The organism is Kitasatospora sp. NPDC057940 (assembly GCF_042887425.1).
In the GTDB taxonomy this organism is placed as follows: Bacteria; Actinomycetota; Actinomycetes; order Streptomycetales; family Streptomycetaceae; genus Kitasatospora.
The window spans coordinates 115,475-173,145 of sequence record NZ_JBHVPH010000014.1 but is presented as its reverse complement, the minus strand read 5'-3'; the positions used below and the strand labels follow the sequence as shown (position 1 = coordinate 173,145).

Below are 57,671 nucleotides of genomic sequence, written 5' to 3'. Positions count from 1 at the left end.
GTGAGGATCCCGGCCTGGTAGCCCGTCTGGAGGACGGCGAGCTCGGTCAGGCCGCGGGCGTTGAGGAACACCGCGATCCGCATGCACTCGACCGGGGGCCGGCCGGCCGCCCGCGCGCCGTAGTAGCTGCCGACCAGCTTGCCGAAGATCGCGAGCACCACGGACAGGACGACGGCCTGCCAGGAGAACACGCTGAGCGGCGCCGAGGCGAGGCCCATGCCGGTCACCGTGAACAGCAGCGGCAGCACGATCCGGCCCCAGCCGCCGACGGTGTGGGCGGCCCTGGTCCAGGGGCCGACGCCGTCGTCGCCCGGCAGCGCCAGGGCGACCAGGACGGCGCCGAGGACGTCGGTGAGGCCGAGCCGCGAGGTGGTCAGGGCGGCGGCCACGGCCGCGGCGGCGGTCAGCCCGATCGGCACCGCGACCGGGATCCGCCCGGCCCAGGCCCGGGGCCCGGGCAGGGCCCCGGCCCGGCGGATCAGCCAGGCGCCCAGCAGGCCGACGACGAACACCAGGTACGGGGTGATCTTCCCGCCGCCGTGCGCCAGGCCGACCGCGATCGCCAGCAGCGACCAGGTGACGGCGTCGATGGAGACCGCGACCGCCATGCAGAGCCGGCCGATCGCGGTGTTGAGCATGCCGCGGTCGTCCAGGATGCCGGCCAGCACCGGGACGGCGGTGACCGCCAGCGCGATCGCCAGCATCAGGACCAGCACCCCGGCCGGGGCGCCGCCGCGCAGCGCCGGGGATCCGTCGGCCAGCACCCACGCGGCGAACGCGACGCCGCAGCCGAGCGGCAGCAGCAGCGAGCCCACGGCGGTCATCGCGATGCTGCGCCCGCCCAGCCGGCTGCCGCCGGCCCGGATCTCGTGGACGGCGCCCACCAGGAAGAGCGCGAGGCCGAGGTGGCCCGCCTTCTCCAGGACGGCCCCGCCGTCCATGGTGGCCGGCTTCCAGTGCCACTGGCTCGCCAGCAGCGCCCCGAGCAGGAGGCAGGCCATGATCTCGCCGACGATCTCCGGCTGCCGCAGCAGCTTCGCCAGCCGGCGTCCGAGCAGTGCCACGGGGACGAGCAGAGCGAGCGTCACCGCGGCCGGTACGTACGGAAGACTGTCCATGGTGCCTCCTTTCTCGGGGCGCCGAAGGGTCAGTGCATCTGGGCGAGGTACTCGTACTGGCTGGGCAGGCGCTTCAGGAGCTCGGCGGACTGGTCGCTCAGCAGCTGGAACTCCTTCTCCGCGCGGCTGCCGTCCTGGAGGGCGAGCGCGGGCGGGGCCTTGAGCTCGATGCCGCCGAGGCCGAGCAGCATGGCCAGGTAGGAGTAGGACTCGAACCCGTGGAAGTGCGGGAAGATGGTGGCCTCCGTCGGAGGCTTGGCCTTCCACAGCTCGATCCGCTCGGCCAGGCCGTCGGGCATCACCCGGGTCTTGGCGTCCCGCCAGTAGGCGTTGTCCTCGCGGGCCGCGGCCTTGTAGTGCAGGACGAGGAACTCCCGTACGCCGTCGATGGTGTTGCCGACGATGCGGTTGTAGGAGCGGCGCAGCCCCGGGTCCCAGTTGGCGTCCGGGAAGTGCTTGACCAGTTCCTCGATGCCCTGCTGGATGAAGAAGATGCCGGTCGACTCCAGGGGCTCGACGAAGCCGCTGGACAGGCCGATGGCGACGCAGTTGTTGACCCAGGCGTTGCGGGTGCGGCCGATCCGCATCCTGATGTGGTTGGCCTCCAGGCCCTCCGCGTCCGGGCCGACCTTGGCCCGCAGCGTGGCCTCGGCCTCCTCGGGCGTCGCGTACTCGTCGGAGTAGACGTAGCCGGTGCCGATGCGGCCGAACAGCGGGATGGTCCAGATCCAGCCGGCGTCCGAGGCGGTGGCGGTGGTGCAGGGGCGCAGGCCGCGCTTCTCCATGTCGACCGGGACGCGCAGCGCCACCGCGCGGTTGTTGGGCAGGGTGTCCTGGAAGGAGTTGAACGGCTCCTCCAGGGTCTGGTTGATCAGCAGGCCGCGGAAGCCGGTGCAGTCGATGAAGAGGTCGCCCTCGATCAGACCGTGTTCCTTGGTGCGCACGCCGCTGATCCAGCCGCGCTCGTCCTGGACGACCTCGACGACGTCGTCCTCGATGTGCTTGGCGCCGCGCTCGGTGGCGTATCCGGAGAGGAAGTCGGCCAGCAGCGAGGCGTCGAACTGGTAGGCGTACGGGAACTGGGTGTCCTGCTCCGTGAGGGTGTCGCGCTCGGCCGTGTTGCCGCCCTCCTTGAAGTCCTGCTCGAAGAGGGTGCCGTCGAGGTAGCGCGGGGACTTCTCCGCGTCGCAGATCGCGGCCATCAGGAACACGTCCTGGTCGAAGCGGTCGCCGGAGCGGCTGTTCAGCCACCAGTCGGTGAGCGGCAGGCCGTCGACGACCCGGAGGCGCTCGAAGGGGTGGTAGAAGTAGTGGCCCTTGCGCCGCCAGTTCTCGAATCGGATGCCGAGCTTGTAGGTGGCATTGCACTTGGGCATCCAGACGTGCTCCGGCAGGCCCAGGTAGTTGAAGAAATGCCGAACGGTGCTGAAGGTCGCCTCGCCGACCCCGATGGACTTGATTCGCTTGGATTCCACCAGCGTGACGGAAATGCGATCGCCGAATGCGGCGCGCAGGTACGAGGCGGTCATCCAACCGGATGTCCCACCACCGACGATGACGACGTTGCCCAGCATTCCTGACCCTCTCAGCCGGTCGTTCAACCCGGAGCCCCGGGCTGTCCCATGGCTCGAAATCCTGCGGCAGCGGAGCCTCCGGAAAACAGGCTTTTAAGCCTCAGCGGAAACACGCACTCCAGCGCGTCCCGGCGTTCGCCGGGGGTTTTCCGACATGCCGAACAGATGACACCCGATGGTTGGGGGTGCCATCTGTTCGGTGGAACTCGCCGGAACTCGCCGGAATTCGGCAGGGGTCAGGCGGGGGTCGGGCGGTGGCTGAGCCGGCTCAGCCACCGTCCAACAGGTAGTCGTGCAGCAGTGAGATGACCCGGGCCCGCTGCGCGGTCAGGTAGAAGTGCCCGCCGGGCAGCACGTGGAACGCGAACTCCTTGCCGGCCAGCGCCTCCCAGCCGCGGGCCCGCTCGACGCTCACCGTGACGTCGGAGTCCCCGGTGAGCACCACGACCCCGCAGTCCACCGGGCGCAGCGCGGTGGGCCGGTAGGAGTCGATCAGCAGGTAGTCGTTGCGCAGGATCGGCAGCACCATCTCCCGGATGTCCGGGTCGTCGAAGATCGACATCTGGGTCCCGCCGTGGCCCGCGACCGTGGCGAGGAGCTCGTCGTCGCCGCGGGGCCGGGCCGGCGCCCGCCCGGCCGGTCCGTCGCCGGACCCGGCCGGCGCCTGCGGCGGCGGGTAGCCGGAGAGCACCAGCCGGGCCACCGGCAGTCCCTGCGCGTGCAGCGACTGCACGGTCTCGTACGCGAGCAGCGCGCCCATGCTGTGGCCGAAGACCACCGTCTCGACGCCGGGGCGGTCGGTCTCCAGCAGTGCCTGCGTCAGCTGGGCCACCAGGGTCGCGGCGTCCTGGACGAAGGGGTCCTCGATCCGTTCCTCCCGCCCCGGGTACTGGACGAGCTGGAGTTCGACGGCCGCCGAGAGGTGGTTGGCCCAGGGCCGGTAGAAGCCCGCGCTGCCGCCGGCGTGCGGCAGGCAGACCAGCCGCCGGGTCGCCTCCGGGCGCGGCCTGGGGATCACCAGCCAGGGTTGGTCGTCGTTCAAACGGTCACTTCCTTCCGTCGGCCCCGCGGGGCCGTGTCCGTACCGGCCCGGCCCGGCCGGTCATCCGCAGGCCCGGACGATCTCGCGCAGGGCCTCGTGCATGCGCTGGAGCAGGGCGGTGGCCGCCGCCTCGTCGAACCGGCCGCCCGCGTACACGCAGGACAGCTCCATCCGGCCGCCCTCGACCGCGGCGGCGACGTCCAGCTCGTAGGTGCGGGTCTCGGCCGGCTCGTGGTCGCCGCCGCCGTGGTCCAGGTGGCGCAGGATCAGCCGGTCCCCCTCGGGCAGCTGGTTGTCCCACTGGCCGAGGTAGTTGAAGCCGATCCGGGCCCTGGGCGCGGGGACCAGCAGCTCCTCCCGGGCCTCGGCGGCCGCCGCCAGGCGCAGGACGCCGTGGCCGATGCCGCGGCGCGGGACGGCCCGCAGCCGGCGCTTGGCCACCCGGACGGCGGCGGTCGGCGCCAGGTCCGCGGGCACGTCGAGCAGCACCGGGTAGATCGTGGTGAACCAGCCGACGGTGCGGGACAGGTCGACGCCGTCCAGGATCTCCTCGCGGCCGTGCCCCTCCAGGTCGATCACGGTGCCGCCGTCGCCGGCGTGGCCCTGGGCGGCGAGCGCCTGGGCGAGGGCGGTCAGCAGCACCTCGTGGACCTGCGCGCGCAGCACGCCGGGCACCCGGCGCAGCAGCGCCTCCGTGTCGTCCTCGGTCAGGGTGTGCCGCGCGGTGCGGCGGTCGCCGAACCGGCCGGTGTCCAGGGGCTCCCCGGCGGGCTCGGGCAGCGACCGCCAGTGCGCCAGCTCGTCGTCGAAGCCGCCGGTCAGGGCGTGCTCGCGCAGTCGGCGGGACCACTGGCCGAAGGAGGTGGAGCGCGGGGCGAGCCGCACGGGCCGGCCGGCCGCCAGGTCGGCGTAGGCGGAGCGCAGGTCGTCGAGCAGGATGCGCCAGGAGACGCCGTCGACCACCAGGTGGTGCGCGGTGAGGAACAGCCGGGCCGGGCGGTCCGGTCCCAGGTCGGCCAGGACGGCGCGCAGCAGCGGCCCCTCGGCCAGCCGCAGGCCGCTCTGGGCCTGCCGGAACGCCGCGGTGGCGCGCTCCTCGGCGTCCGGCGCCCCGGCGAGGTCGAGCCGCTGGAAGTCCCAGCAGCCGTCGGCCTCGACCGCCACCTCCTGGGACCAGGTGCCCCCGGCGTCGCGGGTGTAGCGGGCGCGCAGCATGTCGTGCTGCCCGACCAGCGCGGCCAGCGCGGCGCGCAGGGCCTCGGTGTCGGTGCCCGGGACGAGTTCGAACAGCAGCGACTGGTTGAAGTGGCCCGGGTTGACGGTGTGGTGCTCGAAGAACCACTGCTGCACGGCGGTCAGCGGCACGGGCCCGGTGGCGTACGGGTCCTCCTCGGCCGGGCCGCTCTCCCCCGTCCCGGCGGCCTTGGCGAGCGCCGCGACGGTCTTGTGCTGGAAGAGGTCCCGGGCGGTGAAGTGCAGGCCCTCCTGGCGGGCCCGGGCGACCACCTGGGTGGAGAGGATGGAGTCGCCGCCGAGCAGGAAGAAGTCGTCCTCGGCGCCGACGTCCTCGATGCCCAGCACCGAGCGGAACACCTCGGCCAGCGCGGTCTCCACCGGGCCGTTCGGCGGGGTGGAGACCCTGGTCAGGGCCTCCCGGGCGTCCGGCAGGGCGTCCCGGTCGACCTTGCCGTTGGTGGTGAGCGGCATCGCGTCCAGCGGGATCAGCGCGGCCGGCACCATGAAGGCGGGCAGTTCCTCGGTCAGGGCCTCGCGGACCTCGCGGACCGCCTCGCCCCGGTCCCGGCCGGGCGCGGCGACCAGGTAGCCGACGAGCTGCTTGCCGCGGTCGCTCTCGCGGACCACCACGGCGGCCTGGTCGACCGCGGGGTGGCGCTGCATGGCCGACTCGATCTCGCCGGGCTCGACCCGGAAGCCGCGGATCTTGACCTGGTCGTCGGCGCGGCCGCGGAAGTCGATCCGCCCGTCGGGCAGCCAGGCGCCGAGGTCGCCGGTGCGGTAGAGCCGGGCCCCGGGGTCGTCCGCGAAGGGGTGCGGGACGAACCGCTGCTCGGTCAGCTCCGGGCGGCCCAGGTAGCCCTGGGCGACGCCGCGGCCGCCGAGGTGGATCTCGCCGGTGACGGCGGGCGGCACCGGGTTGCCGTGCGGGTCCAGCAGGTAGACCTCGGTGTTGGGCAGCGGCCGGCCGATCGACAGCCGGCTGCCGGCCTCCTCGTCCTGGACCTCGAACATGGTGGCGCCGACGGTGTTCTCGGTCGGGCCGTAGCCGTTGATGAAGCGGTGGACCCGCGACCACTTGCGGGCCAGGCCGACCGGGCAGCGGTCGCCGACGGCGAGCACCACCGAGCCGGCGGGCAGCGCCTCGGGCTCGACCGCCGCGAGGGCCGCGGGCGGCAGCGCGAGGACGGTGGGCCGGCCTCCCGCCATGGCGCGCAGCTGCTCGCTGCCCAGCGCCTCGGACTCGTTCGCCGGGAGGGCGAGCGCCGCGCCGGAGACGAGGGCGAGGAAGGTCTCCCAGACCGCGCCGTCGAAGCTGGGCGAGGAGAGCTGGGTCACCGTGTTCTCGGGGCCGGTGCCGACGATCAGCCGGGAGGCGTTGACCACGTTGGTCAGGCCGCCGTGGCCCAGCAGCACGCCCTTGGGCGTCCCGGTGGAGCCGGAGGTGTAGACGATGTAGGCGAGCGCGTCCGGCCCCACCCGGTCGCCCTCGGGCACCGGGCCGGTGTGCGCGTCGAGCTGCGGGCGCAGGTCCTCCAGGATCAGCGGCTCGGCGGCGGACTCGCCCGTGTCGGCGGCCAGCGCGCGCTCGGTGAAGACGAACCCGGCGCCGGTCTCGGCCAGCATCAGCTCCCGGCGGGCGGCCGGGAAGCGCGGGTTCAGCGGCAGGAAGGCGGCGCCGGCCTTGAGCACCGCGAGGGTGGCGGCCACCTGGTCGGGGCCGCGCTCGCAGCAGACGCCGACGACGTCGCCCGGGCGGGTGCCGCGGGAGCGCAGCACCTCGGCCAACAGCCCTGACCGGCGGTCGAGTTCGGCGTAGCTGAGCCGCTCGTCGCCGCGCACCACCGCGAGGCCGTCGGGGCGTTCGGCGGCCCGCTTGGCCACCAGCAGGTGCACCGGGTCCTGTTCGGGGAAGGCCACCGGGTTGCGGGCCCAGTCCACGGTGAGCCGGTTGTGCTGCTTCGGGTCGAGCAGGTCGAGCCGGCCCAGCTCCTGGTCGGGGTCGGCGGCGATCGAGCCGAGCAGGGTGGTCAGGTGGCCGGCGAAGCGGCGCACCGTGGCCTCGTCGTACAGGTCGGTGCTGTACTCCAGCGCGGACCAGAGGCTGCCGTCGGGGCGCTCCTCGAAGGCCACCACGAGGTCGAAGCCGGTGCTCGCCTGCGGCAGGGCCAGCTGCTCCATGGTCAGCCCGGGCAGGTCGAGGACCGCCTCGGGGGCGTTCTGCAGCACGATGAGCACCTGGGCGAGCGGCATCCGGCTGGGGTCGCGCTCGGGCTGGACGGCGTCCACCACCCGCTCGAACGGGACCTCCGCGTGGTCGAAGCCGGCCAGCACGGTGTCGCGGACCTGACCCAGGAAGTCCCGGAAGCCCAGGCCCGGCTCGATCCGGGCGCGCAGCACCAGGGTGTTGAGGAACAGGCCGACCAGGTCGGCGAGTTCGGGCTCGTCGCGGCCGGCCACCGGGGTGCCGATCGCGACGTCCTCCTGCCGGGAGAGCCGGGCCAGCAGCAGCTGGGTGGCCGCGGTGAGCGTCATGAACAGCGTCGCCGCGGCGGACTCGGTGAGCTCGCGCAGCCCGGCGACGGTCTCCGCCGGGACGCTGAACTCGTGGAAGGCGCCCGCCCCGGTGGGCACGGCGGGGCGCTGCCGGTCGGTCGGCAGCTCCAGCACGGGGACGCCGTCGAGCTGCTCGCGCCAGTAGTCGAGCTGCTCGTCGAGCCGCCCGCCGGAGGCCCGCTCGCGCTGCCACACCGAGTAGTCCGCGTACTGCGGCCCCGGCGCGGGCAGGCCGGGTTCGCGGCCCTGGAGCGCGGCCGCGTAGTACTGGCCCAGCTCGCGGGTGATGATCGACAGCGACCAGCCGTCGTGCGCGATGTGGTGGATGCTCAGGACGAGCACGTGCTCGCGGTCGGAGAGCCGCACGAGGAGGGTCCGCAGCACCGGGCCGGTGCGCAGGTCGAAGGGCCGGCCGGCCTCCTCGCGGACCAGCCGCAGCAGTTCCTCCTCCCGCTCCTCGGGCGTCCCGCCGCCGGCCTCCACGACCGGCAGCGGGATGTCCACGCTCGGGTGCGGGACCTGCACCGGGACGCCGTCCACCTGGTCGTAGGTGGTGCGCAGCGCCTCGTGCCGGTCGACGACGGCGGCCAGCGCGCCCTGCAGCGCCGCGCGGTCGAGGTCGCCGCGCAGCCGCAGTGCGAAGGAGGAGTTGTAGCCGACCGACTCCGGGTCGAACTCGTACAGGAACCACATCCGCTGCTGGGCGAAGGACATCGGCAGCGGGCGGTCGCGGTCGGCGGGGCGCAGCGCGGTGCTCGCCGCGGCCTCGGGGGCGGGCGCCTCGGCGCCCGCCAGGCGGTCCCGCAGCAGGGCCCGCAGGTGCTCGGGCAGGGCCGCTATGCGGTCCTCGCGGGACGTGGACGTCTGGGTCTCACTCATGTCGGTTGCCCCTACTCCGCCGCCGGCGCCGACTGGCGCGCGGCCTCTCGCTCCAGTTCCTCCAGCAGCGCGTCCTCGACGAGTCGCGCCACCCCCGCCACGGTGGGGTTCTCCAGGAGGCTGCGGAAGGCGATCCGGATGCCGAAGGTCTGCTTGATCCTGGTGATCGCCTGCACGCTGGTCAGGGACTGCCCGCCGAGGGCGAAGAAGCTGTCGTGCGCGCCGACCCGCTCCACGTGCAGGGTCTCGGACCAGATCGCGGCGATCAGCTTCTCGGTCTCGTCGCGCGGCTCCACCCACTCCTCGGCGGCCTCGACGACCGTCTCGGCGGGGTCGGGCAGCGCGGCCCGGTCGATCTTGCCGTGCCGGGTGAGCGGGAAGGACTCCACCTCGACGAAGGCGGCCGGCACCAGGTGGGCCGGGAGCCGCTCGGCGAGGTAGCCGGCGAGCTCGGCGGCGCCGGGGACGCCGCCCGCGGCCGGCCGCAGGTAGGCGACCAGGCGGGCGTGCTCGGCCTCGCCGCGGACCAGGACGACGGACTCGGCGACGCCCGGGTGGGCGTCCAGGGCCGCGGTGATCTCGCCCGGCTCGATCCGGTAGCCGCGCAGCTTGACCTGGTCGTCGAGCCGGCCGAGGAACTCCAGCCGGCCGTCGGACAGCCGGCGGACCCGGTCGCCGGTGCGGTACAGCCGCTCCTTGGGGTCGAACGGCGCGGCCAGGAAGGCCTGTTCGGTCAGGTCGGGGCGGCCCAGGTAGCCGCGGGCGAGGCCGTCGCCGGCCAGGTACAGCTCGCCGGGCGCGCCGACCGGGGCGAGGTTGCGCTCCGGGTCCAGGACGTAGGCCCGGACGTTCTGGACGGGCAGGCCGAGGACGGGCCGGGGGCTGTCGGCGACCCGGCAGACCAACGCGTCCACGGTGGCCTCGGTGGGCCCGTAGAAGTTGTAGGCGATCAGGTCGGACTGGGCCCGCAGCCGGTCCCACTGGGCCTGGCCGATCGCCTCGCCGCCGAGCGCCGCGCCGCGCAGCGGGTGGCTGCCGGGGGCGAGCAGTCCGGCGTCGTCGAGCTGGCGGAACCAGGACGGGGTGGTCTGCAGGAAGTCGATCCGCTGCTCGGCGCGGTAGGCGACCAGGGCGTGCGCGTCGCGCCGCACCTCGTCGTCGACCAGGTGCAGTTCGTGGCCGGCGACCATCCACAGCACCGGGTTCCAGGAGGCGTCGAAGGACGCGGGCGCCAGGTGGGCGACCCGGACCTGCCGGTCGCCGCAGGCCTCGCGCAGCGGCTCGAAGACCGTCCGCAGGTGGCTGTCGAGCAGGTTCGCCAGGCTGCCGTGCTCGACCAGCACGCCCTTGGGCTTGCCGGTGGAGCCGGAGGTGTGGATGACGTAGGCGGCGTGCTCCGGGGCGAGGTCCGGGTCGGGGGCGGTGGCGGGCCGGGCCGCGATCGCGTCCCGCTCGCGCTCCGGGACGACCAGGGAGACGTCGGCGGGCAGCGCCAGCGTGGTGCTCGCGGCCTCGTCGGCGATCACCACTCGGGGCTTGACGTCCTCGACCAGCAGCCGCAGGCGCTCGGCCGGGGCGGCCGGGTCCAGCGGGGTGTAGACGCCGCCCGCCTTGAGCACCGCGAGCAGCGCGGTGATCAGGCCGGGGCCGCGCCGCAGGCAGACCGCGACCGGCACCTCGGGGCCGACGCCCCGGTCGGCGAGGTGGTGGGCGAGCCGGTTGGCCCGCTCGTCCAGCTCGGCGAAGGTGATCCGCTCGCCGCCGTGGACCAGGGCGACGGCCTGCGGGGTGGCGGCGGCCTGGCGGGCGAACCGCTCGGGCACCAGGGCGTCGGTGGTGAGCGGGGTGGCGGTCTCGTTGTGGCCGGTGAGCAGCCGCTCCCGGTGGGCGGGGGCCAGCGCGCGCAGCTCGGCGAGGGTGCGCTCGGGCTCGGCCGCGATCTCCTCCAGCAGGGCGCGCAGGTCGCCGGTGACCCGGTCGGCGGTGTCGGCGTCGAAGAGCCCGGGGTCGTAGGCGAGCCGGAAGGAGAGCTGCTCGCCGGCGAAGACCGCGAGCACCATGGCGTAGCTGGTGGGCTCCTGGGAGCGCACGTCGCGGATCCGGATGCCCTGGTCGGAGCCCAGTTCGCCGTCGAAGGGGTAGTTCTCGACGACCACGTAGCTGTCGAACAGGTCGACCCCGGCGGGCAGCCCGGTCCAGCCGCGGATCTGGGCCAGCGAGACGTACTCGTAGCTGCGGGCCTGGACCTGGTCGCGCTGGAGGTCGCCCAGCCAGTCGAGGACGGGCTGCTCGGGGCGGACCTCGACCCGCACCGGCAGGTTGTTGATGAACAGGCCGATCATCGACTCGACGTCGGGCAGGTCGGCGGGGCGGCCGGAGACGGCCGAGCCGAAGCAGACCTCCCGCTCCCCCGCGTAGCGCGAGAGCGTCAGCGCCCAGGCGCCCTGGGCGAGCGTGTTGGTGGTGAGCCGGTGGCGCCGGGCGACCTCGGCGAGCCGCTCGGAGACCTCGGGCTCCAGCTGGAAGACGCTGGTCGCCTCGCTGCCCTGGCGGGCCGCCTCCTCGCCGGCCCGGTCGGCCGGCAGCGCGGTCGGGGCGGTGAAGCCGTCCAGCAGCCCGCGCCAGTAGCGCTCGGCGTCGGCCAGGTCCTGCTCGCCGAGCCAGGCGACGTAGTCGCGGAACGGGCGGCGGGCGGCCGGGCCGGGCCGGTCGTGGCCGGTGAGCCGGAGGTAGTCGTCGACCACCTCGGAGACCAGTTCGGCGCTGCTCCAGCCGTCCAGCAGCAGGTGGTGCGAGGTCCAGACGACCCGCAGGGCGCCGTCCGGCTCGTCGATCAGGGCCAGGCGCATCAGCGGCGCCACGGCCAGGTCGATGCCGCGGGTGCGGTCCTCGGCGAGGTACGCGGCGAACCGCTGCTCGCGCTCGGCCGCCGGCAGGGCGCTCCAGTCCAGCCGCTCGACGGGGACGGTGACGTGCTCGCGGACCACCTGGAGCGGCTGGTCGGTGTCGACCCGGGCGAAGGCGGTGCGCAGCATCGGGGTCCGGTCGGCGAGGCGCTGCCAGGCCTCGGCGAAGGCGTCCGCGTCCACGCCGCCCTCCAGCAGGAAGGACAGCTGGCCGAGGTAGACGCCCTCGCCCTCCTCGGTGAGGCTGTGGAACAGCAGGCCGTGCTGCATCGGCGTGGCCGGGTAGAGGTCGGCGATCCGGCCCAGGGCGGTCAGCTCGTCCAGCAGCGGCTGGTCCACCCGGGCGAGCGGGAAGTCCGAGGGGGTGGCCCCGGAGGCGGCGGCGCCGGCCTCGCGGCAGTGCGCGACGATCCCGCGCAGGGCCTCGACCAGCTGGTCGCCGACCCGCTGGACGGTCTCGGTGGTGTGGGTCGCGGTGGAGTGGAACAGCTCGAAGCCGAGCTTGCCGTCGCGCACGTACGCCACGATGTCGAGCGGGTACTCCAGCAGTTCCCCGGGCGCCTGCTCGGTGCCGTAACCGAGCCGCACGTCGTGCAGCAGGCCGCCGTCGTGGCCGTCGACGACCCGGCCGAGGTAGTTGAAGCCGACCTGGGCGCGGGGGCCTTCGGCGAGCAGCTCGCCGGGCGCCCCGGCCGGGCTGAGGTGGCGCAGCGCGCCGTAGCCGATGCCGCGCTGGGGGACGGCCCGCAGCTGCTCCTTGACGGAGCGGAGCCGGGCGCCCCAGTCGGCGCCGTCGGCGGTGTCCAGGGCGACCGGGAAGGAGGTGGTGAACCAGCCGGTGGTGCGGCTCAGGTCGACGTCGTCGAAGATCTCCTCGCGGCCGTGGCCCTCCAGGTCCACCAGGACGGCGGAGCGGCCGGTCCAGTCGGCGAGCACCCGGGCGAGCGCGGTCAGCAGCACGTCGTTGACCTGGGTGCGGTAGACCGCGGGGACCTCGCGCAGCAGCGCGTCGGTGCTCTCCGCGTCCAGGCCGACCCGGACGGCGGCGGCGGTGGCGACGGTCGGGGTGCCGGTGAGGTCGGCGGGCAGCGGCTCGCCGCCGGCGCGGCCGGCCGCGAACCAGTGGTCCAGCTCCTCGTCGAAGCCGCCGACCGCGGTGTGCTCGGAGAGCCGGCGGGACCAGTCGAGGAAGGAGGTGCCGCGCGGGCCGAGGTCGACCGGACGGCCCTCGGCGGCCTGCCGGTAGACCGTCTCCAGGTCGCCGAGCAGGGTCTGCCAGGAGACCGCGTCGACCACCAGGTGGTGGGCGGTGAGGAAGAGCCGGGCGCCGGCGGTGCCGCCGAGGTCGGCCAGCACGGCCCGCACCAGCGGGCCCTCGGCCAGGTCGAAGCCGGACTGGGCGGCGGTGGCGGCGGCCAGCAGCGCGCCCTCCGGGTCGGCCTCCAGGGTGAGGTCCAGCCGCTCCAGCGGCCAGCCGTCGCCGGGGGCGGCGATCTCCTGCTGCCAGCGGCCGTAGACGGTGCGGAAGCGGGTGCGCAGGGCGTCGTGGTGGGTGAGGAGCGCGTCGAGCGCGGTGCGCAGGTGCGCCTCGTCGGGGAGTTCGCGCAGCTCGGCCAGCACGGACATGGTGCTGTGCTGGGGGGCCTCGGTGTGGTGGTGGAAGAAGGCGCGCTGGATCGGGGTCAGCGGCGCCCTTCCGGTGACGGGTTCGGTGTTCACGCCGGCCGGCTCCTCGGGTTCGTGGGTCGAGATCGCGGCGGCGATCCCGGCGATGGTCTGGTGGCTGAAGATGTCCTGCGAGCTGAGGCGCAGTCCCAACTGCCGCGCCCGGGAGACGACCTGGATGCTCAGGATCGAGTCACCGCCCAGGTCGAAGAAGTTGTCGTCGACGCCGACCTCGGGCACCCGGAAGACCTCCGCCCAGAGCCCGGCGAGCGCCTGCTCGGCGGGGTTGCGGGGGGCCGTCCTGGTGGTGACCGGGCGGTCGTCGGCGGCCGCGGCCGGCAGCGCCCGCCGGTCCACCTTGCCGTTGGCGTTCAGCGGCAGCCGGTCGAGCCGGACGAAGGCCTGCGGCACCATGTGGCGGGGCAGCGAGCCCTCCAGGTAGCGGCGCAGTTCGGCGCTCTCCGGTGCGGTGCCGGGCCGGGGCACGACGTACCCGGTCAGGACGGCGCCCGGCTCGGAGCGCAGCGCGGCGACGGCCTCCAGGACGTCGGGGTGGCGGCGCAGGACGGCCTCGATCTCGGCGAGTTCCACCCGGAACCCGCGGATCTTGACCTGGTCGTCGCCGCGGCCGAGGAACTCGACGTCGCCGGTGGGCAGGAAGCGGGCCTGGTCGCCGGTGCGGTAGAGCCGGCCGTCGGGGTGGGGCGTGAACGGGTCGGCGGAGAAGCGCTCCTCGGTGAGGTCGGGGCGGCCCAGGTAGCCCCGGGTGACGCCGGTGCCGCCGAGGAAGAGCTCGCCGACGACGCCGACCGGCAGCGGCTCCAGGTCCGCGTCCAGGACGTACATCCGGGTGCCCGGGATGGGCCGGCCGATCGGCACGGACGCGACGTCCGGCAGGCTCTGCGGGGTGACGGTGAAGTACGAGGACTCGACGGTGGCCTCGGTGACGCCGTAGGAGTTGAGCACGACGGTGCCGGGGGCGACGCTCTTCAGCAGCCGCCGGCAGTCGTCGGTGCGCCAGTTGTCCGAGCCGACGGCCAGGTAGCGCAGCGGCGGGAAGGCCCGGCCGCTGCGGGCGGCCTCGTCGGCCAGCGCGTTGGCCAGCGAGGGCACCGTCTCGACGTGGGTGACGCGCTGGCGCTCCATCAGGTCGAGCAGGCGCACCGGGTCGGTGGTGGCGTCCTTCGGGCAGAGCACCAGGGCGCCGCCGGCGGTCAGCGCGTGCGTCAGGTCGGAGACGAAGACGTCGAAGGCCATGCTGGCGAGGTTGAGCTGGCGGACGGGGCCGCGGTCGAGCCGGTAGGCCTCGCGCCAGGCCGCGGCGGCCCGGGCGACGCTGCGGTGCTCGACCGTGACGCCCTTGGGCTTGCCGGTGGAGCCGGAGGTGTAGATGACGTAGGCGAGGTTGTCCGGGGTCACCTCGGTGCTGGGCGCCTCGGCGGGCCAGCTGTCGATCTCCTCGCGGTCGGCGTCCAGGCAGAGCACGGTCGCGTCGCAGAGCGGGAGCCGCTCGGCGAGGTCCCGCTGGGTGACGAGCATCGCGGCGGCGCTGTCGTCCAGCACCAGGCGCAGCCGCTCGGCGGGGTGCGTGGGGTCCAGCGGCAGGTAGGCGGCGCCGGCCTTGAGGACGCCGAGGGCGGCGACGACGGTGTCCGGGCCGCGGTCCAGGCAGATGGCGACGACGGTCTCCGGGCCGATGCCCTGGCCGACGAGGTGCTGGGCCAGCCGGTTGGCGCGGGCCTCCAGTTCCGCGTAGGTCAGCACGGTCTCCTCGAAGACCACCGCCTCGGCGTCCGGGGTCTGCTGCGCCTGCTCGGCGATCAGCTCGTGCAGGCAGGCGTCGGCACCCGGGGTACCGGTGTCGTTCCACTCGTACAGGACGCGGTCGCGGGCGCGCAGCGACAGCATCGGGACGTCGCCGACCCGCTGGCCGGGGGCGGTGGGCATGCTGCCGAGCAGGACGGCGAGCTGGTCGGCCAGCACCTCGGCCTGGGCGCGGTCGTAGAGCGCCGGGTCGTAGGAGAGCAGCAGGGTCAGCGAGCCGTCGTCGTCGTAGGCGGTGAGGTCCAGCGTGAAGCTGGTGGTGTCGACGGCGCGGACGTCGCTGAGCCGCAGTCCGTGGCGTTCGGCGGCGGCCCCGTTGCCAGGGTAGTTCTCGAACACCACCAGGGTCTGGAACAGCGCGCTGCCGCGCGGGACCTTGCTGCTGCGCTGGATCTCGGCGATCGAGGAGTACTCGAAGCGCCGGGATTCGGCCTGCTCGGCCTGGAGGGCCGCCAGCCACTCCACCAGCGGGGCGTCCTGGTCGACCTCGGTGCGCAGCGGCAGGGTGTTGAGCAGGTTGCCGACCATGGTGTCGGCGCCCGGCAGCTCGGTCGGGCGGCCGGCCACGGTGGTGCCGAAGCAGACGTCGCGCTGCCCGGAGTGGCGGGCCAGCAGGATCGCCCAGGCGCCCTGGACGGCGGTGTTGAGGGTGAGCCGGTGGCGGCGGACCATCGCGACCAGCGCGTCGGTCTCGGCGCCGGACAGGCCCACCCGGACCTGCCCGGCGGACTGGGACTCGTGGCCCTGGGGCACCGAGCGGCCGAAGGGCAGCTGGGTCGGCGCGTCCAGGTCGCCGAGCAGGGCGCTCCAGTGGGCGGCGGCCGCGTCCTTGTCCTGCCGGGCCAGCCAGGCGACGTAGTCGCGGAACGGCCGGCGCTCGGGCAGCGCCGGGGCCTTGCCCCTGCCGTCGGTGAGCGCCTGGTAGGCGGCGAAGAGGTCGGCGAACAGGTGCGAGGTGCTCCAGCCGTCCAGGACGGCGTGGTGGAAGGTCCACACGACGCGGACGGTCCGCTCGTCCTCGCGGGCGAGGGCGAGGCGCATCAGCGGCGCCCGGGACAGCTCGATCCCGGTGGCGCGCTCCTCGTCGATCAGCGCCTTGAGCCGGCGGTCCAGTTCGGCGGCGGGCAGGCCGGTCCAGTCGAGGCGGCGGACGGTCAGCCGGGCGGAGCGCTCGACCACCTGGACGGGCTCGGGGACGCCGTCCCAGACCAGCCGGGTGCGCAGCGCGGGGGTGCGGTCGACCACGTGCTGCCAGGCGGCGGCCAGCGCGTCGACGTCGCGGACGCCCTCCAGCCGGAAGGCGACGTGGTCGGAGTAGGCACCGACGCCGTCCTGGTTGAGGGTGTGGAAGAGCATCCCGCTCTGCATCGGGGTCAGCGGGTGGATGTCCTCGACGGTGGAGCCGGCCGGCACCAGCCGGTCGACGGTCTCCTGGTCGAGGGTGAGCAGCGGGAAGTCGCCGGGGGTGGCGCCGCCGGCGCCGGGGGTCAGGCAGTGCTCGACGAGTTCGGTCAGGGCCGCCGCGAAGTCGTCGGCGAGCCGCTGCACGGTGGCCTGGTCGTGGCGCTGCGGCGCGTAGTGGAAGTCGAAGGTCAGCACGCCGTGCCGGACCTCGCCGACGATGTCCAGCAGGTGCGGCCGCTCCTCGTCCGGGTGGTGGTCCAGGCCGTAGTCGGGTTCGACGGCGCGGAACAGCTCGCTCCCGGCCGCGGCGTCGCTCCACTGGCCGAGGTAGTTGAAGCTGACCTGGGGCTGCGGCGCCGCGGCCAGGGCGGCGGCCTGCGGCTGGTCGCCGCGCAGGTAGCGCAGCGGGCCGTAGCCGGCGCCGCGGCCGGGCACGGCGCGCAGCAGTTCCTTGGTGTCGCGGATGAGCCGGCCGAGCGGCCGGTCGGCCGGGGACTCCAGCAGCACCGGGAAGATCGAGGTGAACCAGCCGACCGTCCGGGAGACGTCGGTGCCCTCCAGGATCTCCTCGCGGCCGTGGCCCTCCAGGGTGATCAGGGTGCGGGCCCGGCCGGTGAAGCGGGCGAGCGCGCGGCCGAGCGCGGTCAGCAGGACGTCGTTGACCTGGGTGCGGTAGACAGCGGGCACGTCCTGGAGCAGTTGCCGGGTGCGCTCGGCGTCGAGGCCGGCCGAGACGGCGCGGGTGTCGCCGACGCTGTTGCGGCCCTCCCGGTCGGTGGGCAGGTCGGCGGAGCCGGCCGGCACCGGGCGGGCCCAGTGCGCCAGTTCGCCGTCCAGGCCGCCGTCCCGGGTGAAGGCGGCGAGGCGGCGCGCCCAGCCGCGGTAGGAGGTGCTGGCCGGGCCGAGGTCGACGTCCTCGCCGCGGACGGCCTGCCGGTAGGCGCTCTCCAGGTCCTCCAGGAGGATCCGCCAGGAGACGCCGTCCACGGCGAGGTGGTGCACGGTGACCAGCAGCCGCGCGGGCTCGCCGGCGCCGTGGTCGAACAGCAGGGTGCGCACCAGCGGCCCTTCGGCCGGGTCCAGCGAGGCCTGCGCGGCCTCGGCGAGGGTGCGCATGGCGGCGGCGCGCTCCCCGGGGGCGGCCTGGTCGAGGGTGATCCGCTCGATCCGGGGCTCGGCCGGCACGGCGTCGGCGTCCGGCGCGGTGACGGTCTGGACCCGCCGGCCGTCGGGGCCGGTGGCGAAGCGGGTGCGCAGGGCCTCGTGCCGGCGGACGAGGCCGGCCAGGGCGCGGGCCAGCGCGGGCTCGTCGACCGCGCCGTCCAGGGTGATCAGCACGGACTGGTTGAAGTGGTGGGCGCCGCGGGTGTGGTGGGCGAAGAACCACTCCTGGACGGGGCCGAGCGGGGCCGGCTCGTGGTCGTCGGCGTCGGCCTGGACGACCGGGGCCTCCTCCACCGGGCGGGCGGCGCGGGCGAGGTCGGCGAGCGACTGCCGGGAGAAGATGTCCTTCGAAGTGATGACGAGTCCGGCCCGGCGGGCGCGGGCGACCACCTGGATGCTCAGGATGGAGTCGCCGCCGAGTTCGAAGAAGTTGTCGTCGACGCCGACCTTGCCGATGCCGAGCACCTCCGACCAGACCTCGGCGAGCGCCTGCTCGGCCGGGTCCTCGGGGGCCCGGTAGTCCTCCCGCTCCAGCGGGGCGTCCGGCGCCGGCAGGGCCCGGACGTCGACCTTGCCGTTGGAGGTGAGCGGGAAGGCGTCGAGGGTGGCGAAGGCGGTCGGGATGCTGTAGGAGGGCAGCCGCTGCTCGGCGAAGGCGCGCAGGTCCTGCGGCGGGATGACGGCGCCGGGCTCGGCCCGCAGGTAGCCGACCAGCCGCTTGTGGTCGCCGTCCGCGAGCGCGACCACCAGGGCCTCGGCCACCGCGGGGTGGGACTCCAGGACGGCTTCGACCTCGCCGGGCTCGATCCGGTAGCCGCGGACCTTGACCTGGGTGTCGGCGCGGCCGAGGTACTCGACCAGGCCGTCGGCCCAGCGCACCACGTCCCCGGTGCGGTACATCCGCTCGCCGGGCTCCGCCGCGAACGGCGAGGGCTGGAAGCGCTCCTCGGTCAGCTCCGGGCGGCCCAGGTAGCCGCGGGCGACGCCGGGGCCGGCGATCCACAGCTCGCCGGGCGTGCCGGGCGGGACGGGGCGGCGGCGCTCGTCGAGGACGTACACCGCCGTGTTGGAGATCGGGCGTCCGATCGGGATGGCGCGCACGCCGTCGGTCTCGCGGATCAGGTGGGAGACGGCGAAGGTGGTGGTCTCGGTCGGGCCGTAGCCGTTGACCAGCCGCTGCGGCGGGGCGCCGCCGGCCAGCAGTTCGGCGATCCGGCGCGGGTTGAGCGCCTCGCCGCCGACCACCAGGTGGCGCATGCCGCCGAAGGCGGTGGGCTCCAGGCCGACGACCTGGTTGAAGACGCCGGCGGTGAGGAACATCGCGGTGGCGCCGGTCGAGCGCAGCGCGGCGGCGAAGGCCGGCGGGTCGAGCAGGACGTCCTTGGTGATGACGGCGATCCGCGCCCCGGCCACCAGCGGGCCCCAGAACTCGAAGGTCGCCGCGTCGAAGGTGGCGTCGGCGACCTGCGCCACCACGTCGTCGGCCGCCAGCGGGGCGTAGTCGGCGCCGTGGACCAGCCGGACGATGGAGCGGTGCTCGACCACGACGCCCTTGGGCCGGCCGGTGGAGCCGGAGGTGTAGATGACGTAGGCGGCGCTCTGCGGCCCCGCGTCGGTGGCCGGCGGCCCGGCCGGGAGGGCGGCCAGCTCGGCGGTGCGCTCGGCGGGCAGCAGGGCCGGGACGGCCAGGTCGGGCAGCCGTTCGAGCAGCTCCCGGTCGGTGACGCAGAGCGCGGCCCCGGTGTCCGCGAGCATGAACTCCAGCCGGTCGGCCGGGTAGTCCGGGTCCAGCGGGACGTAGGCGCAGCCGGCCTTGAGCACGGCCAGCAGGGCGACGACCAGGCCGGTGCCGCGGGGCAGGCAGACCGCGACGTGCTGGCCGGGGCGGGCGCCGTGGTCGAGCAGCAGCCGGGCCAACCGGTCGGCCCGCTCGTCGAGCTGACGGTAGGTCAGCTCGCCTTCGGCGGCGGTGACGGCGACGGCGTCGGGGGTGGCCGCGGCCTGCTCGGCGACCAGCGCGTGGACGGTCCGGTCGGCCGGGTAGGGCACCCGGTTCTCGGCCCAGTCGCGGGTGACGGTGTCGAGTTCGGCGGCGCTGAGCAGCGGCAGGTCGCCGACCGGGCGGTCGGCGTCGGCGGCGACGCCCGCGAGCAGGAGCAGCAGCCGGGTGCAGAGCGCGTCGATGGTCGAGGCGTCGAACAGGTCGGTGTTGTACTCGACCGTCCCGCCCAGCGTGCCGTCGGCGGCCGGGGTGAACTCCAGCGTCAGGTCGAAGATGGAGGACACCGAGGGCGCGCGGAACTCCTCGACGGCCGGGCCGCCGAAGTCGGGCAGGGCGCCGGGGTCGTTCTGGAGCACGAGGGCGGCCTGCACCAGCGGGGTGCGGCTCGGGTCGCGCTCGGGCTGGATCTCGTCCACCAGGCGGTGGAAGGGGACGTCCTGGTTGCTGAGGGCGTCCCAGAGCTGGTCGGTGGTGCGCTCCAGCAGGTCGCCGAAGTCCTCGTCCAGGTCGATCCGGCCGTGCAGGACCAGGGTGTTGACGAAGAAGCCGACCAGCGACTCCAGTTCGGTGCGGTCGCGGCCGACCGACACGGTGCCCAGCCCGACGGTGCGCTGGCCGGTGTGCCGGGCCAGCAGGACCTGGGTGGCGGCGGCGAGCACGGCGAAGAGCGTGGTGCCGCGTTCGGCGCCGAGCGTGTCGAGGCCGGTGGCGACCTCGGCGTCGACCTGGAAGGTGTGCAGGGCGCCGACGGTGGTGCGCACCGCCGGGCGGGGCCGGTCGGTGGGCAGCTCCAGCGGCTGGATGTCCGCCAACTCGTCGCGCCAGTAGTCCAGTTGCCCGGCCAGGCGGTCTTCGGTGCAGCGCTCGCGCTGCCAGCGGGAGTAGTCGCGGTAGCTGACCGGCAGCGGGGCGAGGGTGTGCGGGCGGCCCTCGACGGCGGCCCGGTAGAGCTCGCCGAGCTCGCCGGTCAGCAGGCCCTTGGACCAGCCGTCGGCGGCGATGTGGTGCAGGTTGAGGAAGAGCGCGTGGTCGTCCGGGCCGTGCCGCACGACCGTGGAGCGCAGCAGCGGGCCGCTGGCGAGGTCGAAGGGGGTGGCGAGTTCGCGGCGCAGCAGCGCGGCGAACTCGGCCTCGCGCTCCTCGGCGCCCAGCGCGCTCAGGTCCACCGGCTCGGTGTCCGGGGCGTAGGCGGGCCGCACCTCCTGGCGGGCCACGCCGTCCTCGGTGGTGAAGACGGTGCGCAGCGGCTCGTGCCGCTCGACCAGGCCGGTCAGCGCGGTGCGCAGCGCGGCCAGGTCGAGGCCGCCGCGCAGCCGGAGGCCGAAGGAGGTGGTGTACTCGACCGCGTCGGTCTCGAACTCCTGGAGGAACCAGAGGCGTTCCTGGCCGAAGGAGAGCGGGGCCGGGCCGTCGCCGCCGGGCCGGATCGCGTCGCGGTCGCCGCCGCCGGCGGCCGCCAGGCGCTGCCGCAGGATCTCGTCGGCGTCCTGGCCCTCGCTGTGTCGCTGGTCTGTCATCGGTTGCTCCCCCGCGCGCCACCGCGCGTCGTCGTCCGGTCCGCCGGTGTCCGGCGCACGTCTTCGAGTACTTGCTTGCGGACCTGGTCCGCGAGGGCCGCCACGGTGCGGGCGGCGAACACGTGCCGGGCCGAGACCCCGACGCCGAACACCTCCCGGATCCGGGCGGTGACCTGGAGGGTGAGCACCGAGTTGGCGCCGTGGTCGAAGACGTTGTCCTCGGCCCCCACGACGGGCACGCCCAGCACCTCGGCCCAGATCCCGGCCAGCGCCGCCTCGGTCTCGTCCCGGGGCGCGGTGGGCTCGGCGGCCGGCCGCTGCTCCTCCGGCTCCGGCAGCGCCCGCCGGTCGATCTTGCCGCTCGTGGTCATCGGGAACGCGTCCAGGACGATGACGACCGGCGGGACCATGTAGCCGGGCAGCCGCTCGGCGAGCCGGGCCCGGATCTTCTCCGGGTCGGCGGTGCCGTCCGCGGGCACCACGTAGCCGGTCAGCGCGGTCTGCCCGGACGGCCCGGTCCGGGCGACCACCGCGGTCTGCTCGACGCTCTCGTCGTCGAGCAGCGCGGTCTCGATCTCGCCCAGCTCGATCCGGTAGCCGCGCACCTTGACCTGGTTGTCGATCCGCCCGAGGAATTCGAGCGTGCCGTCGGGCAGCCAGCGGACCAGGTCGCCGGTGCGGTAGAGCCGCGCGCCGGCGGTGGCGGCGAGGTGGTCCGGGACGAACCGCTCCTCGGTGAGCTCCGGGCGGCCCAGGTAGCCGCGGGCCACCCCGGCGCCGCCGACGTACAGTTCGCCGGGCACGCCCACCGGGACGGGCACGCGGTGCTCGTCGAGCACGTAGCCGGTGGTGTTGGCGACGGGCCGGCCGATCGAGGGCAGCCGCCCGACCGGGGCGTCCTCCTCCGCCTCCAGCACCGTGCCGGTGGTGAGCACGGTGGTCTCGGTCGGGCCGTACAGGTTGGACAGCGCCATCGTCGAGCCGCGCGGCAGCCGGCGGCGCACCACGTCGGCGCCGGTGAGGATGTGGCGCACCCGGCCCTGGTGCAGCGCGGGCTGGTCGAGCAGGCCCTCCAGGCGCGGGGCCGGGATGAGGATGAGGGTGATCCCCTCCTCGACGATCCAGGCCGCGAGCAGGTGCGGGTCCTCCAGGACGCGGTCGGAGGCGAACCGGATCTCCACGCCGCAGGCGAGGGCGCCCCACTGCTCCAGCACCGTCGGGTCGAAGCCGGGCGGCACCATCTGGGTGGCCCGGTCGCCGGGCCCGGCGTCGAAGAAGTCCCGGTACCAGTCGCACAGGTTGACCACGCCGCGGTGCTCGATCAGCACGCCCTTGGCCTTGCCGGTGGAGCCCGAGGTGTAGATCACGTACGCGAGGTCGGACGGGCCGACGGCGACCTCGGGCGGCCCGTCGTGCGTGCCGGGCCCGGTGTCCTCGACGTACAGCACCTCGACGCCGTCCGGCGCCTCGGGCCCGGGCAGGTCGCGCTGGGTGAGGAGCACCGGCACGCCGGCGTCCTGGAGCACGTAGACCGTCCGGTCGTCGGGCAGTTCCGGGTCGAGCGGCAGGTAGGCGCCGCCGGCCTTGAGCACGGCGAGCTGGGCGATCGTCATCTCGGCGGCGCGCCGGGTGCGGACGCCGACGACGGTGCCCGGGCCGACGCCGCGGTCGGCCAGCCGGTGGGCCAGCGCGTCCGTCAGCGCGTCGAGTTCGGCGAAGGTCAGGCTGCGGTCCTCGGTGGTGACGGCCGCGGCGTCCGGGGTGCGCCGGGCCTGGTCGGCGACCAGGCCGTGGACGGTCGCGGTGTGGAACCGGGCGCCGGTCGCGGTGGCGTTCCAGCCGGTGGTGACCAGCCGGCGTTCCTGCTCGTCCATCAGCGGCAGCTCGTCGACGAGCCGGTCCGGGTCGGCCGCCGCCATGCCCTCCAGCAGCACGGTGAGGTGGCGGGCGATCCGGGCGACGGTCTCCGGGTCGAAGAGCGCGGTGCTGTACTCGACCAGGCCGCCGAGCCGGCCGTCGCGCTCCTCGAACTCGAAGCCGATGTCGAACAGCGCGTGCATCCGCGGCAGGGCGCTCTCCTCGACCCGCAGGCCGTCCGGGCCGGGCAGCGTGTCCTGGGCCCGCTTGAGCATCAGCGCGGCCTGGATCAGCGGGGTGCGGCTGGGGTCGCGGTCCGGCTTGAGCTCGTCGATCAGCCGGTCGTACGGCAGGTGCTGGTGGGTGAAGGCCTCCAGCACGCCCTGCCGGACGTCGGCCAGGAAGGCCCCGACGGTCGTGTCGGGGGCGGTCCGGGCGCGCAGCACCAGCGTGTTGACGAAGAAGCCGAGCACGTCCTCCAGTTCGCTGTGCTCGCGGCCGGAGACGATGGTGCCCACCGCGACGTCGCGCTGGCGCGCGTACCGGGACAGCAGCAGCTGGACGCCCGCCGTGAGGACGGTGAACAGGGTGACGCCCTCCCGGCGGCAGAGCCGGGTGAGGGCGGCCACCAGCTCGGGGCTCAGCTCGAAGGAGTGGCCGGCGCCCCGGGTGGCGCGGGTGGCGGGCCGGGGCCGGTCGGTCGGCAGCTCCAGCGGCACCACGCCGTCCAGCCGGCGCTTCCAGTAGTCGAGGTCGGCGGCCTCCCGGGCGCCCCGCTCGCCGTGCTGGTGCACGGCGAAGTCGGCGTACTGCAGGGGCAGTTCGCTCAGCGCGGCGGGCCGGCCGGTGGCCTCCTGGCCGAGCAGGGCGACGAGCTCGCGGGCCATCACCTCCTTGGACCAGCCGTCGGTGACGACGTGGTGCATGTCGAGGACGAGCAGGTGCTCGGCGTCGGCCAGCCGGATCAGCCAGGGGCGCAGCAGCGGGCCGCCGCGCAGGTCGAAGGAGCGGCTCAGCTCGGTGCGCAGCAGCTGGTCCAGGTCGTCGACGCGTCCCTCGGCCGCGAGGTCGGTGAAGCGCACCGGCCGGTGGGCCGGGGCGTGGACGACCTGCACGCCCTGGCCGCCCTCGGTGGCGAAGGTGGTGCGCAGCGCCTCGTGCCGGGCCACCAGGGCGTCGACGGCGCGCCCGAGGGCGTCCCGGTCGAGCGGCCCGGTCAGCCGCAGGCCGAGCGGCGAGTTGTACTCGGTGCCCTGGGACTCGTAGTCGTACAGGAACCAGAGCCGCTGCTGGCCGTAGGAGAGCGGCAGCGGCCGGTCCCGGTCGACCGGCACCAGCCCGGCCCGGCGGGCGGGCTCGCTGCCCAGCCGGCCGGCCAGCCCGGCGACGGTGGGCGACTCGAACAGGGTGCGGATCGGCACCTCGACGTCCAGCACCGAGCGGATGCGCCCGATCAGCCGGGTGGCGAGCAGGGAGTGGCCGCCGAGGTCGAAGAAGCTGTCGTCGACGCCGATCGAGGCGACGCCGAGCACCTCGCAGAACAGGTCGCAGAGCTGCTCCTCGCGGGCGCTGCGCGGCCCGTGCCCGCTGCCGGTCGCGGCGGTGCCCGGGTCCGGGAGCGCGGCCCGGTCGGTCTTGCCGTTGGGGGTCAGCGGGATCTCGGGGATCGGCACCACCACGGCCGGGACCATGTAGCCGGGCAGCGTGGCGGCGGCGTGTGCGCGCAGTCCGGCCGGGTCGGCACCGCCTTCGCCGGCCGGCACCACGTAGGAGACCAGCCGGGTGTCGCCGGCCGCGTACTCGCGGGCGACGGTGACGGCGCGGGCCACCGCGGGGTGCTGCTCCAGGACGGCGTCGATCTCGCCGGGCTCGATCCGGAAGCCGCGGACCTTCAGCTGGAAGTCGGCGCGGCCGACGTACTCCAGGTTGCCGTCGGCGGCCCAGCGGACGATGTCGCCGGTGCGGTACATGCGCTCGCCCTCGGCGCCGTACGGGTCGGGCAGGAAGCGGTCCCGGGTGAGGTCCTCGCGGTGCAGGTAGCCGGTGCCGACGCCGTCCCCGGCGATGTACAGCTCGCCGGCGGCGCCGATCGGCACCAGGCGCAGCGCCTCGTCGAGGACCCGGACCCGGGTGTTGCCGATCGGCCGGCCGATGGTCGGCGCGCCGGGGCGGTCGTCCAGGCGGGCGGCGGTGGACCAGATGGTGGTCTCGGTGGGCCCGTACAGGTTGGTGACCTCGCTGCCGAGCGCGCGCATCCGCTCGGCGAGGGCGGTCGGCAGGGCCTCCCCGCCGACCAGCATCCGCAGGCCGCCCAGCGCCTGCGGGACTTCGTCGCACAGGGCCTGCCAGAGGCTGGGGGTGGCCTGCATGATCGTGGTGCCGGTGCGGCCGACCAGGGCGCCCAGCCCGGCGGGGTCGGTGACGGTCGCGCGGTCGGCGAGGACCACGGTGGCGCCGCCGACCAGCGGCAGGTAGATCTCCAGGGCGGCGATGTCGAAGGCGATCGTGGTGACGGAGGTCCAGACGTCCTCGGCCGCGAGCGGGAAGAGGTCGGCCATCGAGACCAGGAAGTTGGTCAGCGCGTGGCGGCTGATGACGACGCCCTTGGGGCGGCCGGTGGAGCCGGAGGTGTAGATGACGTAGGCCGGGTCGGCGGCGGTCGCGGCGGGGCCCTGCGGGCCGGCCGGCTCCGTGGCCAGCCTGGCGCGCACCTCCTCGTCGTCCAGCAGCACCCGGTGGGCGGCGGTGGCGGGCAGCCGCCCGGCCGTCGCGCTGTCGGTGACCAGCGCCGAGGGGGCGGCGTGGTCGAGGATGTAGCCGATCCGGTCGGCCGGGTAGTCGGGGTCGAGCGGCACGTAGGCGGCGCCGGTGCGGGCCACCGCGAGCAGGGCGACGACGAGGTCGGCGGAGCGCGGCAGCGCCAGGGCGACGAGCCGGCCCGGGGCGGCGCCGTGGCGGCGCAGCTCGCCGGCCAGCCGCTCGGCCCGGTCGTCGAGTTCGGCGTAGCTGAGCACGGTGTCGCCGGCGATCAGGGCGGTCCGCGCGGGCTGGGCGGCGGCCCGGGCCCGGAACAGCGCGGAGACGTCGGCGTCGGGCACCGGCCGGTCGGTGGCGTTCCACGCGGTCAGCAGGGCGTGCCGCTCGGCCGGGTCCAGCACCTCGTAGCCGTCCGGGTCGGCGTCCGGCGCGGCGACGACGGCGGCCAGCAGGCGCGGCAGCGCGTCGGTGAGCCGCCGGACGGTCGCCGGGTCGAACAGCTCGGTGCTGAAGGTCGCGGCCAGCCGCAGCCCGGAGCCGTCGGGCGCGCTGCGGAAGCGCAGCTGGAGGTCGAACGGGGACTGCTGGCGCGGCAGTTGGGCGACCTGGGCGTCGAGCGGGCCGAAGTCGAGTCGGGCCGGCAGGTCCTCGGCGAGGTCGAAGGCCACCTGGGCCAGCGGGTGGCGGTTGAGCGCGCGCTCGGGCCGCAGCTCGCCGACCACGGTCTCGAACGGGACGCCGCCGTGGCGCCGGGCCGTGTCGGCGACCGCCGCGCAGTCGCCGACCAGCTCGCGGAAGGAGGCGCCGGGGCGGCGGACGACCCGCAGCACCACCGGGTTGGCCAGCGGGCCGACCACGGCGGCGCGCCGGGCGTCGTCGCGGCCGGGCAGGCTGCCGATCAGCGGGACGTCGGCGCCGGCGCCGAAGCGGCCGAGCAGCGCCACGACGGCGGCGTGCAGCACCGCCTCGACGCCTGCGCCGCAGTCGGCGGCCAGGTCGGCGAGGGCCGCGGCCAGCGGGCCGTCCAGCTCGCCGCGGTACTCGTCGGCGGCGTAGCGGGTGACGGCCGGGCGCGGCCGGTCTACGGGCAGGTCGAGCTGCGCCGGCGCGCCGTCCAGGGTGGCGCGCCAGTGGGCGAGTTCGGCCGCGGCGTGCTCGGTGGGCCGCTCGGGGGCGCCGTTCAGCTCCCGGTCGGCGGCGGCGGCCGCGGCGTACTGCGGGGCGGGCTCGGTCTTGCCGGGGGCGGCCGGGTCGGTGGCCGCCGCGTACGCCCGGGCCAGGTCGTCGACGATCACGGCGAGCGAGCGCTCGTCGGCCGCGATCTCGTGCACCGTCAGGACCAGCACGTGGGCGTCCGGGCCGGTGGCCAGCAGCCGGGCCCGCAGCGGGGGCTCCCGGGTGAGGTCCAGGCCCTGGCCGACCGCCCGGGTCAGCGCCTCGTCGAGCTCGTCGGGGGCGACCGGCTCGGGCCGCAGCCCGGCGAACGCCCCGCCGTCGGGGGCGGGTTCGGGGCGGCAGCGGCCCTCGGCCTCGCGGTGCACGGTGCCCAGCAGCGGATGCCGCCGGACCAGGGCGTCCAGCGCGGCGCGCAGCTGCTCCGGACCCAGGCCGCCGGCCAGCCGCAGCGCCACCGTGTGGGTGTGGCCGGCGGCGCCCTCCTGGAAGCGGTTCAGGAACCACAGGCGCTGCTGCGCCGGCGACAGGACACTGTCGTTGGTGATCGTCACGTTCGCTCTCCAGCCTGTTCAGGCGACGCGTCGCAGGACGCGGCCGCCGAACTGCATGTGGTCCGCGCGCCCGGTCTCCGGGTCGAGCAGGAAGCGGCCGAGGTGTTCCACCTCGGGCAGCCGCGGGTGCCGGGCGGCGAAGAAGCGCTCGCCTCGGCCGGTCAGGTCGTACTCCATCCCGTCGTCGTCGACCAGGACGGTGGCGCCGGGGTGCGCGCCGTCCGCCGCGCCGGCGCCGGGGCGGATCCGGTACACGGTCTCGCCGTTGGCCCACTGCCCGACGCGGTCCGACAGGTCCTGCGCGGCGCCGGCGGCGGGGCCCGGCGCGTAGCCGGCGACGTCCACGCCCTCGGCCCGGAGCTCGGCCAGCAGGTCCTGCCAGGCGCCGAGGCCGGCCGCGGAGTCGGCCTGGAGGGCGATCACGGTGCCGCGCTCCGGCTGGATCCGCAGGTGGCAGGTGGAGCCCGCGCCCACGCCGTCGAGACCGAGCCAGCGGTCGGCGCCGTTGCCGTACCGGGCCCAGCCGTGGCCCCAGCCGTCGGCCAGGCCGAACGGCAGGGTGTCGAAGGGCGGTTCGGCCAGCTCCCGGACGGCCTCCTGGTCGAGCAGGGCGGCGTGCGAGGCGTCGCGGTCGTCCAGGTGGAGCCGGGCGAACGCGACCAGGTCGGTGACGGTGCCCGCGATCGCGGCGGCGGGGGCGAGGTCGCGGGGGATCTCGTCGGCCGCCAGGAAGGCCGGCTCGATGTCCAGCGGCCGGAGCAGGAAGTCCGTCACGGCGTTGCGCCAACTCACCCCGGCGGCGGCCTCGATGACCTTTCCGGCCAGGGCGAACCCGGCGTTGGAGTACGAGAACGCGGTGCCGGGGGCGAACAGCGGGCCGGCCGCGACGGCGGCCCGCAGCCCGCCGTCGCCGGGGCCGTCGCAGACCATCCCGGAGGAGTGGCTGAGCAGGTGACGAGTCGTCAGTCTCAGCTCGGCGAAGGGTGGTTCGGTCAGGTACTCGCCGACCGGAAGGTCCAGGTCGAGGTCGCCGTCGAAGGCCAGCTGCATGGCCAGCGTCGCGGTGAAGAGCTTGGTGAGCGAGGCGAACGGCGCGGCGGGCGCCGGCCCGGGCTCCGCACCCGCCTCGGCGACGTGGAGTTCGCCGGCGTCGTAGAAGGCGCACCGGAGGGAGCGCACACCGTGTTCGCGCGCGAGCCGTCCGGCCTTTTCACGCCATGACTGTGAATTCACTAAAACCCACCCACCGCATTCACCGGAATCCGAAAAAGGCGCAGCACAACAGCCCCGTTCGGCCGTGTTCCGTCCACGGCTCGTCGGTACGGGGATTACGCAAAAGGGGAATTCGCTCTGGTGAATGCAGGCTAACACCGGGCGGCGGGGCCGGTCAGGGTCGTTAAGCGGCAGCCGAATGACCCTGGTTGCCGCACTGCGAAACGCCGTTCGACCTGCCCGGAAACCCAAAACGCCGATGGGGTCCGCGGTCGCGGACCCCATCGGCGGGTCGGTGTGGCAATGGTGGGGGGCGGAGCTACTCGCGCAGTCCGATGGCCTCCACCGGGCGGGCGCGCAGGGCGAGCTTGGTCGGCACCAGAACGGCCGCCGCGGCCAGGGCCGAGGTCGCCGCCACGATCGCCAGGTAGAGCAGCGGCGGAATGTGCGGAACCAGGGACCCGGTCAGGCCCATGCTCACCGTCATCAACGGCACGATGGGCACCAGACTGCCGACCACCACCGCGATCAGGATCAGCATCAGCGTCTCGGTGCGCATCATCCGCATGACCTGCTCGGGCGTCGCTCCCACCAGCCTCAGCAGCGCGAACTCCCGTGCTCTGGACAGCGTGGTCATCACCAGGGTGTTGGCGACGGCCACCGCGATGTACCCGAAGACCAGGACCAGCGGCAGCGCGCTGCCGAACAGGTTGGCCGTGCCGGCCTTCTCCTGGGCGGCGGACAGGCCGCCCTTGTCCTGGACGTGCACCCCGGGGTAGCGGTCGTTGAGCCCGGTGAGCTCCCCGATCACCTTCTTCTTGTCGGCGCCGTCCTTGGCCCGCACCAGCACCGAGTCGTACATCCGGCGCGAACTGTGCTGGAGCACGGTGTCGTAGGACAGGGTGATGTCGCCGAAGCCCAGGCCGCGCTTGTACACGGCGATCACCTTCGGCTCCAGCGTCTGCCCGTCGGGCATGTGCACCTTGATCTGGCCGCCGACGCCCGCGCCGAGCGTGGCCGAGGCCCCGCTGCTGATCGCCACCGTGTCCGTGGACAGGTTGTCCAGGGAGCCCTCGGAGACGTCCAGGTCGACGACCCGGCTCAGGTTGCCCGGGGTCAGCCCCTGCGCCTTGTAGTCGAAGATCTCCGGCGAGCCGAGCATCTTCGTCGAGGCGAACAGGTCGACCCGCACCGTCCCGGCCGCGGCGTCCACCCCGTCCAGGCCGGCGATGAACTTCGGCGCGGTGACCGGCAGGCCGCCGGACTCGCTGGTCACCGTGTAGTCGGCGACCACGCCCGCCTGCGCCTGCGCCTCGGCCGCACCCGACGTGGTGGTCGGGATGAACAGCTGCACCGAGGCGAAGCCGATCGCCAGGATCAGCGGGCCGATGCCGGCCGCCAGCCGCCGGGCGTTGGCCCGGGTGTTGGCCACGGCCAGGAACCCGAGGGTCCCGAACCGCCGTTGGAACGGCGCGGCCATCAGCCTGGTCGCCTTCGCCACCACCGGCGGGGCCAGCATGAGGATCGCGATCACCATGATCAGGCCGCCGCTGCCGGCCGCGGCCACCGCGAAGATGCTGCCGAAGAACAGCGGCAGCAGCGACGCGCAGAAGCCGAGGACGAACAGCAGGATGCCGATGGCCACCCGGGCGCCGCCGATGCCCGGCTGCTCGGTCTGGGCCTCGCTGAGCGCCTCCACCGGCCGGATCGACACCACCCGGCGGGCCACCGCGAACGCCGCCACCTGCGCGGCGATCACACCGATGCCGACCGCGGCGATCGCCGGGATCGGGCCGTAGGAGAACTCGAAGTCGTCCGGCAGGATGCCGATCGCACCGAGCGCCCCGCGCAGCACCCCGGCGGCCAGCATGCCGGGGAAGCAGCCCAGGATCGAGGCCACCAGCGAGATCACCAGGGCCTCGCCCGAGATCATCTTGTGGATCTGCTTGGGCGTCGCGCCGACCGCGCGCAGCAGCGCCAGCTCGCGCCGCCGCTGGTGCACGCTGAGCGCCAGGGTGCTGCCCACCACCATCATGGTGATCAGCACGACGGTGCCGCCGAGCGAGCCCGCCAGCTCCTTCAGGCTGCCCCGGGCCGAGGCCACGTCCGGGTTCTCGACGCTGCTGCGCCCGTCACCGGTGTAGACGTCGATCGCGGAGCCCTTGAGCGCCTTGTCGATCCGGTCGCCGAGCTTGCCGGCGTTGGTGTCCTTGGGGGCCAGCACGCCGATGGCGCTGACCTGGTCGGTGCGGCCGAACAGGGTGCGCGCCTCGTCGTCGGAGAAGAACACCGGCGGGGTGCGCAGCGCCCCGCCGCCGCCCTTGTAGGTGACGATGCCGACGATCTTGTACGAGCTGGCGTCCCGGGTGGAGGCGATCTTGACGCTGTCGCCCACCTTCACCTTGCGGTGGTCGGCGACGGACTTCTCCAGCACCACCTCGCCCGCCCGCTTCGGCTCGTCGCCGTTGCGGTCGTACGGGCCGAGCGCTGCCGCGCCCCAGTTGGTGCCGTTGGACGTCCGGTCGTCGGCGCCCTTGACCAGCTCCTCGCCGTCGTTGGAGACGACCTGCGCGGGGAAGGTGAGCACCGGGACGGCCTTGTCGACGCCCTCGGTCCTGGCGACCTTGTCGACCAGGTCGATCGGGACGCCGACGGCGTCCTTGAGGTCCTTGGACTTGCTCTTCTTGGCCTCGTGGACCGTGAAGTGCTTCTGACCGCCGACCACGACCGCAGCGCCGGAGTAGCGCTGGACCGGCACCCCGTTGCCGATGCCGGACTGCAGGATGATTCCGAAGGCCGTGACGAGCACGGACGCGCCGAACAGGGCGACGAACGCCCCGACGAACCCGGCCTTACGCTCCTTGACGGTCTGTACGACGAGCCTGAACACGTCTCACCACTCCCCCAGCCGGGTCATGCGCTCGGCCACCCGGTCCGGAGTGGGGTGCGTCATCTCCTCCGCGTAGCTCCCGTCCGCGAGGAACACCACGCGGTGCGCGTAGGAGGCGGCGATCGGGTCGTGGGTCACCATGATGACCGTCTGCCCGAGGGTGTCCACGACCTCGCGCAGCAGCGTCAGCACCTGCTTGGCGGTGCGGGTGTCCAGCGCGCCGGTCGGCTCGTCCGCGAACACCACCTCGGGCCGCGCCGCCAGCGCCCGGGCGATGGCCACCCGCTGCTGCTGGCCGCCGGACAGCTCCGAGGGCCGGTGGCTCATCCGGTCGGCGAGACCCACCTGCGTCACGACCTGCTGCAACCACTGGTTGTCCGGCTGGCGGCCGGCCAGCATCAGCGGCAGGGTGATGTTGTCCGCGACGGTCAACGCCGCCATCAGGTTGTACGCCTGGAAGATGAAGCCGACCCGCTCCCGGCGCATGATGGTCAGATCGACCTCGCTGAGCTGCGCCAGCTCGGTACCGCCGAGCACCACCGAGCCGGCGTCCGGGCGGTCCAGCCCGGCGGCGCAGTGCAGGAAGGTGCTCTTGCCCGCCCCGGACGGACCCATCACCGCGGTGAAGGTGCCCCGGGCGAAGGCGAGGGACAGATCACGCAGCGCGTGCACGGCCCCGGCACCCTTGCCGTACGTCTTCCGGACCCCGTCGAGGCGGACGACCCAGTGAGCGTCCAGCGCGGCACTGCCGTCCGGTCGCGGCGGCGCCGCGTACTCCTCCTCCGCGGCCGCGCCCTGGAACTCCTCCGTCCGCGCTCCGCGTCCCTTTCTGCTCACTTCCGGCCTCCACCACTCGCACGCACTACTTGACGTTCACGAAGGTAAGTCCTGGAGCAGGTGCGGAACCAGGGCACGAACTGGAGAGTCGATGGTGCAGAAAAGTGCCACCCACCGCCGCATTTGGGACGGTGGTAGGGTGATCGGGATGACGACTCGGAGGATCTTAGGAGCCGTGCGCGCCCCCAGCATTGCCGAGTTGCGACGCTTACAACCCGAGCAGTGGGTCCGCCAGACGGTGATCCGTTTCCCTCCGGCCGCCGGCTACGTCCTGCTCTGCCTGATGACCGGACTCGCCGGGCTGCTGCTGTTCTACCTGATCGCCATCATCTTCGCGCTCTGCCTGGTCGGAACGGGCTTCCTGCTGCTGCCCAGGACACTGCGGGTGCTGCGCAGGTACGCCGAGGTCCACCGCCGGTGGGTCGGCCGGCTGCTGGAGACCGAGGTCCGCACGCCCTACCGCGACCTGGAGCCCGGCCGCACCGGCCCCCGCAAGCCCTCCCTGCGCGACCCGGCCGTCCGCAAGGACCTGCTGTGGTTGATCACCCACGGCGTCGTCGGCTCGGCCCTGTCCATCTTCGCCCTGAGCATCTGCGGCAACGCCTTCAACTGGCTGTCCGCACCGGTGTGGTGGAAGCTCGCGTCGGGCGAGCGCAATTCCATCATCCTGATGAACGTCGACTCCTGGCTGAAGTCCTTCGTCGCGGTGTTCATCGGCATCGGCTACGCCGTGGTGGCGATGGCCGCGATGCGCGGCCTGGCCCTCGTGCACGCCCGGATGTCCCGCCGGCTGCTGACCGCCCGCCCCCGGGTCGCGCTCGCGCAGCGGGTCCGCGAACTCTCGGTGACCCGCGCCGAGGCGCTCGACGCGCACGACGCCGAACTGCGCCGGATCGAACGCGACCTGCACGACGGGGCGCAGGCCGGCATCGTCGCCGTCTCGCTGCGCCTCGGCATGATCAAGCGCGCGCTCGGCCAACGGCCCGAGCAGGTCCCGGAGATGGTGGACGCCGCCCAGAACCTCGCCGAGCAGGCCTTGGAGTCGCTGCGCCACCTCGTCCGCGGCATCTACCCGCCGGTGCTCGCCGACCGCGGGCTGACCGACGCCGTCCGGGCGCTCACCGCGCTGTGCGGGGTCCCGACCCGGATAGACATCGACGAGTCGGCCGGCGCGGCGCCCCGCGCGCCCGCCGCCGCCGAGGCCGCCGCCTACTTCGTGATCTCCGAGGCGCTCACCAACATCACGAAGCACAGCGGGGCGCGCAGCGCGCTGGTGTGGCTGCGGATCGCGTCGGACGCCATCTCGATCAGGGTCGAGGACGACGGCAAGGGCGGCGCCACCGAGGGCACGGGGAGCGGGATCCTGGGACTCCGGCGCCGGGTCGCCGCCTTCGACGGCACCACCGACCTGTTCAGCCCGCCCGGGGGCCCGACCGTACTGAAGGTGGAGATTCCATGCGGATCCTGATCGCCGAGGACAACGCCCTGCTCCGTGAGGGGCTGGTCCTGCTGCTCAACAGCGAGGGGCACGAGGTGTGCGCCACGGTGGACAACGGGGACGACCTGCTGCCCGCGCTGCTCGCGCACCGCCCGGACGTCGCCGTGGTGGACGTCCGGCTGCCGCCGACGTTCCGGGACGAGGGCCTGCGGGCCGTCGTCGAGGCGCGCAAGCAACTGCCCAACCTGCCCGTCCTGGTGCTCTCGCAGTACGTCGAACGGGCCTACGCGACGGAGCTGCTGGCGCAGAGCGCCTCCGGGGTCGGCTACCTGCTGAAGGACCGGGTGGGGCGCGCCGAGGAGTTCCTGCTCGCGCTGGAGCGGGTCGCCGACGGCGGCACCGCGATGGACCCGGAGGTCATCTCGCAGCTGATGGTCCGCCGGGCCGGCGACGACCCGCTGTCCTCGCTGACCCAGCGCGAGCGCGAGGTCCTGGCGCTGATGGCGGAGGGGCGCAACAACGGCACCATCGCCGAGATGCTGTTCATCGCGGAGAGTTCGGTGAACAAGCACATCGGCAACATCTTCGCCAAGCTGAACATGCCCACGCCGGACAGCGGCCACCGCCGGGTGCTCGCCGTGCTCACCTACCTGCGGGCCTGAACGCCCGGAGGAAGACACCCGAAAGAGGGGCGGCGCCGGTCGGGCGCCGCCCCTCTTTCGGGTCCCCCTCCTCAACTCCCGGACGGGTGCTACCGGTTGTCGGGCAGGGCGGGGAAGGCGCGGACCGCGGGGGTGACGGCCACGCCGAGTGCGATCAGCAGGAACGCCGCCGCACAGCTCAGGACGGTGGGCACGGCGTGCACGGTCTCCAGCAGCAGCCCGCACAGCAGCGGGCCGAGCGCCGCGCCCGCGCCCATCGAGACCCCGATCAGACCGGCCAGCCGGCCGCGCATCTCATCGGGGGTGACCATCATCTGATGACCCGCCACCAGGGCGGTGGCGGTGGGTGCGAGGAACGCGGCGGCCCCCAGCACCAGCCCGGCCGGCCAGCCGGTCGGCACCACCGCGAGCAGCGGCACCAGCACGGCGGTGGCCCAGGTCAGCACCATGAGAGCCGTGAACGGCGAGAGCGAGCGGCGCAGCCGCCCGGCCGCCAGCGCACCCGACACGCCGCCCGCGCCGACCAGGGCGCCGATGGCGCCGACCTCGGCACCGGACCGCCCGTCCTGCTGGGCCATCACCACCACGGCGATCAGCAGGCCGCTGAACACCAGGTTGAAGGCGGTGCCGAACAGCACGGTGGCGCGCACCGCCGGGTTGCCGCGCAGCCAGCGCAGCCCCGACGCCATCGCCTGCAACGCCCCCTCGGTCCGGTCCGCGTCCCCGCCCTCGCCCTTGCCCCTGCCCTCGCCCTTGTCCTCGGGCGACGACGCCGGTGCGGGCGCCGGCGCCGGCAGCCGCAGGAACAGCAGCGTGACGAAGGCGATCGCCGAGGTCACCGCCTGGGCGACGAACGGCAGCAGCCGCTGGACGCCGTACAGGAATCCGCCGATCCCCGGACCGACGATGGTCGCGAGGTAGTAGCGGGCGGTGTTGCGGGTGACGGCGTCGGCGAGCTGCGAGGACGGCACGACGCTCGGCAGCAGCGCCTGGTCGGCGGTGCCGAACAGCGAGGTGCACACCCCTTCGACCACCGCCACCACCACGATGGCCGCCAGCGGCGCGTGCCCGACCGCCACCAGCAGCGCGAGCAGGCCCAGTGCCACGGCCCGCCCGAACTCCGAGACCAGCATCAGCGTCTTGCGGCTGACCCGGTCCGCCAGCGCCCCCGAGGGAAGCGCCGAGAGCGCCCGGGACCCGGCGATCGCGAACTCGGCCAGCGAGGCCTCGAAGGCGGAGCCGCCGAGCCCGAGCACCAGCAGCGGGTACGCGATCAGCGTGCCCTGCGCCCCCAGCTGGGAGACCATGTTCGCGGTCCACAGCACGTTGTACTCGCGGTTGCGGGACAGCGGCGGCGGGCCCGGCTCGGCGGCCACGGCGGCATCGGCCGTCGTACTGCCCGAGGTCACTGCGGCGGGGTCGGCAGCGCCACCGCGGGCGCCGACGTCCGCTCCACCGGGCGGAGTTCGGACCACGCGTGCGCCCCGGCCATGCTCACGAACAGGTCGCGCGGCGGCACGAAGGGGGCCCGCCCGTGCGCCACGCTGATGTTGTCCACGATCAGGACCTCACCGGTGTGCACGTTGACGTCGATCTGCTGCGCCCGGTAGGCGGCCTGGAGCTGCCGGACGACCTCGTCCGGGATCTCGCTGCCGTCCGCGTAGAAGGTGTTGGTGGGCATCCCCCACGGGCCGTACTCCTCCAGCAGGAAGTCGGCGACGTCCTCGCGCAGGGTGCGGGCGTGGAAGAAGGTCAGGTGGTTGAACCAGGAGCGGACGCCGGTCTCCGGGTGGGTGGAGACGGCCCAGCGGAGCTGACGCGTCCTCAGATGGTTGCGTTCCAGCCACTCCAGCTCGATGCTGTTGGCGTCGCAGTAGGCCTTGACCTCGTCCGGGTCGCTGGTGCCGAACGCCTCCTGCCAGGAGAGGCCCAGGCCGGGGCGGAAGTTGCGGACGAGCAGGTAGCCCTCGCGCTCGAACCGCTCGGCGGTCTCCCGGGGCAGCCCGGCGTGCAGGGCGCGGCAGTCGGCCAGCAGGCTGGCGCCGCCGTCCGGCGACTCCTGGCGGCAGAAGAAGAACAGGTAGCGCGGGACGTTCAGGTTGTACGACTGCTCGGTGTGGAGGAAGATCTCCTCGGTCGCCGGGTGGTCGGTGGCCGTGAACACCCCGGGGTGCAGCTCGGTGCGCGGCGAGGAGCGCTCGGTGTAGTCGAGCGGCCGGCCGACGACGGCGTTGACGAAGGTGTCCAGCTCCGGCCACTCCTGCCAGTCGAAGCCGCTGAGCACGACGGCGCCGTGCTCGGTGATCCGCCGGCGGATGAACTCCCCCTGCTCCTTGCCGAGGTCGACCAGCCGGTTGCCCGCGGTCTCGGCGGTGATCCCGAGGACCAGTCCGTCGTGCCGCGCTTCGGTCGAGATGCTGATGGCGGTTGTCACGGAGTGACTCCCTTCTGCGGGCTGCGGGCGCGAAGCCGCTCGGCAGCGGTGTCGAGGGTCTGGAGTGGACGGTTGAAGGCGATCCGGACGTAGCGCTCGCCATCGGCCGGATCGACGAAGAACGAGGTGCCCGGCGCCACCAGCACACCGGTCTCGGCGAGCAGCGTGCGGACGAAGCGCGGGCTGGGCTCGTCGGTCAGCCCGTCGATCCGGGCCAGCACGTAGCAGCCGCCGGCCGGGGGCGTGAAGTCGAAGCCGGCGTCCCGCAGCAGCGCCACCGTCCGGTCGCGCCGCTCGCGCATCCCCGCCGCGTGGTCCCAGCGCTCCGGCAGCAGCAGGTCCGCGTCGGCCGCGGCGTGCTGGAGCGCGGCCGCCGCGCCGCCGGTGGTGGCCACGTGCACCTTGCGCAGCAGGGCGGTGAGCTCCGGCGCCGCGCGCAGGAAGCCGAGCCGCCAGCCGCTGATCGCATGGCTCTTGGAGAGGCTGCCGACCACCACGGACCGGTCGGCCAGGCCCTCGATCTCGGCGACCGAGCGGTAGCCGGCCGACTCGTAGACGTACCCGGCGTACACCTCGTCCGAGATCACCACGGCGCCCCAGCGTCGGCACAGCTCGGCGAGCAGGTCGAGGGTGCCGCGCTCCAGGACGACGCCGGTCGGGTTGGCCGGGCTGTTCACGATGACGGCGCGGGTGCGCGGTCCGAAGGCCGCGGCCAGCTCGTCCGGGTCGACGCTCCAGCCGGGCTCCCGCAGCCGGACCGGGCGCGGGCGGGCGCCGGTGAGGGCGATGGCGCTGAGGAAGTTCTCGTAGAAGGGCTCGAACACGATCACCTCGTCGCCGGGGTCGACGAACGAGAGCAGGGCGACGGCCAGCCCCTCGCTGCCGCCGACGGTGACGGTGATCTCGGAGCCCGGGTCCGGGGCGCCGGGCAGGGACGCGGCGATCCGCTCGCGCAGCAGCGCCAGCCCGGCCGGGTCCTGGTACTGGTGGACGCCGGCGCGCAGCGCGGTGACCGCCGCCTCGACCAGCCCGGGCGGCGTGTCGGGGTAGGCCGGGGTGCCCACCGCCAGGTCGACGGTGTTCGGGGGCAGCCCCTCCAGCAGCAGCGCGGCCAGCCCCCCGCCGGGCAGTTGGCCCACCCGCTCGGCGCCCAGGGCGCGGCGGGCCGGGATGTCATGGTGCGTGGTGGCGCTCATCGGCTCACTCCCGCGGCGTCGGTCCGGGGCCGCTGTTCGGTCTGGAGCGGCGCTTCGCCCCGGAGCCGCTGTTCGGCCCGGTCGAACGCGCCGCGCGGGATCTCGGGCAGCCAGGACGGGCGGCCCGCCTCGTACGCCTCGATGTCCCCGCTCCTGAGCAGGGTCTCCGCGATCACGTCCTGCCCTTCGAGCAGCCGGGCCCTGGCCCGCGCGTCGACCGTGAACGGGTGCTCGCCGCCCGGCCGGCGCAGCAGGCCGGCCCGCAGGTCCACGGTGAGCCGCAGGCCCTCGGCGGACTCCGCGAGGTCCATCAGCTCCTCGACCACGGGGGTCGGCAGGTCGACCGGGACGAGGCCGTTGTTGAGGGCGTTGCGGCGGAAGATGTCGCCGAAGCCGGTGGCGACGACGGCGCGGAACCCCCAGTCGCGCAGCGCCCAGACGGCGTGCTCGCGGGAGCTGCCGATGCCGAAGTCCCGGCCGGCCAGCAGGACCGTCGCACCCGCGTGGCGCGGCTGCTCCAGGACGAAGCCGTCCTCGGCGCGCCAGCGGGCGAACAACGCGTCCTCGTAGCCGCTCTTGGTGACCCGCTTGCAGTACTCCGCGGGCAGGATCTGGTCGGTGTCGACGTCGTCGCGGCGCAGGGCGACCGCGCGACCGTGGTGCTCGACGAAGGGTTCCATACTCAGCTGTCCTCTCTCCGGCCGGGCCGGCGCTGTCAGGCCAGGTCGGCCGGGGCAGCGAGCCGCCCGGCCACCGCCGTCGCGGCGGCGACCGCGGGCGACACCAGGTGGGTGCGGGCCCGCGCCCCTTGGCGGCCTTCGAAGTTACGGTTCGAGGTGGAGGCGCAGCGCTCGACACCCTCAAGACGGTCGGTGTTCATCCCCAGGCACATCGAGCAGCCGGGCAGCCGCCACTCGGCGCCGGCGGCCGCGAAGACCTCGTGCAGCCCCTCCGCCTCGGCCTCGGCCCGCACCTGCATCGAGCCGGGGACGACCAGCATCCGGGTGCCGTCGGCGACGGTGCGCCCGCGCAGCACCCCGGCCGCGGAGCGGAGGTCCTCGATCCGGCCGTTGGTGCAGGAGCCGACGAAGACGACGTCGATCGCGAGGTCCCGCATCGACGTCCCGGGCCGCAGGCCCATGTAGGCCAGCGCCTTCTGCGCCGAGGCGCGTTCGAGCGGGTCGGTGAAGGTCTGCGGGTCGGGCACGGCGGCGGCGAGCGGCACGGTCTGGGCGGGGTTGGTGCCCCAGGTGACGAGCGGGGTGAGCCCGCCCACGTCGAGCACGACCGTGCGGTCGAACACGGCGCCGGGGTCGGTGGCCAGGGTGGCCCAGTCGGCGACGGCGGCGTCCCAGTCCGCCCCGGCGGGGGCGTGCGGGCGGCCGCGCAGGTACTCCAGGGTGGTCTCGTCGGGTGCGACGATCCCGGCCCGGGCGCCGGCCTCGATGCTCATGTTGCAGAGCGTCATCCGGGCCTCCATGGAGAGCCCGCGCACCGCGTCGCCCCGGTACTCGATGAGGTGGCCCTGCGCCCCGTTGGCCCCGATCCGGGCGATCAGCGCGAGGATCATCTCCTTCGCCCCGACCTCCGGGGGGAGTTGGCCGGTGAACTCGACGGCCAGGGTGCGCGGCCGGCCGATCTCCAGGCACTGGGTGGCCAGGACGTGCTCCACGTCGCTGGTGCCGATGCCGAAGGCGAGCGCGCCGAACGCGCCGTGCGTGGCGGTGTGGCTGTCCCCGCAGACGATCGTCATGCCGGGCTGCACCAGGCCGAGTTCGGGTCCGACGACGTGCACGATCCCCTGCCGCCGGTGGCCGACCGAGTAGAGCTCGACGCCCTGTTCGGCGCAGTTGCGGCGCAGCGTGTCCAACTGGACCAGGCTGACCGGGTCGGGCACCGCGGTCGCCGTGGTGGCGACGTTGTGGTCCTCCAGCGCGAGGGTCAGCCCCGGCCGCCGGACGCTGCGGCCGGCCAGCCGCAGCCCGTCGAAGGCCTGCGGGGAGGTGGCCTCGTGGGTGAGGTGGAGGTCGATGTAGAGGAGGTCCGGTCCGCCGGGCCGGGACGCCACGACGTGGCGCTCCCACAGCTTCTCCGCGAGTGTCCGTGCTGGGCCCATCGTCGTCCCTCTCTCCCCTGCGCTGTCCGTGCACCACGACCCTGGGGCGGAACCCCGGCCACCGCATGCCGTCCGGCCGTACGGACCTCAGCCTCCATGGCGCCACCCACCGCCCACCACGTCTTTAAGCCGGTGCGAAAACGCCCAGCACAGGCGATCACGTGCACGAAGAAAGGTGCAGAGAACTGCACCTCGGATCGGAAGTAAGCCCCCATGAAATCGGCGGCGCCCGGGTTCAGGATGGAGTCATCGAAGGCGGAACCAACGCCGGGACGACGGACAGAAGATCACCGGATCCCACGGGACCCAGGGAGGAAGCATGTACCCGATGCGCAGGAGCCACGGGGCCGAACCCGGACGCCGGCGGAGCAGGACGGTCGTGCTGACCCTGGCCGCCGTCCTCCTGGTCGGCGCCGGAACGTCCGCCTGCCAGGTCAGTACCAAGGCCGCCGACCGGATCGAGCTGTGCGCGAAGATCTTCGGCAAGACCTTCACGGATCCGTTCCCGGACAACGTGGAGGAGGCCCGCAAGAAGATGCGCGACCGGGCCGACGAGCTCGACGGGCTGGCCAAGCAGGCCGGGGACGACAAGCTCCGCAATGCGATCCAGTCGACCGCCGACAAGATGCGCAACGCCGACATCCGCGAGAAGGGTGCGGTGCGCACCGTGGTCGGTTACATCGGCGAGCAGAACGACCGCATCAAGGAACTGCGCCAGACCTGCCTCGACCACCACGACTACCCGTGATGACTGGGCTTCCGAACCAGCGTCACCGTTGAGCCTCCCAGAGCGCGCACGGTGACCACAGACCGGAATCGGTGAACAGGGAACTAACAGTTCCCCCACCGATTCCCTTGGCCGGGCCCCTCGTTGGGTCCCCCGTCTTCCGGGGGGCCCGGCCGTAAATCTCCCCGTACCAATACAAGCCAGGAGCAGTCATGCCCGATTCGAGTGGCTGGAAGCCCACTAAGGAACGTCCGATGTGGCCCTGGGTCGTCCTCGCGGTCGTCGCCGTTGGCGTTCTGATCAACGTGCTTATCACGATCTGACGAGCAGATCGAATCCGCGCCCGAGGAACTTCCGCGCTCTTGGCAGGTAGGCCGAGAGCGCGGACCCACGTCCGGCGCAACTTCGGCCCCACAGACCCCTCTCATCCCACCCGCCCCAAGGGTTACACGACCCGTCAGAGGGCGGTCGAACCGAGTCGAGTCCGCTATCCGGATCAGGTGCAGAGAACTGCACCTTCGAACTGGCGAAGACTCGACTGTCACCCCCCTAAAGCGCCACGTAGCGTAGTCGGTACGGGAACGGGCATGGCCATGTCGAAGATGCGGTCACGCACGATCGACCATCCACCTCACCGTGGATCCCGGCTCCCGACCCGCCTACATCAACGGCATTCATGGGGGACTCGTGCCACGTCTGCACTTCACGTCGGCAAGCCTGTTGAGAACGCGTATCATGCCGACCCCGGACTGGGTCAGCGAATCACTCTTCGCCCTGGACCTGCTCTCTTCCCGGCACCGCCAGGCGAAACGCCGGCTCCGATGGCATAAGACCCGCCCCGTGGGGCCGGCCCGTCGGCTGGGTCCCACCCACCGGCTCGGGTCCACCCAGCGGCTCGTCGAACTCGCCCGGACCATCCGCCCGTTCCCCGACATGGACATCATGGTCCGGCGCGCCCGCCACTCCGGGGACAGCGCCGACCTGCGCCTGCTCCGGGACCTGGAGTCCTTCTACCGCATCATGGTCGCCCCGCACTGGGACGTGATCTCCCTCACCGTCCAGAGCGACCGGAAGAAGCGACTGGAAATCCTCCAGGACTGCGGCGCGCGCAGCCTGCTGAGCTCCCTTCACCCGACCGTCCGGCTCTCCACCTGCTCGCTGGAGATACCCGGACAGAACGAGGACGTGCAACTGGCGGAGGTCGGGCTGACCATTGCGCCGTCCTACTTCCTGGCACCCGATTCCCCGGTCCTGGTGGACGACCACACCATTGCCGACGGACCCACCCTCTTCTACCCCATTCTCCCCGACGGACCGAACTGTGCGACCGAGGGCGTGATCGAAGCGGCAGCGATGCCGGCCTGAGACCGATGACCTCCGATCGCGACAGCATCGGAACTTCAAGGGGGAAAACAGCAATGCGACGCATATTCTTCAGTCCGGCGAGCCTGGCCAAAGTGTCGTCGGCCGCTCATCTGGATCCGATGCGAGAGGCGCTGTGCGCCCTCGAGACCTTCGCGACGGGCGGCGGAGGCCCCGTCTTCCATTCCTGGCGACGACGGGTCGCGGGTGAGCGGGACGGCCGGGCACTGGCCGAACTCGCCCGCACCGTACGACCTTTTCCGGATCTCTACCGAATTCTCGAAAACTCCTCCGCGGCCGGATCCGGGAACGAATTCCGACCGCGGGTTCTGCGTGATCTGGAGACGTTCCACCGGATCGCCGTGGAGCCCTACTGGGGCCAGGTGTCGACCCTGCTCGAGGTCGACCGGAACGCCCGGGCCCAGATCATGATGAGCGGCGGCGTCGACCAGTTGCTCAGCACTCTGCACCCGGCGATCCGCTGGCGCCCCCCGGTGCTGGAGGTCCCCGGCACGGGGCACGACATCAAACTGGAGTCGACCGGCCTGGAGATAGCGCCGTCGTTGTTCCTGTTCTCCCGGTCTCCGATCCTGGTCGAACAGCAGGGCGACCGGCCCCTGCTGCTGCTCTACCCGATCCCCGTCCCCCGCGACCGGGAGAACCTGTGGGACCCGGCGCCCGACGGCGACCAGGCCCTGGGGGCCCTGCTGGGGCGCACCCGGGCGGCCGTCCTCCAGGTGTTGACGACCACCTGCACCACCACCGAGGTCGGCGAGCTGGTGGGCATCTCCACCGCCGCCGCGAGCCAGCACACCGCCGTCCTGCGGGCGGCCGGACTTATCACCACCCTGCGCTCGCTCAACAAAGTGCACCACACCCTGACCCCCCTGGGCGGGGCTCTTCTTCGTGGGGATCCACTGGTCTGACAATTCGCCCTATACCGACGATTCCCGAAGTAACGAACCCGCAACACACTGCTAGGAGTGATCTCGATCTGACACGGATGGTCTAGGAAAGTGCACCATACATACGGATGCGGGCAGCATGGCCTAAACCCATTACGAGCGAGTAGGTTCTGGGCATGCAAGCACGATGCCTTGTCGCCGCACGCATCATTTACGGAAGCCTGGGAGCGGATTCATGATGGGAGGTGGACCAGCTGAGCGGGAAGCCGCCCCAGACTGTGCCGTCACGCTGGAAAACGTGTCGAAAATCCACCCGGGCACGAACGGTCCCACAGCGGTCCTGCGCGAGTTCTCGCTCGGCGTACGAAAAGGCCGCTTCTGTGCCGTCATGGGAGACGAACGCGCCAGCACCACGGCACTCCTGGAGTGCATGGCCGGCGTCACCACCCCGTCCACCGGAACGGTCCACTGGGCCGACGGCGAACGGGGCTCCGTCGGCGCGCTCTGGGGCCAACACGAGCCCGTCCACCCGAATGTGACGGTTCGTGAATTCGTCGATCCGGGCGTTTCCGCACTCGGCCGCCGCCAGGCCTGGCAGATCAGTCGGGTCACCCGACTCTGGCGCTGGCGGCGGCCGTTGCGGAGGCTGGGCCGGGTCCAGCAGCACAACGCCATGCTGGCCCGGCTGCTGGCCGGCTCCCCGCGCCTGCTGCTGGTCGACACCCCCGGCCACGACGACTCGCCCGAACTCGCCCGCGCCATCGGCGCCTCACTCCGCCGCGCGGTCCGCGCCCTCGACCTCACGGCGGTCCTCGTCACCACCGACCCGGAAGCCGCCGCGTGCGCGGACAGCGTCGTCTTCCTCCACCACGGCCGCCTCGCCGACGCCCTCGGACCCTCCACCCCCGCCGAGATCGCCGACTGCCTCCACCACCTCCGAAGAGGCTCGACCACCTGATCCGCCCCGCCTTCCCCGGCGCCCCTCTCCCAGGGCGCCCCCGGCGCCCCCTTCCCCGGCGCCCCTCGCCCTCCCCGGCGCCCCCCGGTCAAGCGGTGCACAGCGCCTCCCCAGCTGCGGCCCCCGCGCCCCGTGCGTCCTCCAGCGCACCGCGCCGGCGCATTCCGGACCGCCGCCCCGCACCCGACCGGCGACACCTCCCCCGGCAGGCCCCGGGCGGACACCCCCGCCATCGCCTGCCTCCGCCGGCTACCGCTGCCGCCGCCGCGAACCCGCCGGCCGTCAGCCGTCAGCCACCGCCGTCAGCCGCTCAGTGCGGCGGGGTCGGGATCAGGCTCGCCAGGGGGTTGAAGTAGACCTTGGACGGCATGCAGGCCGGGCCCGGGCTCCGCATGAGGCCGGTGTGCATCTCGCGCGAGCTGTGGGCGGGGTCGGTCCCGGCGAAGGGCAGGTAGATGAAGAGCTTGAGGCCGGCCGGGACGGCGTGGGGGCGGACGGTGAGGACGATCGGACCGGCGCCCTCCGTCCGCATGTCCCAACTGCCCTGGCCCTCCTGGTTGTCCGGGGCCTCCGGCTCGGGGGCGCGACAGCCGGGCTGGCCGGCGTAGACCCGGGCGGGGATCCCGAACCGGTCCAGGTCGCGCTGCAGTTGGTCCGGGTCGACCGGCTTGTACTGCTCCAGGATGGTGAGTTTGACGAGGTCGTCGCCGCCTTCGAGGGTGTACGCGGCGTTGTCGACCCGGCCCAGCTCGTGGCCGGTGCCGTCGGCCGGGTGCTGGGCGTCCGGGTGTTGGGCGTCCGGGTGTTGGGCGTCGGAGTGCTGAGCGTCCTGGTGCCGGGCGTCCTGGCGCCCGGTGTCCGGGGTGTGGCGGCCGGGGCCCGTGGCGAGGAGGGCGCCGGTCAGGGCGGCGGCCAGGCCTGCCGGGAGGGCCAGGCGCAGCGCCAGGCTGCGCCGCCGGGCCGTGCGCCGGGAGTTGTCGGTGACGGTGTCCATCAGGTGTTCCTTCAGCAGGAGGTGGCGGCCCGGGGGGAGCTCCGGAGCCGCCGGGGCCGGCAGCAGCCGGACCAGTTCCTCCCGCTCGGTCTGCTCGGACCGGTCCCGGGGGGTGGCGTTCATCGGGTCGTCTCCTTGTACGGCCGGACCGCGAGGTCGCGGTCACCTGCTACCTGTCCGCCGGCGCCCGGGCGTTGCGCACCACTTCCCGACCGCGCGGACCGTGACGCGGCGAGCTCCTTCGCCGTCAACTCCCGCAGCCGGGCCCGGGCCCGCGACAACCGCGAGCGGATCGTCCCCACCGGGCGGCCCAGCGCCTCGGCGACGGCCGCGTGGTCCAGGCCCTCCCACACGCACAGCGCGAACACCTCGCGCTCCGCCGGCCGCAGCCGTTCCAGCGCCGCCTTCGCGGCGGCCAGTTCCTCGGCGTCGGCGATCCGCCCCGCCAGGTCCCCGGCGAAGTCCGGCATCGCCTCGCGCGGCGGCAGCTTGGCCAGCGCCCGCTGGTGGCGCCGCGCGGCCCGGCGGGTGTTGCGGATGACGTTGCCCGCGATCCCCAGCAGCCACGGCCGCAGGCTCTCCCCCTCGGGATCGACCCGCGCGCGCAGCCGCCACGCCTCCAGGAACGTCAGCGAGACCACGTCCTCGGCGACGGCCCAGTCCCCGGTCATCCGCACGGCGTGCCGGTACACCGCCTGGGCGTGGTCCTCGAAGACCAGCCCGAACGCCGCCGCGTCCCCAGCGCGCACCCGGGCGCGTATCGAATTCTCCACACCAGCTCCTGTCCCGCCGCCGCCACCCGTTGCCGTGATCCACGCCACACCGGCCGGGCCACCGCACCGCGCCGGGCCGCCGCGCCGTCGACGAAGGATCCCCGAGCCCCTTCCGGAAGAAGGGACTCGGGGATCCTCGGACCGGCCGGCCCGACGCCGCCGGTCGGCTCGGGGCGCCGCCTCCGCGGTCAGGCCGGCTCGACCGGCTCCGCGTTCCGGGAGGCGGCCAGGGTGCGGCCGAGCGCGGCGAGGGTGGCGGCGACGGCCAGCAGGCCGACCACGACCGCGAGGTTGCGCCCGAGGTCGGCGAGGTTGCGCGGCAGCGTCCAGTAGTAGGGCGCGGGGAGCATGACCGCCCAGGGGAGGGCGGCCAGCGCCACGCCGACGGCGCGCGGCCGGTCGGGCCGGCGGGCGGCGAAGTGGACGGCGAAGGCGATCGCCATCACCACGGCGGGCCAGGCCGACGACGCGTCGAGCAGCATCTGGGTGCTGCGCGGGAAGACGATCATGGAGTAGTCCTCCAACTCGCGCCAGGGCCAGGCGAGGACGAGCGCGCTCATCGGCAGCACGATGGCGCCCGCCGCGACGACCGCCGCGACCCGGGCGCGGACCCGCTGGTCGACGCCGTCGGGCGGGGCGACGAGCAGCGGCACCCCGAGCAGGAGCCAGAGGGGCAGCTGGTGGAGGGACAGGAAGAGCACCCCGGCCGGGTGGACGGAGTAGCCGATCGCGGCGCCTATCCGGGCGAGGACGCCGACCAGCACCAGGACACGGGCGGCGCCCCAGTGCCCGAGGCCGGCGCCGAGCAGCGCGAGGAGCCAGGGGACGGTCTGGACCACACCCACCGCGGTCGCGGCCGTGGTGTGCAGGCCCATCAGTTCGGAGTGCGGCTCCGTGATGAAGAGGCCCATCAGCAGTTGGACGAAGGCCAGCGCCGCCCCGCCGGCCAGCAGGAACGGCGCGGCGCCGGCGAGCGCCCGGCCCGCGGGGTCTCCGGAGCTGAGCCGGGTCCGCAGCCGGGCGGCGTGCGCGGCCAGGGTGACCCACTCGCGCAGCACCGTGCGCCGGTCGGCGCCCTCGACGGACTCGGCGAAGACGGCGGCGATCTCCTCGCCGTGCGAGGCCCGGTAGGCGGCGGGGTAGATGCCGATCAGCGGGAGCCTGCCGGGCAGCGCCCCGGCCTGCTGCGCGGTCATGCCGCACCGCCGCTCAGCCGGAGCGCCCCCAGGCGCGGCCCCCGCCCGAGCGCGAGCCTGCGCTCGGCCTCGACGACTCCGGCCCGCAGCCGTTCCGTCTCCGCGCCCAGGACGTTCCGGCCGTCCTCGGTGAGGGCGAAGGTGCGCCGCATCCGGCCACCGACGACCTCCTCGTGGTCGATCCGGATCAGCCCCTGCTGGAGGAGCCGGTCCAGTGCGGTGTAGAGGGTGCCGGTGAGCAGCTTGGTCCGGCCGTCGGAGATGGCCAGGACTTCCTGGACGATCGCGTAGCCGTGCCGCGGGGCATCGGCGAGCGCGGTGAGCACGAGCCGGGTCGGCTCCTGTAGTTGACGGTTAGCCATGGCCGTGAGCATAGATCAATGGCAAACATATGTCGATGATTTAGCTATCGGCCCGCTCCACCCCCGCACCCGGCGGCCGCCGGGACGGGAAGGCGCACGGTGAACACCGAGCCCGCGCCGGGGGTGCTGGCCGCGTGGACGCCGCCGCCGTGGAGCTCGGCGAGCTTGCGGACGATGGCGAGGCCCAGACCACTGCCCCCGCTCTGCCGGTTGCGGGACTTGTCGGCCCGCCAGAAGCGCTCGAACACCAACGGCAGATCCGCCTCGGCGATGCCGCCGCCGGTGTCGGCGACCTCGATCAGCAGGGCGTCGGACTCCGTCCGGGTCCGCAGGGTGACCGTGCCGCCCGCCGGGGTGTGCCGGACGGCGTTGGCGACCAGGTTGCCCACCAGCTGGCGCAGGCGCACCGGGTCGGCGGACACCTCGTACCCTGCCCTGGTCGTCGAGGCGGTGTCGACGACCAGGGCCACGCCCGACGCCTGCGCCCGGGCGCCGTGCGCGGTGGCGACCTGGGCCAGCAGGTCCTCGACGTCCACGGGCTCGCGGTGCAGGGCCAGTTCACCGGCGTCGGCATCGGCGAGGTCCCGCAGGTCGTCGATCAGGTGCTGGAGTTGCAGGGCCTCCTCCAGCAGCGAACTCGTCAGGGCGCCGTCGGCGGTGACGACGCCGTCCTCGACGGCTTCCAGCCAGCCGCGGATGTTGCTGAGCGGGGTGCGCAGCTCGTGCGCGATGTCGCCGACCATCGCCCGGCGCAGCTCCTCCAGCTGTTCACGGCGCTGCGCCATGGCGTTGAAGGCGGCGGCGAGTCCGGCGATCTCGTCGCGGCCGGTCGCGGTCACCCGGGCGGAGAGGTCCCCGTCGGTCATCCGCCGGGCGGCACGGGTGAGCGCGTTCAGCGGCCGGGAGAGCCGCAGGCCGACCACCGTGGTGATCGCCACGGTGACCGCCAGCACCAGCGCGGCGACCTCGGCGACCCGCCCGCGGTGCGGGGCGGACAGCACGGGTGCCTGGTCCGCCGCGCCGGCGGGCGCGCCGACGAACAGCAGCACCGGCGGCGCAACATACCGGACGAGCTGCTGCCGACGGGAGTTGGCGAGGCAGGCGGAGATCACCTGCTCCTGCTCCCGGTCGCGGGCCGGGGCCCACTGGAGCCCCAGGGACAGCGTCACGGGCCGGATCTGCTGGCGCTCCAGGCAGGCGTTGACGAGCGCGGTGAGGTCGGCGAGGGCGGCGCTCTCGGTGCGGGTCGGGGCGTCCAGCACCAGCGGGGACGCGCAGCGCACGCCGAGCGGCCGACCGCCGGGGACGCTCACCACGGGGCGGCCGGCCGCGTCGTCGGTGACGGTCGCCTCGACGCCCAGTTCCGACCGCAGGCAGCCGGCCCGGTCCCGTGCGGCCTCCTCCATGGCCGCGCGCTCGGCGGTCGTCAGCCGGAACGGGCCCACGGCGCGGGCGTCGATCCGGTCGGCCGGGGCGTCGGGCAGCATGGCGAGGTCGACGGAGAGCGGGTCGACGGTCGTGGTGGGCGTCCGGGGCAGCACCGTGCGGTCGGCGGCGCCCGGGGTCGGTGACCCGGGGGCGGTGGCGGCCGGGGGCGGTGACCCGGGGGCGGTGGCGGCCGCGGTCGGTGACCCGGGGGCGGTGGCGGCCGCGGTCGGTGACCCGGGGGCGGTGGCGGGGGTCCCCGAGGTGGCGGCCGGCCCGGATGCGGTGGCCGCGGAGTCGACGACCGGCTCGAAGCGCGGCGTGGTCAGCAGGATGCGCTGCCCGGTGTCGGCGGCGAGCCGCCGCACGGTGCTCTCCGCACCCGTCCAGTCGGGGTGGGTCGCGGCGTAGCCGAGCAGCTCGTGGTAGATCCGGGCCTGGTCCGCGAGGACCTGGCGCTGCTCCTGCCTGATCGCGCCCGTCGTGGTGCGGGCGGTCAGCCAGGCCGTCGCGGCGATCGAACAGAGCGAGACCAGGGCGGAGAGGGCGAGCAGCCGGACCAGCAGGCTGCGGCGCGGCGGGGCGTCACGACGCACCGCGCGGCCCCTCCGCGAGCTTGTAGCCGATGCCGTAGACCGTCAGCAGGCGGGTGGGGCGCCGCGGTTGGGGCTCGATCTTGCGGCGCAGGTTCATCACGTGGGTGTCGACGGTCCGGGTGGTGATGTACCGGTCGATGCCGTGCAGGTGCTCCAGCAGCTGGGCCCGGGTGAAGACCCGGCCGGGCTGGGCGGCCAGCACCTGGAGCAGCCGGAACTCGCCGGGCGTGCAGCTGACGGGCCGTCCGTCGGCGGTGACCTCGTGGCGCAGGGGGTCGATGGTGAGGCCCCCGGCGGTCAGTACGGCCGGGGCCGCGGCGGCGGGCGGCGCGGTCGGCGGCAGGGTGGGCGCGGCCGCCGGCGCGGGATCACCCGGGGTCAGCGGCCGGGACCCGCGGCGCAGCAGGGCCCGGACCCGGGCCACGAGCTCGCGCGGGCTGTACGGCTTGGTGAGGTAGTCGTCGGCGCCGAGGTCGAGGCCGAGCAGCAGGTCCTCCTCGGCGGTACGGGCCGTCAGCATCAGCACCGGCAGGGCGGATTCGGCACGCAGGGCACGGCAGACGTCGAGCCCGTCCATGACGGGCATCATCACGTCGAGGACCAGGAGGTCCGCCGGGCCGCGCCGGGCCTGCTCCAGCGCGGCCCGGCCGTCGTGGACCACGACCACACGATGTCCTTCCCGCTCCAGGTACAGGCGGGCCAGGTCGGCCTGCTTGGGATCGTCCTCGGCGACCACGACATGTGCGCACATGAGGATGATCGTAAGTCGCCCTCCGGAAGCACCCCTACCGGTTCCTGACAGCCTCTCGACAAGTTCCTGACACCGACGGACCAGGGTGGGTGGAGTCCGCCGGGGGAAGCCCCCCGGCCCCGCCTCCGAAAGGCTCCCGCGTGATGCCCTCCCGCCGCCTGGTGTCCCTCGCCGCCCACGTCCTCGGGGCAGCCCTGCTGCTGTCCACCGTCCCCGCCGCCGCGGCGACGGCCGCCGGGCACCGGCCCGCCCCGGCCGCGCCCACCGTCGAGGCGGCCGAGGTGATGCCGCACCTCCAGGCCCTGCAGCGGATCGCGGACCGCAACGGCGGCAACCGCGCGCACGGCACCAAGGGGTACGCGGAGTCGGTGGCGTACGTGAAGCACGCGCTGGACCGGGCCGGCTTCCAGACGCAGCTGCGCCGCTTCACCCACGACGGCAAGGAGGGCTACAACCTGATCGCCGACTGGCAGGGCGGCGACCCCGACCACGTGCTGCTCACCGGCGCCCACCTGGACAGCGTCCCGATGGGCCCGGGGATCAACGACAACGGCTCCGGCTCGGCGGCCGTCCTGACCACCGCCCTCCAGGTGGCCAAGGCCAAGCTGAAGCCCGAGCGGCACCTGCGCTTCGCCTGGTGGGGCGCGGAGGAGCTGGGGATGGTCGGCTCGGCGGACTACGTCAAGAACCTGTCCGCAGGCGACCGCAAGGCCATCGACCTGTACCTCAACCTCGACCAGGCGGGCAGCAAGAACCTCCAGCAGTACCTGCTGGTGAAGGACGCGAAGAACAACGAGACCGCGGCCTTCCAGGCCTTCGACAAGTGGTTCACCGACCGGGGCCTGGCCACCTTCGACATCCCGCTGGACAGCTCCGACAGCCAGCCGTTCGGGGACGCGGGCATCCCGTCGTCCGGCTTCAGCAGCGGCGTCTCGGACTGCCTGCACAGCGCGTGCGACAACCTCGCCAACGTCGACCCCGCGACGCAGGCGACCAGCACCAACGCCATGATCGGCGTCGTCTGGCAGTTCGCCACCGCCAAGCCCGCGGCCACCAAGCCCGCCGCCCCCGCCGCCGACCGGTCCTGACCGCCCGTCCCCAGGGAGCACTGATGCGCACACCACCGCCCCGCCCCCGCAAGGCCACCGTCCTGCTGGCCACCGCCACCGCCCTCGGCGTCGCCCTGACCGCCCTCCCTGCGGGCGCCGCCGGGATCGGGGACCCGTACTTCCCCGAGGACGGCAACGTCGGCTACGACGTGGCGAACTACGACGTCCGGATCGCCTACGACCCGGCGCACCCCGACCAGTTGAACGGCGACACCACCGTCACCGCCCGGGCCCTGCAGTCGCTGGACCGCCTCTCCCTGGACCTCAAGGGCTTCCAGGTCACGTCCGTCACCGTGAACGGCACCCCCGCCAAGTCGTTCTCCCGCTCCGGCACGCACAAGCTGGACATCGTGCCGGCCCGCCGGGTGGCCGGCGGCGCCACCTTCGCCGTACGGGTGGTCTACGCGGGCAAGCCCGACCCCGAGGGCTGGCACCAGCTGGTGTCCGGCGGCGTCAACGCGATGGGCGAGCCGCACTCGGCGACCTCCTGGTTCCCGTCCAACGACCACCCGTCCGACAAGGCCACCTTCTCGCTCGCCGCGACCGTCCCCGACGGCTGGACCGCCATCGGCAACGGCCGACCCGGCCAGACCACCAGCAAGGACGGCTCGACGACCTTCCGCTGGCGCGAGGACAAGCCGATGGCGACCTACCTCAGCACCGTCGCCATCGACAAGTTCACCGTCCACCGCTCGGCGCTGCCCGACGGGACACCCGTCATCACCGCCTACGGCCCGGACGTGCCGATCGACGACATGGCCAAGGCGACCGAGGCCCAACAGCCGGAGATCATCGCCTTCCTGGCCTCCAAGTTCGGCCCGTACCCGTTCTCCTCCGCGGGCGCCATCGTCCGCAGCTGGACCAAGGAATCGGGCACCGGCGCACCGGACCTGGAGACCCAGAGCCGGCCCACCTACACCAACTACTTCTGGGACTCCGCGGCGGTCCACGAGATCACCCACCAGTGGTTCGGCGACAGCGTCTCGTTCACCGACTGGCGCGACGGCTGCATCGCCGAGTGCGTCGCCCAGTACGCCAACCAGCTGTGGGACGAACACCAGGGCAGCAACCTCGACACCGGCTTCTACGCCCCCGGCGTCGAGGAGAACCGGAACAAGCCGGAGTACTGGTCCACCAAGCTCTACGACCCCGGACAGGGCCAGGAACTCGCCGCGGCCCTCTACTTCAAGGGCTCCCTGATGATGCACGCCCTGCGGCGCACCGTCGGAGACGACACGTTCTTCGCCACCCTCAAGCGCTGGACCGCCGACCACGCCTACGGCAACGCCTCCTTCCCCCAGTTCGAGGCCCTCGCCGCCAAGGTCTCCGGCAAGGACCTCAAGGGCTTCTTCGACGCCTGGGCCCACGGCACCACGATCCCCCCGAAGGAATACCTCTACCCCGGCCCCCTGTCCCCCCTCGCCCCACCCACCAGCCGGTAACACCCCCACCCGATCCTCGCACCGACGCCAGCCCTCCTGATCTCTCATCAGGAGGGCTCGCGCACGCCCTGCGTCGCCCGTACTCCGGGCCCACGTCACCGCGACGTTTTCAGCCCTTCTTCATGGCGAACCCCTGATCGACCAGCACCCACAGGTCCTTCCCGTTCTCCTCTGCCGTCAGCCAGAGAGGCCGCCTCGAAGACCGCCCCGCCGCCTCAGAAGCTGTGCGCCGCTATCTGCGGCAGTCCGAACAGGTCACTGCAGGAGCGCCTTAACGGCCATACCGAGGACAGCCGTCCCAGGAACCACGATGAAGAACCAGCCGACAACCAGCGCGATCACCGGGATCGACTTCTTCTCAGCACCCTCCACGAAGAAATCGCGGATACCGCGAAAATTTGTGACCAAGGCTAATCCCAGGACAACCGGTATCAGCATCCCAAGCACGACCATCAAAACTCCTGACTTCACAGGAAAGCGACCGCATACGGTAGCACCGCCCGGCGAGAACCGACAATCCATCGGTTCGCCTGAACACTAGCCTTCCTCGTTCACTTGCAATCCTCCACGCAACAGCTCCACGAGCTAGCCCTTCAAAAGATGAGCGCCCCATCCGGCAACTGGATGGGGCGCTCATCTCAGAGACCTACTGGCAATCCACAGCCAGCGGCCTACTGCCGGGAGAACGGTTCTTGACCAGCGTCCACGCCAGTCATCGTCAGCCACTCCCCGTCCTGCTGCTTGGAATACTCACTCGTGGCGGACTCGCCGAGCGATTACTCGATGAGCCCCACCAGGATTGAACGGGAAGTTACCGTAGGTGCCCAGAATAAACACCTGGGTCCCCGATGCGCATCACGCGCCCGGGGACCCAGATGTCGCAAAATCAGGATCTAGGAGCAGGCGCGGGCATCACTACCATTGCGTAGATCACACCAAGTACGCTCATCAGCAGGAAGGGCCAAGCACCCGCAAGGAGATAGATCAGTGGGGGCAGAGCAAACAACACGGCAGCCACCCCCCGAAAATTCCTCCCCCTGGCCGCCCAAAAAGAGACCAGGAAGAGAAAGAACAGTGTGGGGACAGTTATTGTGAGCGAGATAAGCGCCAGCAGCTTGAGGCTATCCAGGGAGTCGGCTCGAGAGAATCCATTGGCGTCATGCCCTCCGGGCGCAAATGCTGAAAGAACGAGCATAAAAACGCACACGGGGGCCACGCACACCGCAAGATATCTCAGCAGCGCCCGACTGAACCACCGGCCGACTCGATTAAATCTGTTGATCAGCACCCTGATACACACCCGCCATTCTGGTAGGTACGGCCCGAAGGCGAGAAGAGGGATGACACAAACGGAACTGCAAGCCGACCAGGATCTCCCCGAATTGGGGGCAATCGCGTGGGGAATCTCTCCTCGACGATACCGGGTGCCCACGGAAGTCTGAACGACCAGGGCACCGAACCACTGCGGCCTCCCCGAGTCCTGCTCGGGGAGGCCGCGGCCGTGTCGGCGGCGCCGGCCGGGCTCCCAGGGGGGCCGCTATACACCTGTGTGTATACATGGCCTGTATAGTCCCGGAGCATGTCACTCGGACAGCTGTTCCTCGGCCTGCTGGAGACCCAGCCCCGCCACGGATACGACATCAAACGCCTCCATGACGAGCACTTCGGGCGCGACCGCGGCCTGCACTACGGGCAGGTGTACGCGACGCTCTCCCGGCTGTTGAAGAACGGGCTGGTGGTGGTCGACGGCGTCGAGGCCGGCGACGGCCCGGAGCGGAAGCGGTACGCGATCACCGATGCCGGGGTCACCGACCTCGCCAACTGGCTCGCGCACCCGGAGAGTCCGCAGCCGTACCTGCAGAGCACGCTCTACCAGAAGGTCGTGCTCGCCCTCCTGACCGGCCGCTCCGGCGCCGACGTCCTGGACGCGCAGCGGGCCGAACACCTCAAGGAGATGCGGGAGCTGACCCGCCGCAAGCTCACCGGGGACCTCACCGACCAGCTGATCTGCGACCACGCCCTGTTCCACCTGGAAGCCGACCTGCGCTGGCTGGAGCTCACCGCCGCCCGCCTGGACGAACTCGCCGCCCGCATCACGGAGTCCCAGCGTTGACCATGCCCGAACCCCTGCTCGCCGCCCACGACCTGCACAAGAACTTCGGGCTCACCCCGGCGCTCGCCGGGGCCTCGCTCACCGTCGCGGCCGGCGAACTCGTCGCCGTGATGGGCCCGTCGGGCTCCGGCAAGTCCACCCTGCTGCACTGCCTCGCCGGGATCACCCGACCCGACAGCGGCCGCCTCCGCTACCGGGAGCGCGACCTCACCGCCTGCTCCGACGCCGAGCTGAGCGCCCTGCGGCGTACCGAGTTCGGCTTCCTGTTCCAGTTCGGCCAGCTCGTCCCGGAACTCTCCTGTCTGGAGAACGTCGCGCTCCCGCTGCGCCTCAACGGACTGCGCCGCCGGGCCGCCGAGGCCCGGGCCCGCGAATGGCTGGAGCGCCTGGAGGTGGACGACGTGGCCGCCAAGCGCCCCGGCGAGGTCTCCGGCGGCCAGGGGCAGCGGGTCGGCGCCGCGCGGGCCCTGATCACCGGGCCGAGGGCGGTCTTCGCCGACGAGCCGACCGGCGCGCTCGACTCCCTCAACGGCGAGCGGGTGATGAAGCTGCTCACCCAGGCCGCCCGGGAGAGCGGCGCCGCCGTCGTCCTGGTCACCCACGAGGTCAGGGTCGCCGCCTACGCCGACCGCGAGATCGTCGTCCGCGACGGCCGCACCCGCGACCTGGCGGGCGCGATATGAGCAGTTCCACCACGAGCGGCCCCGGCCCGAACGCGACCGCCACGAGCGCCCCCGCCACGAACATCCCCGCCGTCGACCGGGTCCGCTCGCCGTTCCTGGACCAGCTCGGCCTCGGCGTGCGGCTGGCCCTCACCAACGGGCGGGACGGCTGGGGGCGGCTGCTGCTCACCGCCTGCGGCGTCGGCCTGGGGGTGGCACTGCTGCTGTTCACCGCCTCCTTCCCCGGCATCGTCCAGCACCGCAACGAGCGCCTGTACATACAGAACGACACCTTCCGCGACGAGGACCTGCCCACGCCCGGCGACCGGACGGTCCTCATCGCCACCGCCGACACCACCTTCCGGGGCACCGCGATCCGTGGACGGGTCGTCCAGCCCGAGGGCCCGGACGCGGCGCTGCCGCCCGGAGTGGCCGCGTACCCGCCGCCGGGGCGGATGGTCGTCTCGCCCGCCCTGGCCGCGCTCCTGAAGGACCCGGCCAACCAGCTGCTGCGCGACCGCCTCCCCTACCCGGTGGTCGGCGGCATCGGCCCGGACGGCCTGCTCGGCCCCGGCCAGGCCGACTACCTGCTCGGCAGTGACCGGCTCTCGCTGGACGCCGGAGCCGCCCGCGTCACCTCGTACGGCCACTTCTCGCCGCCCAAGCCGATGGACTCCCGGCTGATCCTGCTCAACGCCGTCGGCCTGACCGTGATGCTGGCCCCGGTCGGCGTCTTCCTCGCCGCCGCCGCCCGCTTCGGCGGCGAACGGCGCGACCGCAGGCTCGCCGCGCTGCGCCTGGTCGGCGCGGATCGCCGGATGACCGCCCGGCTCGCCGCCGGGGAGTCCCTGGTCGGCGCGGTGCTGGGCCTGGTCGCGGGCGCGGCGCTGTTCCTGCTCGGCCGGCGGCTGACCGGCCACCTGCGGCTCGCGGGCTTCAGCTTCTACCCCGAGGACATCGCGCCGCACCCCGCCATCGCCGCCGCGATCGCCGTGGTCGTGCCGCTCCTCGGCATCGGTGTGACCCTGCTGGCGATGCGCCGGGTCACCGTCGACCCGCTCGGTGTGGTCCGCCGGTCCGGCCCCGGCCGGCGCCGGATCGGGTGGCGGCTGGCGCTGCCGCTGGCCGGCCTCGCCCTGACGGCGCTCGCGCTGGCGCTGCCCGCGCAGTACAACCCGTCCGGGATAGGGCCCACCGCCGTCTTCAACTCCGTTCAGGACAGTCGCGGTTCACTGCTGGTCGCGTCCGGCGTGCTGCTGATGCTGGTGGGCGTCTGCACCCTGCTGCCCTGGCTGGTGGAGGCCGCCACCCGGCGCTCCGGTGGTGGCGTGTCCTGGCAACTCGCCATCCGAAGGCTCCAGTTGAGCTCGGGCCCCGCCTCGACCGCGGTCAGCGGCGTGGTCGTCGCCGTCGCCGGGGCGATCGCCCTGCAGACGCTCTTCCTCGGTGTCAGCGCGAGCTACGAGGACCGCCCCGGCCCCCGCGCCGCGGTCGGGCCGTACCAGCACTCGGTGTCCTTCCCCGGCGGCGGCCCGCAGGCCGACCGGCTCGCCGACTCGCTGGCGCGCTCCCCCGGGGTCCAGGCCACCGCCGCCTACACCGAGTTCGCCCTGGAGACCCCCACCGCCAAGCTCTGGGAGCTGCCCTCCGTCCGGATCGCCGACTGCGCCGTGCTGCGCGGCTTCGCCACCCTGCCCGACTGCAAGGACGGTGACGCCTTCGCCGTCCAGGGCCGGACCACCCGACCGGACGCCGGCCCGAGCGGCGGCACGGACGGCGGCACGGACGCCGGCAGCGACGCCCCCGCCGCCGCGGCCAAGCCCGGCACGACCGTCCACGCCGCGTTCTTCCGCGGCGACGGCGAGCCGCCGTCCTGGCCGCTGCCCGCCGTGACGGCCACCGTCGAGCCCGTCGAAGGCGCCGACCCCAACAGGCGGCTCGGCTTCGGCCTGCTGCTCCTCACCCCGGGCGCCGCCCCGGCCGCCGCACTGCGCGGCCAGCCCGCGACCGTCCTGGTCTCGATGGCCCCCGGTCTGCCGGACCCGAAGGAGCAACTCGCGACCGACGTCATGGCGATCGACCCGCAGGGCCTCGCCGGGTCCCCGCTCGACCGCGCCGTCGACCCGACCTACCTCGCCGTCAAGCGCCTGCTCACCGCCGGCTCCGCCGTCACCCTGCTGCTGGTCGCCCTCAGCCTGCTGGTCGGCCAGCTGGAGCGCTTCCGGGAGCAGCGCCGCATCCTCGGCGTGCTGAGCGCCGTCGGTACCCGCCGCCGGGTCCTGG

The 57,671-nt window shown here is 73.6% G+C and carries 32 protein-coding genes (2 of these 32 running past the window's edge); 11 read left to right on the top strand and 21 right to left on the bottom strand.

Annotation, left to right across the window (positions count from 1 at the left end):
• From ACFVTF_RS22155 to ACFVTF_RS22115, 9 genes are all read right to left on the bottom strand, one after another.
• Window positions 1-1,118 carry the 5' portion of a cation:proton antiporter gene (locus tag ACFVTF_RS22155; protein ID WP_387815777.1) on the bottom strand. The gene continues 145 nt to the left of window position 1, outside the view, so only the first 1,118 of its 1,263 coding nucleotides appear in the window; the start codon lies at window positions 1,116-1,118; its stop codon lies beyond the left edge, outside the window.
• Between the two features lie 29 nt (window positions 1,119-1,147).
• A complete protein-coding gene (locus ACFVTF_RS22150) occupies window positions 1,148-2,692 on the bottom strand; it encodes a tryptophan halogenase family protein (RefSeq protein WP_387815775.1) in 1,545 nt (514 codons plus the stop codon).
• Window positions 2,693-2,960: 268 nt separating this feature from the next.
• Entirely contained in the window at window positions 2,961-3,734 is a 774-nt protein-coding gene (locus ACFVTF_RS22145; protein ID WP_387815773.1) for a thioesterase II family protein, read from the bottom strand.
• Window positions 3,735-3,794: 60 nt separating this feature from the next.
• Window positions 3,795-8,405: an amino acid adenylation domain-containing protein gene (locus ACFVTF_RS22140; protein WP_387815771.1), complete on the bottom strand. Its 4,611-nt coding sequence runs from the start codon at window positions 8,403-8,405 to the stop codon at window positions 3,795-3,797.
• 11 nt (window positions 8,406-8,416) lie between these two features.
• Complete coding sequence (locus ACFVTF_RS22135; RefSeq protein WP_387815769.1) at window positions 8,417-20,887, bottom strand: amino acid adenylation domain-containing protein; 12,471 nt, start codon at window positions 20,885-20,887, stop codon at window positions 8,417-8,419.
• Window positions 20,884-27,228 carry an amino acid adenylation domain-containing protein gene (locus ACFVTF_RS22130; RefSeq protein WP_387815767.1) on the bottom strand — a complete coding sequence of 2,115 codons (6,345 nt, stop codon included), beginning with the start codon at window positions 27,226-27,228 and terminating at the stop codon, window positions 20,884-20,886. Before ACFVTF_RS22130 ends, ACFVTF_RS22135 begins: the two co-directional genes overlap by 4 nt.
• An 18-nt stretch (window positions 27,229-27,246) precedes the next feature.
• On the bottom strand, window positions 27,247-28,725 hold the full coding sequence (locus tag ACFVTF_RS22125) for a serine hydrolase domain-containing protein (protein ID WP_387815765.1): 1,479 nt from the start codon (window positions 28,723-28,725) through the stop codon (window positions 27,247-27,249).
• Between the two features lie 34 nt (window positions 28,726-28,759).
• Window positions 28,760-31,330, bottom strand: coding sequence for an ABC transporter permease (locus tag ACFVTF_RS22120; protein ID WP_371519815.1), 2,571 nt, complete (start codon window positions 31,328-31,330; stop codon window positions 28,760-28,762).
• A 3-nt stretch (window positions 31,331-31,333) separates the two neighbouring features.
• Window positions 31,334-32,068, bottom strand: a complete 735-nt coding sequence (locus ACFVTF_RS22115) for an ABC transporter ATP-binding protein (protein ID WP_371522893.1) — start codon at window positions 32,066-32,068, stop codon at window positions 31,334-31,336.
• 298 nt (window positions 32,069-32,366) lie between these two features.
• On the opposite strand from ACFVTF_RS22115, the gene ACFVTF_RS22110 reads away from it, so the two are divergent.
• Together ACFVTF_RS22110 and ACFVTF_RS22105 are read left to right on the top strand one after the other, a co-directional pair.
• Window positions 32,367-33,635, top strand: coding sequence for a sensor histidine kinase (locus ACFVTF_RS22110; RefSeq protein WP_371519812.1), 1,269 nt, complete (start codon window positions 32,367-32,369; stop codon window positions 33,633-33,635).
• The gene (locus ACFVTF_RS22105) at window positions 33,623-34,267 is read left to right on the top strand and encodes a response regulator transcription factor (RefSeq protein WP_350880992.1); all 645 of its coding nucleotides are present in this window, start codon (window positions 33,623-33,625) and stop codon (window positions 34,265-34,267) included. The genes ACFVTF_RS22110 and ACFVTF_RS22105 overlap by 13 nt, the downstream gene beginning before the upstream one ends.
• A gap of 89 nt (window positions 34,268-34,356) precedes the next feature.
• Here ACFVTF_RS22105 and ACFVTF_RS22100 read toward each other — a convergent pair whose 3' ends face one another.
• The 5 genes from ACFVTF_RS22100 to leuC are packed head-to-tail and all read right to left on the bottom strand — an operon-like array spanning window position 34,357 to window position 40,013.
• A complete protein-coding gene (locus ACFVTF_RS22100; RefSeq protein ID WP_387815763.1) occupies window positions 34,357-35,676 on the bottom strand; it encodes an MFS transporter in 1,320 nt (439 codons plus the stop codon).
• On the bottom strand, window positions 35,673-36,701 hold the full coding sequence (locus ACFVTF_RS22095) for a TauD/TfdA family dioxygenase (RefSeq protein WP_371519806.1): 1,029 nt from the start codon (window positions 36,699-36,701) through the stop codon (window positions 35,673-35,675). The genes ACFVTF_RS22100 and ACFVTF_RS22095 overlap by 4 nt, the downstream gene beginning before the upstream one ends.
• Window positions 36,698-37,897, bottom strand: coding sequence for a pyridoxal phosphate-dependent aminotransferase (locus ACFVTF_RS22090; RefSeq protein ID WP_387815761.1), 1,200 nt, complete (start codon window positions 37,895-37,897; stop codon window positions 36,698-36,700). Before ACFVTF_RS22090 ends, ACFVTF_RS22095 begins: the two co-directional genes overlap by 4 nt.
• Window positions 37,894-38,577 (bottom strand): 3-isopropylmalate dehydratase small subunit, encoded by a 684-nt coding sequence (leuD, locus tag ACFVTF_RS22085; protein ID WP_387815759.1) that lies wholly within the window; start codon window positions 38,575-38,577, stop codon window positions 37,894-37,896. Before leuD ends, ACFVTF_RS22090 begins: the two co-directional genes overlap by 4 nt.
• 35 nt (window positions 38,578-38,612) lie before the next feature.
• Entirely contained in the window at window positions 38,613-40,013 is a 1,401-nt protein-coding gene (leuC, locus tag ACFVTF_RS22080) for a 3-isopropylmalate dehydratase large subunit (protein ID WP_371519800.1), read from the bottom strand.
• Between the two features lie 328 nt (window positions 40,014-40,341).
• On the opposite strand from leuC, the gene ACFVTF_RS22075 reads away from it, so the two are divergent.
• The 4 genes from ACFVTF_RS22075 (at window position 40,342) to ACFVTF_RS22060 (ending at window position 43,965) form a co-directional block, all read left to right on the top strand.
• Window positions 40,342-40,761: a hypothetical protein gene (locus ACFVTF_RS22075; protein WP_363585146.1), complete on the top strand. Its 420-nt coding sequence runs from the start codon at window positions 40,342-40,344 to the stop codon at window positions 40,759-40,761.
• Window positions 40,762-41,580: 819 nt separating this feature from the next.
• On the top strand, window positions 41,581-42,105 hold the full coding sequence (locus ACFVTF_RS22070) for a hypothetical protein (RefSeq protein ID WP_387815757.1): 525 nt from the start codon (window positions 41,581-41,583) through the stop codon (window positions 42,103-42,105).
• 380 nt (window positions 42,106-42,485) lie between these two features.
• Window positions 42,486-43,028 carry an ArsR/SmtB family transcription factor gene (locus tag ACFVTF_RS22065; RefSeq protein WP_371519795.1) on the top strand — a complete coding sequence of 181 codons (543 nt, stop codon included), beginning with the start codon at window positions 42,486-42,488 and terminating at the stop codon, window positions 43,026-43,028.
• 166 nt (window positions 43,029-43,194) lie between these two features.
• Complete coding sequence (locus ACFVTF_RS22060; RefSeq protein WP_387815755.1) at window positions 43,195-43,965, top strand: ATP-binding cassette domain-containing protein; 771 nt, start codon at window positions 43,195-43,197, stop codon at window positions 43,963-43,965.
• 310 nt (window positions 43,966-44,275) lie between these two features.
• On the opposite strand, the gene ACFVTF_RS22055 is transcribed toward ACFVTF_RS22060, so the two are convergent.
• The 6 genes from ACFVTF_RS22055 to ACFVTF_RS22030 all read right to left on the bottom strand — a co-directional run bounded on the left by ACFVTF_RS22055 (window position 44,276) and on the right by ACFVTF_RS22030 (window position 50,062).
• On the bottom strand, window positions 44,276-45,082 hold the full coding sequence (locus ACFVTF_RS22055) for a hypothetical protein (protein ID WP_387815753.1): 807 nt from the start codon (window positions 45,080-45,082) through the stop codon (window positions 44,276-44,278).
• Window positions 45,079-45,732, bottom strand: coding sequence for an RNA polymerase sigma factor (locus ACFVTF_RS22050; protein WP_387815752.1), 654 nt, complete (start codon window positions 45,730-45,732; stop codon window positions 45,079-45,081). Before ACFVTF_RS22050 ends, ACFVTF_RS22055 begins: the two co-directional genes overlap by 4 nt.
• A gap of 188 nt (window positions 45,733-45,920) precedes the next feature.
• A complete protein-coding gene (locus ACFVTF_RS22045) occupies window positions 45,921-46,928 on the bottom strand; it encodes a hypothetical protein (protein ID WP_387815750.1) in 1,008 nt (335 codons plus the stop codon).
• Window positions 46,925-47,290, bottom strand: coding sequence for a PadR family transcriptional regulator (locus ACFVTF_RS22040; protein WP_387815748.1), 366 nt, complete (start codon window positions 47,288-47,290; stop codon window positions 46,925-46,927). Before ACFVTF_RS22040 ends, ACFVTF_RS22045 begins: the two co-directional genes overlap by 4 nt.
• Before the next feature lie 44 nt (window positions 47,291-47,334).
• Complete coding sequence (locus ACFVTF_RS22035; protein WP_387815746.1) at window positions 47,335-49,311, bottom strand: ATP-binding protein; 1,977 nt, start codon at window positions 49,309-49,311, stop codon at window positions 47,335-47,337.
• Window positions 49,301-50,062, bottom strand: a complete 762-nt coding sequence (locus ACFVTF_RS22030) for a response regulator transcription factor (protein WP_387815744.1) — start codon at window positions 50,060-50,062, stop codon at window positions 49,301-49,303. Before ACFVTF_RS22030 ends, ACFVTF_RS22035 begins: the two co-directional genes overlap by 11 nt.
• A 143-nt stretch (window positions 50,063-50,205) precedes the next feature.
• Between ACFVTF_RS22030 and ACFVTF_RS22025 the strand changes: the two genes are divergently transcribed.
• Window positions 50,206-51,150: a M20/M25/M40 family metallo-hydrolase gene (locus tag ACFVTF_RS22025; RefSeq protein WP_387815742.1), complete on the top strand. Its 945-nt coding sequence runs from the start codon at window positions 50,206-50,208 to the stop codon at window positions 51,148-51,150.
• 23 nt (window positions 51,151-51,173) lie between these two features.
• Window positions 51,174-52,613 carry a M1 family metallopeptidase gene (locus ACFVTF_RS22020; RefSeq protein ID WP_387815740.1) on the top strand — a complete coding sequence of 480 codons (1,440 nt, stop codon included), beginning with the start codon at window positions 51,174-51,176 and terminating at the stop codon, window positions 52,611-52,613.
• A gap of 255 nt (window positions 52,614-52,868) precedes the next feature.
• On the opposite strand, the gene ACFVTF_RS22015 is transcribed toward ACFVTF_RS22020, so the two are convergent.
• A complete protein-coding gene (locus tag ACFVTF_RS22015) occupies window positions 52,869-53,066 on the bottom strand; it encodes a hypothetical protein (protein ID WP_380561834.1) in 198 nt (65 codons plus the stop codon).
• A 1,126-nt stretch (window positions 53,067-54,192) separates the two neighbouring features.
• Between ACFVTF_RS22015 and ACFVTF_RS22010 the strand changes: the two genes are divergently transcribed.
• The 3 genes in view from ACFVTF_RS22010 to ACFVTF_RS22000 are tightly spaced (at most 2 nt apart) and all read left to right on the top strand, a layout consistent with a single transcriptional unit that may run on beyond the window.
• Complete coding sequence (locus ACFVTF_RS22010; RefSeq protein WP_363374032.1) at window positions 54,193-54,726, top strand: PadR family transcriptional regulator; 534 nt, start codon at window positions 54,193-54,195, stop codon at window positions 54,724-54,726.
• A 2-nt stretch (window positions 54,727-54,728) separates the two neighbouring features.
• Complete coding sequence (locus tag ACFVTF_RS22005) at window positions 54,729-55,409, top strand: ABC transporter ATP-binding protein (RefSeq protein ID WP_387815736.1); 681 nt, start codon at window positions 54,729-54,731, stop codon at window positions 55,407-55,409.
• On the top strand, window positions 55,406-57,671 hold the 5' portion of the coding sequence (locus tag ACFVTF_RS22000; RefSeq protein ID WP_387815734.1) for an ABC transporter permease. Its footprint extends 239 nt past the window's final position; 2,266 of the gene's 2,505 nt are visible here — the first part of the coding sequence; it begins with the start codon at window positions 55,406-55,408; its stop codon lies beyond the right edge, outside the window. Before ACFVTF_RS22005 ends, ACFVTF_RS22000 begins: the two co-directional genes overlap by 4 nt.

What these genes read in the sequence shown, in the direction of transcription:
- ACFVTF_RS22150 (WP_387815775.1), bottom strand. Translation starts at nt 2,692, where the DNA reads ATGCTGGGCAACGTCGTCATCGTCGGTGGTGGGACATCCGGTTGGATG.
- ACFVTF_RS22140 (WP_387815771.1), bottom strand. Translation starts at nt 8,405, where the DNA reads ATGAGTGAGACCCAGACGTCCACGTCCCGCGAGGACCGCATAGCGGCC.
- ACFVTF_RS22135 (WP_387815769.1), bottom strand. Translation starts at nt 20,887, where the DNA reads ATGACAGACCAGCGACACAGCGAGGGCCAGGACGCCGACGAGATCCTG.
- ACFVTF_RS22125 (WP_387815765.1), bottom strand. Translation starts at nt 28,725, where the DNA reads ATGGGGTCCGCGACCGCGGACCCCATCGGCGTTTTGGGTTTCCGGGCA.
- ACFVTF_RS22105 (WP_350880992.1), top strand. Translation starts at nt 33,623, where the DNA reads ATGCGGATCCTGATCGCCGAGGACAACGCCCTGCTCCGTGAGGGGCTG.
- ACFVTF_RS22090 (WP_387815761.1), bottom strand. Translation starts at nt 37,897, where the DNA reads ATGAGCGCCACCACGCACCATGACATCCCGGCCCGCCGCGCCCTGGGC.
- leuD (WP_387815759.1), bottom strand. Translation starts at nt 38,577, where the DNA reads ATGGAACCCTTCGTCGAGCACCACGGTCGCGCGGTCGCCCTGCGCCGC.
- leuC (WP_371519800.1), bottom strand. Translation starts at nt 40,013, where the DNA reads ATGGGCCCAGCACGGACACTCGCGGAGAAGCTGTGGGAGCGCCACGTC.
- ACFVTF_RS22075 (WP_363585146.1), top strand. Translation starts at nt 40,342, where the DNA reads ATGCGCAGGAGCCACGGGGCCGAACCCGGACGCCGGCGGAGCAGGACG.
- ACFVTF_RS22060 (WP_387815755.1), top strand. Translation starts at nt 43,195, where the DNA reads ATGCCTTGTCGCCGCACGCATCATTTACGGAAGCCTGGGAGCGGATTC.
- ACFVTF_RS22055 (WP_387815753.1), bottom strand. Translation starts at nt 45,082, where the DNA reads ATGAACGCCACCCCCCGGGACCGGTCCGAGCAGACCGAGCGGGAGGAA.
- ACFVTF_RS22045 (WP_387815750.1), bottom strand. Translation starts at nt 46,928, where the DNA reads ATGACCGCGCAGCAGGCCGGGGCGCTGCCCGGCAGGCTCCCGCTGATC.
- ACFVTF_RS22040 (WP_387815748.1), bottom strand. Translation starts at nt 47,290, where the DNA reads ATGGCTAACCGTCAACTACAGGAGCCGACCCGGCTCGTGCTCACCGCG.
- ACFVTF_RS22030 (WP_387815744.1), bottom strand. Translation starts at nt 50,062, where the DNA reads ATGTGCGCACATGTCGTGGTCGCCGAGGACGATCCCAAGCAGGCCGAC.
- ACFVTF_RS22025 (WP_387815742.1), top strand. Translation starts at nt 50,206, where the DNA reads ATGCCCTCCCGCCGCCTGGTGTCCCTCGCCGCCCACGTCCTCGGGGCA.
- ACFVTF_RS22020 (WP_387815740.1), top strand. Translation starts at nt 51,174, where the DNA reads ATGCGCACACCACCGCCCCGCCCCCGCAAGGCCACCGTCCTGCTGGCC.
- ACFVTF_RS22015 (WP_380561834.1), bottom strand. Translation starts at nt 53,066, where the DNA reads ATGGTCGTGCTTGGGATGCTGATACCGGTTGTCCTGGGATTAGCCTTG.
- ACFVTF_RS22010 (WP_363374032.1), top strand. Translation starts at nt 54,193, where the DNA reads ATGTCACTCGGACAGCTGTTCCTCGGCCTGCTGGAGACCCAGCCCCGC.
- ACFVTF_RS22005 (WP_387815736.1), top strand. Translation starts at nt 54,729, where the DNA reads ATGCCCGAACCCCTGCTCGCCGCCCACGACCTGCACAAGAACTTCGGG.